Origin of the sequence: Anaerostipes butyraticus, from assembly GCF_016586355.1 — a bacterium.
GTDB classification, from domain to species: Bacteria; Bacillota; Clostridia; order Lachnospirales; family Lachnospiraceae; genus Anaerostipes; species Anaerostipes butyraticus.
On sequence record NZ_BLYI01000047.1, the window covers coordinates 1 to 57,671 of the forward strand.

Genomic DNA, 57,671 nt, shown 5'->3' on the forward strand with positions numbered 1-57,671 from the left:
ATCAGATGGTGGAGGAATTTGCATATGTCACATATAATCATGTGCGCCCACATAGTTTCAATGGGTATCAAACACCATATCAAGCTCGAATTGCATAAATCGATATTTTTTAGCCACAAGTGTTACAAAAACGCTTGACCACAACAAAACAGAAACACCAGATGAATTGTTCGAAATACCGACTTTTGAAACATATACAGATGAAAAATTTAAATATCAAATAGATATTCCGTCTACATTTAAATCTCAGCCAAATACAACAAAAGAAGATAAACAGTATGTTGCATTGGATAAAAGAGCGACTATCAAAATATGTGCTAGATATTTTGATAAGGATATACCGACAGAATTCTCTCTTAAAGAGTATATTAAAATGTATGAGAATGGCACTATTTTTTATAAAGATGATAGAATGGAAAAAGAGCATTGGTATGCAATATCAATGAAGATAGCAAATGTTTATAGATATAAGAAATGTATTATTACATCAGAGAATACCATTGTGTATGTTGAACTGGTTTTTCCAGAAGATCAAGGTGAGATATATAATAATGTGTATGATTATACAACTCATATAGAAAAATCATTTAAAACATATAGAGGGTAGAAGAAATAATAAATTTATTTTAAAAAACGAAAGAATATCATCTCATATTAATGATTTTTTCAATATATAAATATTTGTTAATAACTAATAACAAAATTTTAAATTAAGATACATTTCTACAAGAAAAAGGTGATGAAAATGAGTGCAATGCAGGAAATACAGTATATTTATAAAGATGTATCGGAGTGGTTAAAGTTTGCAGAAGTAAAGCATGCTGGACTATTTGCAGTGTGGACAGCTATTTTAATTTCTCTAGTTTCGGAGAAAGATTGGTTCAATGAACCGCTAGTGGAAAATACCTTTTTATTAATTATAGCTTTTGGGGGCAGCTTGATTAACATTATTTCATTTATTCCATTTTTAAACAGATCTCAGTATATTAAGGAAAAGTGTTACCAAAAGTACTGTAAATATGCAAATAATAGTGTATTTTATCAGTCAGTGTTTGTAGCTACATATAGTAAGATAGGGATACAAGATTCAGTTGAAAAATATATTAGGATGTTAGAGAAAAAAGGAGTACATTTTGAAAATATTCAGCTAGAAGAAGATTATCTGAAACAGATAATCGAAGTATCAACAGTTGCGACAATAAAAATATATTTATTCAATGTTGCTGTCAAATATGTTTTCGGTGCAGCAATACTCTATTTTATTATAGTTACTGCCTTATGAATATTTTAGAGTATTGTTAATGAGGAGATTAGAACTATGAAAAAGGTGAAGAATGGTATCGTACCTTTGCAAGGGGTTGCGGTTTCAATTGATATGTGTAGCTCAACAAAAAAATTTATTGAAATAGAAAAAAATAAGCAAGGAGGAAATCTTTCACGAAACCAAATTGCAACGTTTCAGATTGTTGAAAAAATGTATCAGGCTATAATGTATGCTTTTGAACCTTATAAAAATATGGCTCATATTATTCAATTCACAGGTGATGGTGCTTTGCTCTTTTTCTCAGAGGAGTTAGGACTTTCCACAGCGGAAAGTGCAGTAGAATTTGGTATTAATTTTTTGAATATATGGAAAAAATTTTGCGTTTGGTCGGATGAGTTCAAGCAAATTGTGTTTAGGGTTTGTCTTGAAAAAGGAGAAGTTCAAACAAATCCAATAAGTGGATTATGGAATGGGCTTGTGTTGAATTATGCAAGCAAAATGGAACATAAAAAGAGAACGAAATTAGATACTAATCGAATTACAATTTCAGAAAAAGTAATGGAATCTTTATTAGAAAATCATGTGTATAAATATTTGTTTCTTAAAACAGAAGAATATAAGATTTCATTGGATAAAAAAATAGGTTTATATAATATAGAAGTATTAGATACAATGCAAGTTTCCGCTTTAGTGGAAAGAAATCAAAATAAAGGGAAATATTTAAAAAAAGTGCCAATATGCATGTGTATTGTTGCAACAGAAACGGATTATGAAAGAATAGAGGCGGTGCTATTAGCTATCGAAGTTCAAACTTTTTTACCCAAATATGTTTTAATATATACTTCTGATGCAAATGTAAGAAAGTTGAAGAAAAAATCATTTTCATTTAAATGTAAATTTTTTCTTTCAAAAATTAGCGTAGACAGAGCACATGCTAGAAATATTTTAATGGACTATGTTTTAAAGATGAAAGAAGTAGAAGCAATATGTTTTTGTGATGGAGATACATTAATTGCACCAAAATGTATTCAAATATCATATCAATTATTTCAAGCAAATAAAGATGTTGTTTTTGGGATGCCGCGAATCGATTTAGATAAGGCTTTGTCAAAAAATGAAATTAAGTATATAACAAATATATTTCTTGCAAGAGATAATTATAGTCAGCCGTCACATCTTTTTTATTGGAGTGCAGAACATTCAATGAAAGTTGCAAAGGAAATTACTACTAATTTTTTGTATCTGGGGTCATATTTTCTTTTTGTTCCTATGAATATTTGTAAAGTAGTGGGGAAATGGGATGAGAATTTTTCTGGATGGGGAGAAGAAGATATTGATTTTACATATAGAATTTTTTTACGGGGAAACCGATTGATTGTACCACGAAAAGAAGGTTTTTTGGCATTACATCTTACTCATGAGAGTGGTGAAGATGTAAAAGAAATTGTTGATAATGCAAAATATTTGTTGAGTAAATATCCCGAGATGAAGGAATATCGAAAATTATTTTACCAATTAATAGGATTAGACTAAAAATTTGGAAAGTATAGAATAATAAAAATTAGCATGGATGTCCAGAGTACAAATTATACTTTATGTGTAATGGAATCAGTGATTAATGCAGAAAACCGCACATTTGCGAATATCAAGATAATACCGAATTATAAAAATATCCTGATGTTCATTGAAAAGCTCAAGTCTAAGCTGGAATTTCATGAAAGGTATCTGAAATGAGGTATAACACATAAAACGAAAAAATTGTATCTATTACAGAAAAAACCTTAGTTCTTGGGATTAATGTTGGAAGTGAGACTCACATTATGTAAGAGCAATCGACTGGTGTAATTTATGAGTATTCAAAAATTCTGCTGACAGTAAGCATGGAAGATTCTCTTAACCGTATATCTCTACAGGGATTTATGCATAGATTTGAAACTTGCCAAATCTACAATTCCAGTCTTAAGGAGAGATTACACGTATCCAGAACCGGGTCGTATGGTAGATTAGTATCTACTTTTTTAAAATTAAAGACGTTTATGGTAAATTGAATGCAGTAAACAGGCTGATAGTACTTAAGGAGGCAAAATTTCCATTGGAGATCAGAAGGTTGGGAGTGGAAAGGATTGAAGAAAAGATTAACAAGGGTTCATATGTGGATAAACTTCTAGAAATCAACGAGATTGGATTAAAAACAGTGTGCGGCTTTTTATATATGTTGGAGGGCTAAAATTGTATTATGTAATGTAAGAGTATGATTTATAGAAAATGAAGAAAAATATGAAATTAGTAATTAAGAATGTTTGGGGAGAATATTAAGAAATGAGAGATAAAATAAGTATTGGGAGTATGTTAACTGAAAAAGAAGAAAAGTTAATATTAGAGCAATTGAAATATTTACAGAATGAAATTATTTCAATTCAGCAAGGATTTATTTCTTTTGTGTCAATCCCATTGGGTGTATATGCATTAATTGTATACTATATATTGAATATTGCTGATAATCAAGTAAAAGAAATATTATTTTTATTATTGCCTTTTTTCTTTTGCCTGAGTTTTTACAATATTTTAAAATATACAATTAAAATATTAGGCCTAGAATCGTATCAACGACATTTAGAAAATATGATAAATAGGAATCATGAAAAGCCTTTATTTTTATGGCAAAGTTTTTTTGTATATGCAAATGGTTATTCTTTTATAGGTTCTATTGGACAATTTCCATGTATCTTCGTTATTTTTATCTACTTTACATATAATTTTTTTGAAGTAGCAATAAGTACAGATTCAATTCCAAAAAATATTTTAAATTTTTTAATTATCTTCTATTTATTACAAATAGTTTTTCTGGTTTTGATGTTATTTCATTGTTTAAGACAATATTCTTGGATAGAAAATGATTGTAAAAAATTTTTTAACGAGATTAATAACAAGGAATGGGAAAAAAATTTAGCGGATATAGAAACGATGTATCCTCCATATATTAAAAATATATTGAAGAAAAGTAGAAGAAAATTTAGTGATATTAAAAATGAATAGGAGTATTCAAAACAAGGATGGCAAAGTGAAAGAGGGAAAAATTAATGGCGTTAACGCATGATAGCATGTGGATTGATAAAGGATAAGGGCATATTACGGCGGAAGAACCATCACATATTCATATCTTGGTGAAGATGTTTCTGCAAAAAGTGGATTATTTATATGTGATTCAACCCATTGTGCTAGTTTAATCGTAAGCGCCAAATATTAATGCGGTCAGATACAAAATTACCCCAGCCTTTTGCGAGTTGGAGTAATTCAATATAATTCACATGCGATTTTTGATAGATTGGAGTTTTTTCACTCCAAGGGGTCAATTCTGCTAGTTGTTCATCGATTATATCTTTATTTGGCCGATGCTCCAGCAGAAATTTAAGATTGCCATAAATATTCAGCCCACGTGCTTTTGCCATCCCAACCATTGTGTAGACTACCGCACTGGCATTCGCTCCGTTCATGCAACTGCTGAACAGCCAGTTCTTCCGCCCTACTGCAAATGCCCGGGTTGCATTCTCACTGAGATTATTGGTAAAGCTGCAGCGTCCGTCTTCCAGATAGGTCTCCGCCGTATCACGCCGGTTGAGACATAATCAACTGCTTATCCATCCGGGTATTCCGGACGGGTTTCTGCTGATCGAGCCACGACCAGAAAGTCTCGAGAACGGGTTTTTCCTTTTCGAGACGCAGTTGCTTTCGTTTTTCATAATCACCGGGATACTTTTTGTTAATGGAGTCTTCAATGGCAAACAACCGGTTGCAGTACTTGACTCCCTGCACTGCAGGCTAGATGTAGTCATATTGTTTTCCTTTGGGAACGGCGTCGATAAAGTACCGGCAGATATGCACCCAACAAGAGCAGCGCCGGATCCCAGGCAGATTGTTGTATTCCTGATATCCATCCGTTTCCAGGTATGCGTTGTAGCCTTCCGGGAACTCCCTTATATGGCTGCCGCTCCTGGCTGGAGAACAGCTATACAGGATGAGCGCTGGAAGTCTGTTCTCGCCGCGGAACAGCTACATGAATGATTGGGCATGGACCTGGCGCCCTTCCTTGTTCAATACATGAACCCGGGGTTCATCTGCCATTGCAAAGCTACCTTTAGCAACTCAAGGTGGAAGTAATCATACATTAGCTGGAAATAGTTCTGCGAACAGTAGATGATCCAATTGTCAAGGATGGTCCGGCTGATCTAGGCTCCATACTGTTTCCAGTCCTTCTTCTGCCGGTAAAGAGGAAGTCCATTGGTATACTTCTGATACATGGTCCATGCAGCAGTGGATGCTGAGGGAGGACCTTTTCCAACCAGAGCTGCCGGAACCTGAGATTTTATGATTATAGGCAAAACTTGAGGATCAGGAAATCCGCAAGAATATTTGGCGCTTACTTACAAAAATAGAATTTGAAATAAAAGCATCTGACGGTATAAAAGCAATACAGCTGGAAATAAAAGATAAGAATATAGATAAAATAGTAGATGAATTTGTAAAAACATCTAATAGGTTTGAAAAATATAGTTTCAAAATGCAAAATTATTGTACAGAGAGCGTATGGAAAAATATAAAACAAATATGTTTTACAGTATTTACAGCAGAAGAATACATAACAGAAATAAATGGAACATTTGAAATAAAGAATTTTCAATTAGTAAAAGGATAATTAGACGTATTAACAGAAAGAAAAGAAGATAGACAAAAATAGTTTATCTTCTTTTTTAATATATTAAAAGTAAATAACTGTTTCATGGTATAATAAAAATACATTTGAGCAGATCTAAAATTTGACCGATTTTAAAAATGAAAATCTTGTAGAATAATAATGTGTTGCAGTTAACCATTTGTATGTGATTGATAAGGAGTTTAAAACGGATATGGACTTAATTTATATTTATATTGATAAGTACAGAACTTTTGAAAAGCAGGAGTGTGCCTTTTCAAATAAATTTGAAGTAAGCTATAACGCTGAGACGAAAGATTTAACAATAACAAGAAATAAGGATTATTTTGATATTTACCCAGGGAATATTCTAGGTATAAATGCAGTCCTGGGAAAGAATGCTTCAGGGAAGACTTCCTTTATGTCTTTAATTGGAGAGAGAATAGACGATAGGAAAAATCGTGGTGAAATATATGTCAGACCTGAAAAACCGCATGAACCGTTAGAAATATTATCAAAAGGAGACAAAATGATTAATGCAGAAGAAGGAAAGTTTGTTTCAAAATATTTCCTTGTGTACTATTATGGAAAAGATGATAAAGATGAGGATTTATTCATTTTAGAAACCTGCTGTCCAGAGGAATATACTTCGATTTTTGAAAATAGAGATATTTTGCTCGACAGAGAAGATAAAGAAGTTGGGAGAAGAATAGATTATTATATTGAAAAAGGCTGGATGTCATGTGTATTTAAAATAGATGACAATAAAAATATTTGGTACAATAATACGCAGAATTATAAAATGGATGGGTTCAGTCCGGAAATGGATTCTTCTATTATTTTTTTCAAGAATTCTGTGAAAAAAGATCTGTTTAGATTTAATATTCGAGATGAAGAAGAAAATATTATTTCAGTTAAGCGAATAGAATCAGTGATGGAAGATGTCTCTTTTTTTCAGAAGATTGATTTTTTGATAGAACAAATGAAACGAAGGACAGATACTATTTACAATGATAAAAAATATATTTTGCGACTTAAAATGGCAGAAAGATTTTGGAACGATCATGAGGAACAACTTGGTTTTAATCTCGAAGAAGCAATTCCAGATTACAGATATTATTTAAAAGAAATTTCTGAAGTTTCTGAGGAGCAAAAAATGGTTTTGGCATTTTTGAATAAATATGTTAACTATATTTTAAGTATGGTTGTTAAAGAAGGACTATTAAATAATGAGCAAATAGAATGTATTAATGCAATAGAAAGTGTTGATAAAAATGCAAAAACATACGATGATTTAAAGGAAATATATCACAAGCAGATAGGCTGTATTTATGAATACTATAACCAGAAAGATGTTAATTTGGACAATTTTATGATCGTGGAAAAATCTTTTGAAGATTTCTTAAAGGAAGCTCTTAAGAATAATATAGAATTCGAATATAAAATTCAGGGATTGGAAATAAAATTTCAGAAAGAATCTAATATCAAGACGCCTGAGATAAAAAAATTTTTTGATAATTGTATCGATGAATATTTGAACAAAGCTAAGGAAGATCTACCTTCAATATTAGAAAATTTCTTGACGGTAGATATATTATGGCTGAGTGCTGGAGAAGAAGCAAACTTGGCATTATTTACGGCAATCCATAATCAGATAATGGTGAAAACACCACATAAAAGGAAATACATATTTTTATTTGATGAAATAGAGAGATATATGCATCCGGAAATGTGTCGATGTTTAATTAATGATTTAATAGATTTATTAAATTCATATAATGATAAACAATTTCAGATTTTGATATCCAGTCACTCTCCGTTTATTGCATCAGATATTAAAAACAATAACGTGATTTGTCTTGAACGAAGAGGAACTAAGACGGAAATATTTACAGCTTCCAAAGCTACTTTAGGACAAAATATTCATACAATTTTAAAAGAAAACTTTTTTCTGAGTTCTACATTTGGGAAATATGCTATAAAGATTATGGAATTAGTAGAAAAGTGCTTGAATGTAGATGAATTGAATGAAGCGGCGGAAATAATAAATTCTTTTATAGGAATGACGGACCAGGGTGATAGTAAAAGGACGATAGAGACCAGCGAAGAGGTAATACAATTTTTAGAGACAGTGATTAATTCTATTGGAGAGAAGACTATTCGATATTATTTTAAAAAGAAGTTAAATGAAAAGACTAAAAACTTATCAATCGATGAAAGAATCCAATATTATAAACGAGAAATAGAAAAACTCCATATGGAAGGAGAGAATAATGGTTAAGACATTTTTGCCGGGCGATTTGCCAACAATGAAAGTGATTGACGATATATATTCAAAGCTATCAGAAAATGTTCTGAAAGAAATCCAAGGAGAACAACTGCAATGTAAATATAAGAATGATGCTATTTTTTTGGATACAAAAGAAAAGATAAAAACGTTTTTATTGTCAAAAAATTTCTATGAGTATAAATTCAACGAAGAAGGAAATTTCTATCAGGACCTTATCTATCTGCATGGGAATATAAAAGTTGACAATCTTTTATCAGGAAACACAGATTCAGAGGAGATAAAAGTATTTTTGCGGAAATATCCAAAAGAAGAATATGGAAAGGAGTATGATATTTTAGAAACGGGTTATAAAGGAAAAAAGATTTCAGAAATAAGGCAGCAGGAAAATGATTCTTTTCCAGAAAGTGCAGAGTATCAATTAATAAAAAAAGCTTTTGATTATGGAAAGATTCATGCTGATGATAGAAATAGTATTTTGAATGCAATGGATGTTCCGGTATGTCCGTATTGTAATATGAATTATACGATGAAGTATGGAAAAGAACGGAATGCAGCAGATATTGATCATTTTTATATAAAAAGCAGATATCCACAGTACGCCTTATGCCTTTACAATTTTGTCCCAGCATGTCCGGTTTGTAACAGTAAACTAAAAGGGAAAAAGGATACGACCCGCCAGACACATGTGTTCCCACATGAGGAAAGTTATGGTAAAGAAGCTGAATTTGAAATTTTGAATTTAATTGAATTAAGCTCTGGCAAGAGTGAAAAAGCAGAATTAAAGCTTATAAACCATGGAAATAATCCAAAGATTGATAACTCGGTGGAAACTTTTAAAATTAATGAGTTATATGATTTTCATAGCAGTTACGCGAAAGACTTGTTGGATAAAGTGTGGATTTATAATGATTCTTATATGGAAGAACTTAAAAGGTTTATATCAGAAAAAAGTGAAGACATCAAAGGTATCAAAGATATTAAAGAATTGATCTTTGGCAGAGATGAACCGGAAGAAATATATGCCAGAAAATCCTTAGGGAAATTAAGGATGGATTTGCTAAGGCAGCTTGGTGTATATGAATAAATAATTTACAATTTTTTACACTTATAATAGAAAAGTATTAAATAGTATGTTAATATGAAAACAAATAATACCAAAGCAGTGAGGTGAGATTATGGGAAATAGCAGGAATAATAATTTGAACAAGGTTTTTTCAAGGAATATTTTCCGATGCTGCTTTGAAAAAGGTTTTGATTCTACATATGAAAAGGTGATAAAAGAATATATTACATTTGCAGATAATAAATCGAATTATGATTTGATTTGTGAGATTTATAATATTTTGAAGAAGCAATATAGAAATGAATATTATTATAAAAATACATTATTAAATAAATTATTATTAGGTGTTCATAGTTTGAATACGACCACTGCACTGACAGAATTACCAATTGCAGATTGCAAGGCAGATTTTATCTTAATTAATGGAAAAGCTGTTGTGTATGAAATAAAAACGGAATTAGATAATTTTGACCGGCTGGAGAATCAAATCAATAACTACTATAAAGCCTTTGATCATGTGGCGGTTGTGACATGTAAGGAATCATTGAATGATTTAAAAGAAAAAATAGAATCATTCACAATAAGTCGGTGGGTATTTATGTCCTGCAGAGACGAGGGACAATTACGACGGTGCAAAATCAGAAACATATACGGCAGATTTAAATTCAGAAGTTCTGTTTAGAATCCTGAGAAAGCGCGAATATGAAATGAAGAGAGAGAGGTGACAAAACTTTAATAATACAAAAAATTTACCAGCTGAAAAAATGAAAATCACAGAAAAGGCCTTAAAATACGTGGTTTCTGCCAGAAAGACATTTTTTCATAAATAGCTGGTAAAAATTGCGAAAACAGCGGGAATACACGGAAAAGGAAAGCATCAGAAAGAAAAAAGCGCGATTTTCCGTTGGTTAAACAATAACATGAGATGTTTTTAAATATCAGAGTTGGAAGTGCCTGAATGATTCCGTTCGCTAAGTTAAACAATAACATGAGATGTTTTTAAATCACAGTCCTTTTGTCAGGCCTACGTTCATGCTGGCGTTAAACAATAACATGAGATGTTTTTAAATGAATATTATGCGTAATAAAAAAGCAGGGCTTTTATAGTTAAACAATAACATGAGATGTTTTTAAATCAGTTGTTTATCACTGTTGCGTACCAAACATCCTGTTAAACAATAACATGAGATGTTTTTAAATCACGAAAAGTATACTAAACAGACACAAGCAACTAGTTAAACAATAACATGAGATGTTTTTAAATAGAAAAATTTTAGAATTTAAAAAATACGGTAACCTGGTTAAACAATAACATGAGATGTTTTTAAATACCAGTGATTATCTATAAAGATGTGATGAATCCAAGTTAAACAATAACATGAGATGTTTTTAAATGCTTGCAGGCGCAGGGTGGCGGTAAGATATACACAGGTTAAACAATAACATGAGATGTTTTTAAATTGCAGATGTTTCTTAAGGACTTCTACCGCACTTTCTGTTAAACAATAACATGAGATGTTTTTAAATGACGGCAGCAGAAATCAATCTGCAATATGCGAAAGAGTTAAACAATAACATGAGATGTTTTTAAATAAACTAGTTGCCCATTAGCTGGTTGATACACAGGACGTTAAACAATAACATGAGATGTTTTTAAATATTTATCGTCCACGACCTCTGGGTCATCTGAGTACAAGTTAAACAATAACATGAGATGTTTTTAAATGTTTTTCTGTTGCTTCTTCCAGATCATCCGGTATGTTAAACAATAACATGAGATGTTTTTAAATATTTTATTTGTGATTGAATCAGTCGATGTATCAATCGTTAAACAATAACATGAGATGTTTTTAAATCCCGTCCAGCTACTTCCAGCCTTAATTCCAAAAAGGTGTTAAACAATAACATGAGATGTTTTTAAATGAGTCCGGCGTTGTCTATTATCTTTTTGACAGCGTTAAACAATAACATGAGATGTTTTTAAATCTGGGACGTAAACGGAAAGAGTTGTCCGGCACCATGGTTAAACAATAACATGAGATGTTTTTAAATTGTATTCTCCTGCCTTATACATATCATGCGCGCCTGGTTAAACAATAACATGAGATGTTTTTAAATATTTTGTCGGTATATAATTTTCTGGTATTTCAATCTGGTTAAACAATAACATGAGATGTTTTTAAATTCCCGGACTTGACTCTAAGTAAATTGTTTGACGCAAGTTAAACAATAACATGAGATGTTTTTAAATCGCCTACTATCTTATCTGTATTAGCGTCTATTTTGTGTTAAACAATAACATGAGATGTTTTTAAATTATGGTCTATCTCCAACCCCAGCAGCTCTTTCGGAAGTTAAATAATAACATGAGATGTTTTTAAATCAACACAGACTGCGTTCGGGATGACTTATATGCAGTTAAACAATAACATGAGATGTTTTTAAACAAGTCTTTTTTTGTTGCCACCAGAACGTTGGCATTGGTTAAACAACAACATGCGTTGTCTCTGAAAATTCCTGGAAGTAGTAGAGATACTGTCACAGACGTATTACAAAAGAATAGAAAAGTATCTAAATACATTTATAATAATGTAAGCAGAAGAAAAAATTGCATATGGGGATGAACAGACTATGACTTCAGAAGAGAAAAATCTATACAATAGAAGATATTTACAAATTACCAGAAAGGTCAAAGAGCGGAATTGTTTGATGGCTGGATGTATATGATGGCGTTGCCGGGTAGAAAGTAGCAGCTTGTTTTTGAGTTGAATTATGCAATTAAAGAATATATTGAAACAGTAGAAGAATATACTTTTGAAAATATTGTACTGGCGGAGATTTATGAGAATTTCAGTGTTGATTTTAAAGAAATAGATTTATGAAGGTTCAGAATGGAAGTTTTAGTTGAAACATCTGAAAGAATATTATATATTAAAAAAGAAATAAAGCACAAATAGAACAATAATATAAGATGTTTTTAAATATGATAAGGGATTGAATTTGTGTTTTAGTAAACCGTAACATACGATGTAAGGCACTAAGTAAAGTGCCTTTTTTTGTGCACAATTATAATTCAATCCCTTATCATTGACAATTGATATAGAGAGTGATAAACTATAGGCATAAGGAAACACAAAACTTAAGTCGATGCGGAAAGGAGGAAAATGTGTTTATTTTTGAATGCAGAATCCGGGTGCGGTTAAACTGCGATATTATGTACCCTAAAATTCCGGAAAAGATCACATATTTTATTGATTCTATATTAGCCAAAGACTATCTGGATTATCATGTCAGTAAAGAATATAAAAACTATGTTCATGATATGCTTTGGCCGATTGAGGGAGATGGCGTGTATAAGCAGGGAAAGATATATGCGTTTCGCATCCGGACAATCAGTCAGGAGATGGCAGAATATTTTATGGAGCATCTGTCTTATCAGCAGACAAAAGAATTTACCGGGGTATCCACTGATATCAAGATTTTGCCCAAGAAGCTGTTGGAAAAGATTTATTCCATTACGCCGATTGTAATTAAGAATCCGGAATTTGGATACTGGAGAGGGCATATGACAGTTCCGGAGTTCGAAGAAAGATTAAAAATCAATCTGATAAAGAAGTACCGGTTTTTTACTGGAAATGAACTGGGAGATGATTTTGAATTTTGTAATTTAATGGAGTTTAAGAATAAAAAACCAATCAAACTTCCATATAAAAACATCTGCCTGCTGGGAGATAAGATATGCTTTCATGTGGCGCCGAATCCAAAAGCACAAATGCTGGCACAGCTGGCTTTGGGAGTAGGAATTGGCGAAGGCGGTTCCCGAGGAAACGGCTTCATGAATTATCAGTATATGCAGAGATAAGGGGAGGTGAGAGTTGTGCTGAAAGAAGCTATGGAAGTTTTTGGACGTTCATTGGAGAAAGAGTCGGGAAGACTGGTGCTGGATTCACACATCCCGAAACCCGGGACATATCGTCTCATAGAGATGGATGAGGATGAATGGAAGATCATAAAAACACTGGATCTTTATTTTGACAGGAAGAAACAGGAGATGGTTGGAAAAAATGATGCCTCCTACCTGCTGATTCGTGAATTGGATTACAATAGTAAATTGATTGTCATGAATAAACCAGTCGATCCAAAAAAAGTAATACATTCGAACAATTATCTTTCTCTGGCGGTGAAAAAGAACAGCATTTCAGAAGGGAAATTGACCCGGGAGATTCTGGAGAAATACTATGAAATTCTGGAAAATCCTATTCAGAAATATGAGAAAAAGCGAAAAGCCAGAAGACTGTATGAAGAGGTGGAGCAAAGAATCGGCCAGCCCGATTTGGAAACATTAAATAAGATAAAGCATTATGTTATGACACATGACATCTGGGAAGGAATTGATCTGGATTCAAAAGATTATGTCAAATTATTTTTTATTTTTCCTGATCCAAAGAAAACGAAACAGTATTATGAGACGGAAAATGAACGCTATCTGATTCCCAATATTTACAACAGCAATGATTTTAATGAAGAGGAAGAAGAAGGAATCAAGGGACTTCCTAATAATAATATGGGAATGAACAGCAAAAAGCCTTTTTTGGAAAATAAGACAAGGAAAGTCAAGGTTCCTTATTTATTGAATCAAGAGGATGTCTTGCTGCAGGCGAAATTTTTTGACTATTTGATGGGCCAGGTATCGCAGGGACGGACTAACATATATATCGATACGGATGAGGAAGAACCGGAAATTCGTTCTTATTCAGATACGGAAGAACCGGGAAGCATGCTGGGTGGATATTATCTTAAGTGCAGAAAAGGAAAAAATGAAGCGGAGATTATTTCCGGAGCGGCGCTATGCGATTATAAATCCAAGTTGGATACGATGTTTAAGCTGAAAAATTATATGAGAATTCCAGATGAAATCATCGAAAAATATCCGGTGTCAAAAGTTGAAAAGATAAATATAGGAACATTATGGGAGCTTAAGAGTGTTATAGATGATATTTTCTTTGCAGGGAAACTGAAATATAACTTCTATACAGATGCGAAGGATATGAGTATCAATGAGCCGGTTTTGAAACGATGTATACTGGAAAATAGAGATACATTAGCATTATGGTTCTGGCAGGGAGAAAAAAATCGGATCGAAATGGTGTTTGACAAGTTTTCTTTGGAATTGATCAAAAATTCCATTCGAAGGGAGAGAATGCTGCTGGCAAATCATCAATTCAATTTGCGGTGGTCTCTGCTGGAATATTTAAATCCGGAAAGGAAGATAGGAGAAAGAATGAAAGATTGCAGACAGTTATTAAGGGAACATATTAATTCTGATGTAGATACTGAGTGGGAATTCTCATCGGATGCAGAATATTGTTATGCCATTGGACAGGCAGTCAGTTATATGCTGTCGTTAAGTAAAATGAAAAATAAGACCGATGCGTTTATTAATCCATATTTAAATGCGAAAAGCGCGGATGTGATAAAAATGAGATTAGAGCAGTTATACAAAAAATACAATCATAGTATTACGCATACCAATAATGGGAGAGAGGAACAGCTGCTTTCACACTTAATGGTTTATGAACCAGAACAGATACTGACAGAATATATTATGGCAGGTTTCACGGCGAGATCATTGATTTATGAAAAGAATGAAAAACAGTAATTAGGAGGGATTTGAGATGATGAAAAAACGTGTATATGGAATCTTAGGAATTTCGTCTATTATGGCAAATTGGAATGCAGGTTTTGATGGATATCCAAAAACGACGTCCAGCGGAGAGACATATGGAAGTGATAAAGCCTTGAAATATCCAATGAAAAAAATGTGGGAGGAACAGGGAGAGAAAGTTGTCTATATTAAATCTATGAGACTGGAACAGGGGAAAAAGGGAGAGATTCGGCTGATTCCCCGGAGTTTAAAGGAACGTTATGAATTTTTGTTTCAGGTAGAAGATTTGAAACAATGTAAAGATACGCAGGAAGTACTGAAAAACTTATTTCAGGCTGTGGACGTAAAGAATTTTGGAGCCACATTTGCAGAGTCCGGCAATAATATTTCAATCACAGGAGCGGTACAATTTGGCCAGGGATTCAATCTGTATGATGAAACATTTCCACAGGAACAGTCAATCCTGTCACCGTTTCGTGATGCAACGAAAGCAACGGAAAAAGACGGTGAGGCAAAAAATTCAACATTGGGTACCAAGATTGTAAGTGATGAAGCCCATTATTTTTATCCTTTTGTGATCAATCCTCTGGCATATAAGGAATTTATGGAAATGGGAGTTACGGAGGGATATACGGAAGAAGATTATCTTAAGTTTAAAGAAGCAGCCTGCGTAGCAGCAACGGCATTTGCCACTAATGCAAAAGAGGGTTGTGAAAATGAATTTGCATTATTTATAGAAACGGACCCGAAGTTATATCTTCCGAATTTGACGAGCTATCTTCGGTTTGAACGGCGGGAAGGAAAGAATCTCATTCGTTTAGACTTAAATGATCTGGCAGAAGAATTGGGAGATCGAATTGATTCAATAGAAATTTATTATAACCCTGCAACAACAGAGATGGATCATAACCTGAAAGGAGCGGTATATTACGACATTATCACACGAAAAGAGGTATGAGCATGCGGGTATTAAAGTTTGATTTAAAAGGAAAAACAGCATTTTTTAAATCTCCGGAAGTGAATCTGTGCTATTTTACCTATGGAAATATCCATAAACCAGTGCTGCTTGGAATATTTGGAGCAATTATGGGGTATAAAGGATACAACAACGGATATGATGTGTATCCGGAATATTATGAGCGTCTGCAGCACTTGAAAGTTTCGATAATCCCAGGAGAAGAAAGAGGTGTGTTTGATAAAAAATTTCAAAATTTTAACAATTCAGTTGGATATGCTTCACAGGAGCAGGGAGGGAATCTGATTGTAAGGGAACAGTGGCTGGAGAATCCTAAATGGACTATTTATGTAAGCTTAAATAGTGATGAAAGCCTCAAATTGGCAGATATGATAAAAAACAGGGAATGTGTGTATATGCCGTATTTAGGAAAAAATGATCATCCTGCTGTAATAGAAAACGTGGAGATTCTTTCAATAGAGAAAACGGAAGCAGAAAATCAAAGAATTCATAGTCTGGCGCCGGCTGATGATCTGGAGTTCGACTGGGACGATGCATTATATCGCTATGAGGAGTATCTGCCGTCTGCTCTGACGGAAAGAACCAATCAGTATCAGATGAAAAAGTTTGTGCTTACAGATGCAGAAGTCATTGCTGCGAAGGTTCCGGTTTATCAGGATGGAGGAAAAAATATTGTGTTTTATTGAATTAAAGACAGTTTTGGCAAATGAGTATCCGATATATGCACATAAGAAGGATTCTAAGAAGGAATTATTAGAAGAACATATAGAAAGATGTGAATATTATTTTAGGAAAATATATGATCAGAAAAAACTGGGTGCTGTGGTCCATCGATTCGGCAGGATGCTCAACTTTCATGATAGCGAATTTATTGATACATTCCTGCAGGATTTGCTGTTTCAAATGATTGTGTTTCATGATCTGGGAAAATGCAATCCTTTGTTTCAAAAGCGGAAGATGCAGAATCCGGATATACCGGATGATTGTGAGACAGCCTGCGGGACGGAACATTCGCTGCTTTCATCGATTCTGTATATTGATTATTTCTGGGATAAAATAGAGGAATATTCCCTTGAAAAGAGGGAGAAGAAACAATTAAAGATCCTGGCAGCAGAACATGCTTTTATCATTTCAAGGCATCATGGGAATTTAAATGAATTCGAGACATATATAAAGAAGCTGAAAGGCCTGGAAGCAAAAGAAATTATTTTGGCATTACAACAGAATCGTATTCCGGGATTCAAAGGACTGAGATGTCTGGAAGATCATACGATAGAAAAAGTATTAAATGACAGGATTTATAAAGGAAGAAATAAACTGTCGAGAGAGCAGGAATGCGCAAAATATTTTTATTATCGTATGGTGTATTCTCTGTTAGTCGCATGTGATTACTATGCGACAACAGAGTTTACAAAAGATATGAAACTGCAGGATATAGGAAAGGGGTGTTCGATCGATAAATTTCAATCAGCTTATGAAAAATCTGAAATTTTAAAATCCATTCGAAAATATGAAAGAGAACAATATTCTTCTGCAAAAGACGATAGCTTTCAGATGAAAAAAATGAATGATTTGCGAAGTGAAATATTCCTGGATGTTGAAAATGTTTTAAAAGATCATCAGGATCAGTCGGTTTTCTTCCTGGAGGCACCGACAGGGAGCGGGAAAACCAATATTTCTATTAATGCCAGTTTTCAGCTGATGAAAGGCGAGAATAAATTAATGTATATATATCCGTTTAATACACTGGTGGAGCAGACAAAACAAACTTTGCAAAAGCTTTTCCCGGATAAAGATTTGCAGAAACAGATTGTAGTCGTGAATTCTTTGACTCCGATTGCAGAGGAACAGGAAAATACAGATGACTCTGAAAAATATTATCAAAAATCTTTGCTGGATCGTCAGTTTTTGGATTATCCATTTATTCTGTCGACACACGTCAGTTTTTTTAACTTACTATTCGGCAGCAGGAAAGAAGATATATTTGGATTTTTTCAGCTGTCACAGGCGATTATCGTTTTGGATGAGATTCAAAGTTATAGGAATGAAATATGGACAGAGATTATGATAATGCTGAAAGCCTGCGCTGAATTGATGAATATGAAAATTATCATTATGTCAGCAACGCTGCCGAGATTGGAACAGCTGGGCGGGGATGATACGGGTGTAACGTATCTTTTAAAGGACAGCCGGATTTATTTTCAGCATCCGGTTTTTCAAAAGCGTGTATCTGAAATTTCATTTGAACTATTGAAAGAAAACTTAGCGATGGAGACATTGTTGGAACATGTTATAAAAACAGCAAAAGGGAATCCAAAATCAAAAATTTTGATTGAATTTATCACAAAAAAATCAGCCTATAAATTTTATAATCTTTTGTCTGAGCACAAGGAATTAAAAGTGCCAGTTCAGTGTATTACAGGAGATGATTCTTTGTATGAACGGGAAAAAATATTGAGGCCAATAAAAGAAAAGTCAATACAGGGTATGCTTCTGGTGGCGACTCAGGTGATTGAGGCAGGAGTTGATATTGATATGGATATTGGATACAAAAATATTTCCAAACTTGACAGTGAAGAACAGTTCCTGGGCCGCATTAACAGGTCATACAAGAAAGAAGGGAAAGTATATTTCTTTCATTTGGACGAGGCAAAGAGAATTTATCGAAATGACTGTCGTATGACAGAAGAACTTACTTTGAAGCATTCAGAAATGCAGAAGGTTCTGATGGATAAAAACTTTTCTGAGTATTATGAAAAAGTATTTGAGATTCTTAAATCCAACAGAAACGAGAGCACAGACAGAGAAGGATTGAACTACTTTTTTGATAAGGATGTGCAGCGGTTAAATTATCCGGAAGTCAGCAAACGTATGGCGCTGATCGAAGATGATCAGTGGAGTATGAGTATTGTTGTGTGCAGAAAATTAATGTTTGATGATGGCACATACCTGGATGGAGAAGAAGTATGGGAACGATATAAAAGTTTGCTGATGAATTCTAATATGGCATACGCAGAGAAGCAGGTGAAATTATCAATTGCAAGAAGTCAGTTAAGCTATTTTACATATCAAATAAAACGTAATTATAATCTGGCATGTGATGATAACATCGGAGAGTTGTTTTGTATTAAGGACGGAGAAAGATTTTTTGAAAATGGGAAAATAGATCTTGAAGAATTGGAGAAGCATAATAGTTTGTTTTTATAATAGTAAGAGGACTGGCTGTCATGGGAAGGGAGCGGTATCTGATGGAAATTAATGGTACATTAGTGAACTACTATTTTCATTGTAAAAGACAATGCTATTTACACGGAAATCGGATTAATTTAGAAGATAACAGTGAAATTGTAAAAGTAGGAAAAGCACTGCATGAGAGAAATTTACAAAGAGATAGTGATGAGATAGCGATAGAAAATATAAAGCTGGATAAACTAACAAAAAATTTTTTAGTAGAAATAAAAAAATCGGATGCAGATGCAGAGGCGGCATCATGGCAGCTTTTATATTACTTAAAAATTTTAAAAGAAAAAGGGATTAAAAGAAAAGGGAAATTAGAGTTTATAGAAAAAAATAAGTCGAAGAAAAAAACAATAATTGTAGATTTAACAGCAGACAAGGAAAAGGAGCTGCAGAGATATGTCGAAGAAATAAAAATGTTGCTTGATTCAGAGGAGATACCAGAGCGATTAAATAAAACCAGCTGTCGAAAATGTTCATATTATGAATATTGTTATATTTGATGGAGGCGGTATAAGATGGGAAGTACACGTTACATAACCACAATGGGAGAATTAACCAGAAAAGATAATTCATTATGCTTTCGTAAAAATGGAAGAAATGTTTATATTCCAATTGAGAATACTAAAGAAATATTTTGTCTGAATGAAATTACTATTAATTCTAAACTCTTGGACTTTTTAAGTAAAAATCATGTGGTTGTACACTTTTTTAATTATTATGGAAACTATAGTGGGACTTATTATCCCAGGGATCAATATTTGAGTGGCAGGCTGTTGATAAAACAGGTTGATAAGTTCCAAAATCAAAGATTACCAATTGCAAAAGCTATTGTAAAGGGAATAGGAGAAAATATAAAAGAAGTGTTGTATCATTATTATAAGCATGATAAAAAAGAAGTAAAAATAACAATAGACTGGATTACGAAGGTATTTTATCGGAATGTGGAAAAGGCAGAATCCATTGAAGAACTTATGAGTTATGAAGGCGAGTTGTGGGCAAAGTTTTATGCATCATTTCAATATTTTTTACCGGAAGATTTTATTATGTCCAAAAGAGTAAAAAGACCTCCAGATAATCCGATTAATGCGCTGATTTCATTTGGCAATACCTTGTTATATGCCAAAACTATTTCTGCAATTTATAGAACACATCTGGATCAAAGAATCAGTTATTTGCATCAGCCAGCTGAGAGAAGATTTTCTTTAAGTTTAGATATGAGTGAGGTGTTTAAGCCAGTGATAGTATTTCGAACTATTTTTGAATTAGTGAATAATAGAAAGATAAAAGTTGAAAATCATTTCAATAAGGAATTGAATTATTGTATTTTGAATGATGAAGGCAGAAGGATATTTATAGAAGCTTTTGAGGAGAGAATGGAATCAACGTTTGTTCATCCTAAATTACGCAGGAAGGTATCATACCGGACAGCTATAAAATTAGATTGTTATAAATTAATTAAAAATATTTTGGAGAATAAAGAATTTAAGCCTTTTTCATTAAAGGAGAAAATATAAATGAGAAGACAAAAAAATTATAATTACGCATTCTTATTTTATGATGTTGGAGAAAAGCGTGTGCAGAAAGTGTTTAAAGTATGTAAAAAGTATTTGTCTCATTTTCAATATTCAGTATTTCGAGGAGAATTGACGCCATCTAACTTGATCAAGCTAAAAGAAGAATTAAAAAAAGTCATAGTAGAAGAGGAGGATTTTATATGTATTATTAAATTAGTAAATGACAATGTATTCGGTGAGGAGATATTAGGGAATCCATCAGGTAATACAGGTGAAGACTTAATAATATAAAGAAATTTACCAGCTGAAAAAAGAAAAATCACAGGAAAGGCCTGAAAATACGAGGTTTCTGCCAGAAAGAAGTTTTTTGTGAATAGCTGGTAAAAGTTGCGAAAATAGCGATAATATAAGGAAAAATGAAGCAGCAAAAAGAAAAAAGGACGATTTTCCGTTGGTTGAACAATAACATAAGATGTTTTTAAATGCCATACGCTCACTACATGTTTGAAGGAGAAGTTTAGTTGAACAATAACATAAGATGTTTTTAAATTTCCTTTAGTTGCATTTTTTAGCAATTCTATCTGCGTTGAACAATAACATAAGATGTTTTTAAATTCTTGGCTTGGGGTACAAATGATGATACTGGTGGGGAGTTGAACAATAACATAAGATGTTTTTAAATATGATTGTATATTCCATTTAATACTCCTTTATGCGTTGAACAATAACATAAGATGTTTTTAAATTCCCCAGATTGCCATGGAAAAGAAATGTTATTTGGTTGAACAATAACATAAGATGTTTTTAAATGAAACAAGTAATTATCAGATTGAGATATTACAAAATGTTGAACAATAACATAAGATGTTTTTAAATGAAATGACCTTTTCGTCATTATCTTCGATTATCACGGTTGAACAATAACATAAGATGTTTTTAAATGTGTTCCAAGGTTTTCTACTAATGTGCCTGTTGCAAGTTGAACAATAACATAAGATGTTTTTAAATAACGCCTTTGTGATGGTTGTTATCTGCTCTAAACCGTTGAACAATAACATAAGATGTTTTTAAATTCTACTTTTAAGTAGGATGCTTCCTGATATCTTGGTTGAACAATAACATAAGATGTTTTTAAATGGCTGTGCCGGTTTCAGCTCCCACGACTGGACAAGTTGAACAATAACATAAGATGTTTTTAAATGCTCTGAAAGGAGAAAAAGGTGACAAGGGAGACAAAGTTGAACAATAACATAAGATGTTTTTAAATATCTGTACGGTATGGAGAGGTTTATCCTTATTCTTGTTGAACAATAACATAAGATGTTTTTAAATAATTCAACTTGTGAAATACTTCCTATGTAATACATAGTTGAACAATAACATAAGATGTTTTTAAATTCCTTGTCCGGCTGTGCCAAAAGTCCGGTTTCCGCGTTGAACAATAACATAAGATGTTTTTAAATTCGTAACCCATCCATCTGCATCTATCCCGTGGCTCGGTTGAACAATAACATAAGATGTTTTTAAATAGATATTGAGCGGGAAAACTATGACAGAGAGTATTAGTTGAACAATAACATAAGATGTTTTTAAATAATTTTAATGGCTTGCGACATTGACGGCGAGGACGGTTGAACAATAACATAAGATGTTTTTAAATGTTACATTTCTTCCTGTGCTTGCTGAATAATCTCTGTTGAACAATAACATAAGATGTTTTCATTTAAGTAGCAATACCATAAATTCTGATGAAATTATTAATTATTACGATATTAATCTATTGTTGGTTTTTGTAATCTGAAAAATATTTGCAAAAGAATGCAGATGATATGTTATCATATAGGTGCCATTTTTATTAAGTAGGTATGGCAAGTAATATTCAACATTCCAATTTTATCATAAATTTATGAGGGGTTATTCTATTTTGGGAAAAAACTCATGTTTTATTGGGGTATGGCGTTTTGTATCAATACTTATGATTGATCATAAGAAAGAGGTGTGAGAAAAATTGAAAAATAAAAAATTGCCTGTTGGTATTGAAAATTTTGAGGAATTCCAAAGAGAAAATTTTTATTATGCAGATAAAACACTTTTTATAAAGGAACTGTTAGAAAATTGGGGAAAGGTAAACTTGTTTACACGACCAAGACGTTTTGGAAAGTCACTTAATATGAGTATGATAAAATGCTTTTTTGAAGTTGGCTGTGAGAGAACTTTGTTTAATGGTTTGAAAATTATGCGGGAAAAAGAATTGTGTGAAAAATATATGGGACAATTTCCGGTTATTTTCATTAGTCTCAAAGGCGTGGATGGGTTAAATTATAAAGCAGCAAATGCGGCATTGTGCAATATAATTGGAAGAGAAGCTTTAAGATTTCAGTTCCTTCAGAAAAGCAGCCATCTTTCTGAGGAAGAAAAAGATTCGTATCGTCGTTTGATTAAGATTGGGTCTGATAGTCAGGCATTTTTTGATATGACAGATTCGATATTAACAGATAGTCTGCAAATTCTTACACAGCTTTTGGAAAAACACTACGGTCAAAAAGTAATTTTATTGATTGATGAATATGATGTTCCGTTGGACAAGGCATTTCAGCAAGGATATTATAATGAAATGGTATCATTGCTTCGAAATATGCTGGGGAATGTATTAAAGACGAATGATGCACTTTATTTTGCGGTCCTGACAGGATGTCTTCGTATCTCTAAAGAAAGCATTTTTACGGGACTAAACAATTTGAAAGTACATACAATTTCAGATGTCAGATATGATGAATATTTTGGGTTTACAGATGCAGATGTAGAAAAGATGCTGAAATTTTATGATATGTCGTCTTATATGGATATAATAAAAGAGTGGTATGATGGATATATATTTGGCAATGTAAATGTATATTGCCCATGGGATGTGATTAATTACTGTGATGAACTTTTAGCTAACCCTCAAACACGGCCCAAAAATTATTGGGCAAATACGAGTGGAAATGCTATGGTACGACGTTTTATCGGGAAAGCCGATAAAAACACAAAGAATGAGATTGAAAAACTGTTGGATGGGAGAACCATTTTGAAGGCAGTGAAAGAGGAATTGACATATCCTGAACTTGATGATTCCATTGACAATCTTTGGAGTGTGTTGTATGCGACAGGATATTTGACGAAAAGACATTCTGATCTGGAAGATGAAGAGTTGATGAAATTAGCAATTCCAAACAAGGAAATTCGTAAGTTGTTCACTGATTTGGTCAAAGACTGGTTTCAGGAAACAACGCTTGCGGACACTTCCAGAATCAATCGCTTTTGCAGTGCTTTCTCAAGAGGAGATGCGGCATTGATTCAAGATATGCTGAATGATTATTTGTGGAATTCCATCAGCGTGCGTGATACTGCAGTAAGAAAAAATATGAAGGAAAATTTCTATCATGGAATGCTTTTAGGTATGTTAAATAGTCAGGAAAATTGGATGACGCAGTCCAATGCAGAGATGGGGGAAGGATATAGTGATATTTCTGTTTGTACCCCGGAAAGGACAGGAATCATAATTGAACTTAAATATGCGCATGATGGAAATTTGCAAGCGGCTTGTAAAGCAGCATTAAAACAAATAGAAGAACGGAAATATGATGTTGGTCTGCAGCGGCAGGGAATGAAAAAGATAATGAAATATGGGATTGCATTTTATGAAAAAGAATGTATGGTGGTTATGAGGTGAGTTTAAAATGAAAGGAATAGGAGATACAATAAAATTTACCAGCTGAAAAAGATAAAATCACAGGAAAGACGTGAAAATACGCGGTTTCTGTCAGAAAAATATTTTTTCATGGATAGCTGGTAAAAATTACGAAAACAGCGAGAATACAAGGAAAAATGAAACATCAGAAAGAAAAAAGGATGATTTTCCATTGGTTAAACAATAACATAAGATGTTTTTAAATTTTCCTGTGGATGTTCCAGAAACAACTTGATTAATTGTTAAACAATAACATAAGATGTTTTTAAATTTAATGGGCGTTATGTGACTGTAGCATGTAAATAGTTAAACAATAACATAAGATGTTTTTAAATAAAAGTGACGTTTCGGAGGTTACAATGCTTGCACTCGTTAAACAATAACATAAGATGTTTTTAAATCATCTCCGCCATTCATTAGCGCTTCTTCGATCGGTTAAACAATAACATAAGATGTTTTTAAATTGCTCCATGGCTGTATTTTTTAAGGTTCCGGTCAAAGTTAAACAATAACATAAGATGTTTTTAAATTATATTGGACAATTACACCTTTTACTGCAGAGGTCTGTTAAACAATAACATAAGATGTTTTTAAATAGGATTTTAACACCGCAACAATTTACAGCATATTCTGTTAAACAATAACATAAGATGTTTTTAAATGAAAAAGACAGTACCTTTCCTGTGTACTGCCTTTTGTTAAACAATAACATAAGATGTTTTTAAATAATTCAACTTGTGAAATACTTCCTATGTAATACATGTTAAACAATAACATAAGATGTTTTTAAATCTCTCTGATAATTCTCTAAATATGAAAGACAAAAGTTAAACAATAACATAAGATGTTTTTAAATTAGGAAAGAAGGTGATAGAATGGATTTAGTAAATCGTTAAACAATAACATAAGATGTTTTTAAATTGCTGGATAAGCTGGAACAGGCGCTCGAGTCCTTACAGTTAAACAATAACATAAGATGTTTTTAAATCTTAGAAGATGAAGGATATATCAAACGCCGGAAAAAGTTAAACAATAACATAAGATGTTTTTAAATATTCTTTCATAACTGCGTGCAACTCCCCGGAAACGTTAAACAATAACATAAGATGTTTTTAAATTTCGATGTAGAATCCGATTGAGAATCAAATAGATACAGTTAAACAATAACATAAGATGTTTTTAAATGCTTGATAATGCGCAGGAAAGTCTGAAAGAGTTTGAAGTTAAACAATAACATAAGATGTTTTTAAATTAAACTGTATGTCCTAAACTTTTCAATATCTTAATCGTTAAACAATAACATAAGATGTTTTTAAATCCTTCCTAATGTGGGAAACTTGATGAATTTCCACGTTAAACAATAACATAAGATGTTTTTAAATTAATAACCAATATAAAGTTTTTCCGGGAATTCATAGTTAAACAATAACATAAGATGTTTTTAAATTGCGTACTTTTACAACTCTAATCCACCCATGAGTTGTTAAACAATAACATAAGATGTTTTTAAATTTGGAACATTTGCAGGATAATTTGCCCACTCAATGTTAAACAATAACATAAGATGTTTTTAAATCCCCCTTTTAAGGGTTTCTTTACATTTTATTCTTCGTTAAACAATAACATAAGATGTTTTTAAATGATTGGTGCGACCGTATATATTACGGGTTCGGCAAGTTAAACAATAACATAAGATGTTTTTAAATAATTGAAGGTGTCCACACTGGTGAAAGCGGTGTAAAGTTAAACAATAACATAAGATGTTTTTAAATGCAGTATGAAGATTATATGAATCAGTTTGACGAATGTTAAACAATAACATAAGATGTTTTTAAATAATGTATTGTAATTATCCGGAAAACATTTAAGTGTTAAACAATAACATAAGATGTTTTTAAATTGTACTCAGTTCGGGGATGTATCCTTATACATCTAGTGTTAAACAATAACATAAGATGTTTTTAAATTTTTTATAGTCCGCAATGACAGGGATTGATAATCCTGTTAAACAATAACATAAGATGTTTTTAAATAAGGCTTGTTGTAATGTTTTGTCATCCACTGCCAGATGTTAAACAATAACATAAGATGTATGAATTTATTGAAAAAACTAAATAGAAACTTACATATAAAAATATATTTTATACAGTTTGTGCTATATGAATGTCAATATGTTAAAATTCTTTGTATGTATAATTCAGAGAAGAAATGCAATCATTATGTTAAAATTATCTGATATTGAGCAACGATAAGGGTACATAAGGAAAACAATTAAGGAGGTTTCATATGCCTGGTTTTATTCTTCATTTGACTGCGGGCGTCATAGCGCTTAATACGCTGCAGGATTATAATGTTCATATAGATTCCAAGGAAAGAAATGATTTTCTGATTGGATGTCTGCTTCCGGATGCCACAAAGAACAAAGATGCTTCTCATTTTCGGAATCCTAAATATCATGGAAATATTGTAGAGTATCCGGATCTGGAATTGTTTGATCAGAAATATCACGCATTAAAAAGCGATACCAGCTGTCAGGGATATGAGTTCCATCTCTATATTGACAGAGTATTTTTCAAGGATTATCTGCCGCAGATTGTAGAGTTTCAGGATACAAAGGGGCGGAAAGTGGAGAAGTGGGATGAAGTTACCTGGGCGGTGTTGAAAAAATCGGGAAAAAGGTTATCAGTTAAACAGTTTTTTTCCGGGGAATATTATTATGGTGACTACACAAAGATGAACTGCTATCTAATTGATAAGTACCATATTCCGTTGAACCTAAATACGGAAGTAAGAAATCCGGGAATTGAAGAAGTAGATTACGGAAAATCCAGAGATATTCTGGAGGAGCTGAAGGGATATTTAAATGTTCCGAAAGAGGCAGTTTCAGATTTAAAAGTGTTTGATGTGGAAGAACTGCAGTCTTTTTTGAAAAAGAGAACCCAGGAATGGTGTAAAAGGAAGATGAGAAATTCTATTTGACAGGATGAAAGGTGCTGATATAAAGGATAGTCATAAAGAGAAAGAAATTATCTGAGGAGGTAGTGGAAAATGCGAAAGAAATGGGAACAGCCAGAAATGAGAATTCAAAATTTTGTGCCAGATGAATATGTATCTGCCTGCGAAGTATTTAGAAGATGGGAAAGTTCTTTATGGCGCCAGTATAACGATAGATATGGCTTATGAAAGGATCCCGGCAGGAATTGATAATTACATACAAGATGATATAATCCAAAACCCTCATTTGATTTACATGGGAAGTTTCTATCATGACAAGGCGATGACGCAGCCGGATGCAACGGCAAATGGGCATTTAGAACTGGAAGATTATGGCCCTAAAGAATGCGTAAAGGAGAACGACAAGAGTCCATGGGGATACCATTATCATTTTAAAGAATATACCAATCATTCTTAATAGTACATAGACAGTAAATAATAAATCTAAGCTGATGGAATAGAGATATTCTGTCAGCTTATTTTATTGTAAAGGAGTTTTTTTGATATAATACTTTAAAATTTATGTTATAAAGTAATAAGAATAGATGAGTGATAGAATAGGAAAAATGTCAATTTATGGTCGCATTTGTCAATTTTAGGTGAAAATAAGTATGATATACTTTTTAATATGAAAAGAGTACGGAGGATCATGACTGAAATGTTGGGGGAGTTGCCAGAAGTTTATCAATTTTCTTATAAAGATAAAAAATACATTCCAAAAGTTCCTTCTTTTTTTATTTATAAGGTTATATAAGAAAGGAGGATTGTTTTTATGCTTTATAATGAATTGATTGAGAATATATGCATTCGATATTTTAAGATTTTGAAGACTGAAGCTAAAATTCCGCAGAAAGAAATCGCAAAGTATATTGGAGTATCAGATTGTCTGATCAGTAAGTGGAAAAATAGAAATCGAAGAATCAGTGCAGAGTATTATAAAAATATTCAGAATTTTTTTATTAAGCAGGAGTTCGATCCTTGTTTTGAAAGGCACAGACGCTGGCTGCTGCAGCATTTTGATGATGTTGATGCCGCTATTTCACCGCAGGAATTTTGGGAAAAACTGTTTCAAGGGCAATTAAAAAGTAATATTGTCAGCATGGATACTTTTATAGAAATCCTGCATTTAATCCTGAAAGAGCGTTCGGATCATCGTTACAGCGTAGAAATGATTATGAAGACGAATCAGAATAAATGTGTAGAAGATAAGCGGATCCAGATAACAAATGGGGATAAGTCTCTGGAGGTAGCTTTTAAGGATATGGATACGTTAGCTGTTAAGAGTGAAAGGAAAAAACTTTTGATTGACCGGCAGCAGTTAAAAAGTCTGAATCAGATTCATTCGTTCAGGGTTGTGTGTTCCTATGATATTACAGAAAAGCAGTTGATATTTCTGAATCAGTGTGCGGAAAAGGTGGAAGAATGTCTGAAGGTGTTATGAAAAGTTATGCGAAAGAGTTATATGAAAAGGAAGTAGTGGTGAAAGCTGCATATGCTTTTACAGACCGCGCTTATATTCATCTGGATGTCAGGGGAGAGAATTATCTGGTAAGTCTTGTACCAAAAGGGGAGGAACAGGAAGAACGGCTGTATGCAGAATTTGAAAATGAACTGATCGCACAGGAAACGAGACGGATGGTGTCTGAGCGGACGAAGCATATCCGTGAGATGATTGTGGCGAGGGCTTTATCTTCTACGATGATTGATTTAAAGAATGAGGGAGCAGATGAGGAAGAGAATCTGTTTGATGCGGATGCCATTTTGACAGATTGGTATGAAGAGTATGAAAAATAAATTATATCTGAATAAAAATTTATATGGAAAGAAGTCCATACAAGAAGCAAGAAAAGCCTATGAAAAATTGGCAGATATTCAATTGGACAGCAGAAATGAATACTGGGTTTGTTCTTTTTTTCAGTGTGTCTATGGTGAAGAGAGGACAATGCAGGAATTTGAGAATTATCTGATTGGTCTTACGAATCAGGAAAGGGAACAAAATGATGATGATATGTGAGATTTGTCTGCTGATGATTATAGGAGTATTGGGAATCTATGCGGCAGTGACGGATATCAGGCGGGGAGTTATACAAAATAAGTGTTTGCTGTGGGCGGTTATTTTGGGAGTCGGAGTCAATATAGTGTACTATACCAGGTTTGCCGCAGGATTTTTACCAGTATACGGGCGTAATCTGCTGATAATTTCTATTTTGTCTGTTTCATTGTATGGACTTCATTTTTGGGCTGCCGGAGACAGTAAACTGCTGATTGTTATTACATTTTTGTTTCCGGCAAGATTTTATGATACGGGATATCAGATGGCTGTGCCGGGGATTTATAATGTGGTGCTGATTTTTCTTCTGGCATATTTTTATGTGCTGGCAGATTCTGTCGTTCAATATATAAGGGGAAGAGAATTTCATCACAGTGTGAGGCTGAATGGGACATATGTGAAAATGTTTTTAAAGCAGTATTTGATTAGTTTTTTGTATCTTCATGGCTTAAGTCTGCTGCTTCAGAGAGGTCTGGGAGAGATTTATAATAGAAATCAGGTGCTTTTTACTTTTTTGAATCTTTTTGCGGCTGTTTTGATCCAGAGCAAAGAAGTGTTCAAAAAAAGAATGGTTTTGCTGGCAGTGATTTGTATTAATATTATGCTGTTTATTACATCGGAAAAGACAGGTTTTCAGCCTTGGATGCTGAGAAGCTATGGCATTTTGTTTCTGGTGCTGCTGCTCCGGTATTTTGTCAGCGGCTATAATTATCGGGAAATTCCGACAAGAGAAGCTGCCAGAGGAATGGTGCTGTCCTATGGTACTGTGGCGAAATTTATGCCCTCCAGGGTCAAAGGGCTGCCGCGTCAGACCAGTGAAGATATGAGATACAGGATTACCGAGGAAGAGACACAGGCAATTAAACGCTGGGAATCCAGTAAATATGGAGAAGAGACGATTGTGATTGTCAGGAAAATCCCATTTGCTGTTTTTATTATTTGTGGAACGTTTGTATTTTTAGGAATAAGGGTTTTGGTAGCATGGTAGGACGAATCGTAGATTGGAATTTTGGAGAACGTCTGCTGCGTGTTGTATGCGGACTGCCGGAGAAGGATTTGGAAACAGGAATTCCGATATTTTGGATAACAGAAGAAGAGACTGTATTTCGGGATGTGGATGGATCCTGGTATCCTTTGAAATGGAAGTATGGCGATGAGGAACTGCAGACAGGGGATGTCCTTACGATTGGACAGGATGGGAAAATAAGTCGAAATTATTCGGCGGACAGTGGTGAAGTCGATATTTTTGTAACGAATCATTGTAATTCCAACTGTGTAATGTGCCCGCTGTCAGAGACTGTGCGCCGTCAGGAACAGAAATATTATCTGAGATGGCTCTGGGATTTTATCTGTATTCTGCCGGATGATGTGGAGTATATCAATATTACGGGCGGGGAGCCGACATTGAGGAAGAAAGATTTCTTAGAAATTTTGGAATATTTAAAGGGAAAATTTCGGTATTCCGGATTTCAGCTGCTGACCAATGGACGTTCTCTGGCGGATGAAATGTTTTTAGAGCAGGTGCTGGAGCAAACGCCGAGAGGTATGCGGTTTGCCATTCCGCTCCATGCGTCCAGAGTAATGGTGCATGATGGAATTACCCAGGCAAAAGGAAGTTTCCGACAGACGGACCGGGGAATTCGAAATCTTTTAAAACAGGGACAAAAAGTAGAAATACGTGTGGTGATATCGAGAAAAAATATAGCGTATTTAACAGAAACGGCGGCTCATATTGTGTCGAATTATCCCAGAGTGTTTTGTGTGAATTTGATTGGAATGGAAATGATGGGAAGCGCAGCCGTCCGCCGGGAGGAGCTGTGGGTGGATTATCCGGAAGTGTTTAAAAGAGCTGAGGCAGCTGTTAAGATTTTGATTGCCCATGGAATTGATGTACAGCTGTACAATTTTCCGTTATGTGCAGTGAAGAAGGGATACTGGCCGCTGGCAGTGAAGAGTATTACTGATTATAAAGTCCGGTATATGCCGGCGTGTGATGACTGCAGAGTAAAAGAAATATGCGGAGGATTTTTCGCATCTACGAAACATCTGATGAAGCCGGAAGTGAAACCGGTGAGGTAGGGAATATGAAGAGCAATTATTTTAACTTTAAGAAGTTTCAGGACAGATATCTGATTTCAAACGAGCAGGGAAGATATTATTTTCTGCGGCCTAAAGATTTTGAGGCGTTTGTAAAAGAAGACTATGCGGCAATGGATCCGAAGGTTGTTGAGGATCTGAAAGACAGGTTCTTTCTGTATAACTCAGAAGAATCCGTTTTTGTGGAAAAGGCAATGGAGGCTTACAGAGGAAATAAGCAGTACATTTTTGACGGAACATGTCTGCATATTTTCGTTCTGACCAATGCCTGCAATATGTGCTGTGTTTATTGTCAGGCACAGGATTCTTCCCAGGAACTGAAGGGTACTATGGATGAGGACACGGCAAGGAAAGCGGTGGAAATTGCGCTTCAGTCGCCGGAACACTATCTTACTTTTGAGTTTCAGGGTGGAGAGCCGCTGATTCATTTTGAAATGCTTCGCTTTATTGTGGAATACAGCGAAGCCAGGAAGAACGATAAAGAGATTCAGTATTCTCTGGTGACAAATACCCTGCTTTTGACAGATGAGATGATCCGGTTTTTCAAACAGTATGATATATCAGTGTCAACTTCGCTGGATGGACATCAGACGCTGCATGACCATAACCGGCCGATGAGGAACGGCGGAGGGACTTTTGAGATTGTGCGTAAAAATGTGAAAAGGCTGCAGGATGCAGGAGTGCATGCCGGTGCGATTCAGACGACAACGAAACAGAGCCTTGAGGATCCGGGGAAGATTATACAGGCATATCTGGAGATGGGGTTTGATCATTTGTTTATCCGGCCTCTGACGCCGCTTGGTTATGCAAAGGAACACTGGGATGAGATTGGATACGAACCGGAGGAATTCGTTGGGTTTTACCGGAAAATCCTCAGGATGATTTTGGAGTGCAATAAGAAAGGGCTCAAAGCTGCAGAGGGTCATGCAAGGATTTTTCTTCGCAAGATCATAGCAGGATATTCGGATAATTATATGGAACTCCGGTCTCCCTGCGGGGCTGCAGTCGGGCAGATGGCATATTATTATGATGGAAATATTTATACCTGTGACGAAGGAAGGATGGTTGCAGAAATGGGAGATTCCATGTTCTGTCTTGGAAATGTGAGGGAATCTTCTTATGATGAATTAATGGATCACCGTATCTGCAAAGTTACATGCCAGGCTTCGGTGCTGGAAGCGCTGCCGGGCTGCTGTGACTGTGTATACCATCCGTACTGCGGAGTGTGTCCGGTGATCAACTATGCATCCAATCAGAATATTTATGAGAGACAGGCAAATTCCTATCGCTGCAGCATTTATAAAGGAATGCTGGATACGATTTTTGAAATATTGTTCACGGATTCTGAGGCTTTTCAGATTTTTGAAAGCTGGATTTGAGAGGAGGCAGGAAGATTATGAAAACATTGGGGAAAAGGCTGACGATTGTCGGGGTGAGCCTTTCGGTTCTGTTTATTGCATTTGTTGCTCTGCTTGTCTGCTTTGGAAATGAGGGAAGCGAAGATGCCATAAAGCAGGGAAAAGAGCAGTATAAGGAACTGGAAAACGGAATATATATCGGGGAAATGCTCAACGGCAAATTAGAAGGAAAAGGAAATCTGCAGTACTATGTCGGAGATGTGTATTCCGGTGAATTTGCGGATAACCAGAAGAATGGAGAGGGTGAGTATACCTATGCAGACGGTTCGGTCTATACGGGCGGATATAAAGATGGAAAGCGCGAAGGCGATGGAACGTTTCAGTTTGCGGATGGAAGCGTATATAAGGGCCAATGGCAGAATGATTATATTCAGGGAGAAGGAGAATATAAGAAAAATAATGGGGATGTTCTGAAAGGAGTATTTAAAGAAAATGCTCTGGCAGATGGAACATACAAGTATGCGGATAATGAGGGGACGTATACGCTTCAACTGAAAAATGGCAGACTGACAGGAGAAGCCAAAGCGGTCTTGTCAAATGGAGATACCTATGACGGAAAAGTGGAAAATGGCAAATTCAGCGGAACCTGCAGTATTACTTACGATGATGGAGATACTTACAGCGGCGGAGTGGCCCAGGGGTTAAAAAGCGGAACCGGCACGTATCACTGGAAAGGAGACGGAGATTATTACAGCGGAAAATGGAATAAGGATAAGATGAGCGGAAGCGGCGAATATCATTATACCAAAGAAACATTTCCATATATTAAAGGAAATTTCCAAAGCAATAAACCCAATGGAACATGTACTTACTATAAATCGAAGTCTGTAAAATATACCACTTACTGGAAAAAGGGTTCCTGTACAAAAGTTTCAAAGTAAGGAGAAAGAGGATGGATGATAATTTATTTCCAAAGATAAAAAAGTCAATCGAAGATTTCATTTATGAAGAGGAAGGAAACATTACGAGAAATAAAGTGATTACGATCGGTACTATGATGCTGATTCTGAGTCTGCTGATGTATGATGAAGTATTTGCGGCCCATAGATCTCACAGCTCTCACAGATCGCATAGTTCCCACCGATCCCATAGTTCCGGATCGGGAGGGCACAGCAGCCATGAGAGTCATGTGTCACATTCCAGTCATGTTTCGTCTACGGAACACAGCAGCCACGGTTCTCACAGTAATCATGGCTCCCACAGCAACCATTCCAACCACTCATCTCATGCAAATACGAGCCATTACAGCGCAGATGACAGTGCAGGAATCCATTCAAATTCAACGGTTTCTACAACGATTGAAGATTTTGATCTGGAGGCGGTGTCCGGAATCCTGGCGCCAAATAACAATACAGTTGTGGATGTGAGCAATGCGGCAGATGCGGCAATCAGCGTTCCGCCGGAGATACAGGAGTAGCGTATGAAATTAAAGAAACGAGAGAAAAAAGAGAAGAAACTAAACAAAGCATGGATTTTTATTAAAAAAGGCATTGCAATCTTCATCAGCGGAATTATAGTATTTTCATTCTTTATTATGGAACCAGGGCTGATACCGTATGCACCGATACTGCTGATTCTGTATTTGATTTTGGCGGTCTGGTTCTGGATAAAGATGGAGGTAAAACCGGTGCGGAAGTTTCTGGTTCTTTTGCTGCTGCTGTATGGAATGCCGACTGCTTCTATAGAAATGAAGGCTGACCGGTTTACGAAATATACAAAAGAAGATCACAAAGATGAGTTAAACGAATTCCTGTCTGATGCAGTGTATGGTAATCGTGAGGAATGTTTTGAACATTACGAGACAGAAATGCTGGGGATACGCAACAATATGGCTTTGTCTGGAGCGGCGGTCAGTAAGAACTATCTGAATAAAATGGGAGACAGGAAAATTTATCGTACAGAAAAAGATCAGACACTGGTTATTGAGAAAAATGGGAAGAACGAATATACATCAAAGAATAAGACCGGAGAAATCATAGCTGACAGTGAGCAGGTCTTTTACATTAATCGTGATGAGAACCAGCGCCTGGAACGGCTGGATTTGAAAACAAAGCAGTCTTCTGTAGTAATGAAAGACGGCGTAGAAAAATTTGCGGTACTGGGAGATGATATCATTGCGCTGAATCTGAAAGGGGAGCTGTATCGTCTTCGCTGGAAAGATAAAGAGCAGGAAAAACTGGCAGATTATATACAGGGTTTTTATGTAGGGAAGAAACTTTTTGTGCAGAACAGTACGCAGATTGTATCAATGTCTTATGAAGGGAAAAATCAGGAACTGCTGGAGAAGAATGCGGCACTGAAAGGGTACGAGGACGGAAAAGTATATTATATTTATCTGGATACAAAGAAAAATAAATCCGGGGAAGAGTATGTTCTTTATGAAAAAGATATCGACCTCGATGAAAACAGAGTGGTAAAGAGAAGCAAAATGCCGATACAGAATATATATTAATAAATTTAAAATGGTAATTGACTTTATAAGGATACCACTTTATAATAGATTATACAAAATTCGACATTTTAGTCTGTTATAATAAGTGTCGTTATGGAAGAGAGAAACAGAAAAGAGATTGATACGTGTATACGATACAAAAGAAGCGGTGATATTATGACAATAGGTACGATGGAAAAGATTTACAGGAAACAGGCAAAAGGAATGAAGGAATATATAGACCAGTTACGTTCAATGCCTGTTGAGCAGGCAAAGGAAATTTCAAAGTCCAATTTAATGAAGGCGGGAATTATTAAAGAAGACGGGACATTAACCGATCGTTATCCTTATAGCAGGAAAAGGAGAAAGAAATAGATGTATCATCATTCTCCCAATTTAGTTTTGGGTTTTCATGGCTGTACAAAGAAAGTTTTTAAAAAGATTTTATTTCATCATGAAGAATTAGAATTTAGTAATAATTCTTATGATTGGCTGGGAAATGGTATATATTTCTGGGAGAACAGCTATGATCGTGCTATGGATTGGGCAAAGGGACATTGCAAAGATGAGGAACCTGCTGTAATAGGGACTGTTCTGGATTTAGGATTTTGTTTGGATTTAATGGATTATGCTTCTATGCAAGTGTTAAAAAATGGCTATGATCTATTAAAAGAGGAATCAAGAATTTTCAATACGGAACTTCCAGTCAATCGAAATATTGGGAAAAACACAGATTTGCTTATAAGAGAATTGGATTGTGCCGTCATAGAGAGAATTCATTTGTATAATCATATGGTAGATGGAAATGATGAATATGACAGTGTAAGGGGAGCTTTTATTGAAGGGAAACCTGTATATCCGGGATCTGGATTCCGAGACAGAACGCATATACAGATTTGTGTAAGAAATCCAAATTGTATAAAGGGGTATTTTGCTCCCAAGATTGAAAATGAGAATTATTCGTCAGTTTAGTTTTGAAAATACTGGAAATGAAGAAAAAGCGGCTGCTGATACGATGTATCGCTGGCCGTTTTTCGTTATAATAACAACGAGGTGACAGTAATGATATTACGAAGAAAACTCTTTATCATTTTTACGTTGATCTGGATGGCTTTCATTTTCTCTTTTTCCTCAAGATCCGGCGATGTGTCTTCTCAGGACAGTAACCACGTGGGGATGATCATAGGGGAGGTTTTCATTCCGGGGTTTGAGCAATGGAACGATACAAAACAGGATGATTTTGCGGATGCAATCGATCATCCAATCCGAAAAACTGCCCATGCCATGGAATATGCGGTTCTTGGATTTTTGACAGCTGGGATTTTCGCAGACGGAAGGAAATCCTGGAAATGGAGAATGGTTCTTCCGTGGCTGATCGCTGCCGGATACGCGGCGACAGATGAATTCCATCAGCTGTTTGTTCCGGGAAGGAGCGGTCAGATATCCGATGTGCTGCTTGACAGTGCCGGGGCATTGTCAGGTGTATGGATTATGACTGGACTGGAAAAAATAAGAAAGAAAAGATGATTTCTGGACATCGTAAGACTATTTTTTCAGAATGAAACGTATTATAATGGAGTAAGGAAAATATACAGCACGCACAGAAGGACGTGAAAAATGGGACATCTTTTAAAAAGAAGAAAAAGGATTTTTATGGCAGCAGGAATTGTGCTTGCGGCAGTCATAGCGATTGCTGTGTTTATAAAAGTTGAAATTTATATTTCATATAACAGTCTTGAAGCAGAGGAGTATACAATATCATCAGATCGTATCAATTCTGAAGTGAAGCTTGCTTTGATCTCGGATCTGCATGATCATACCTTTGGTGAAAAGAATGAGGAACTGGTGCAGATGCTGAAAGGGCAGGGGCCCGATTTGATTTTGATGGCTGGGGATATGATTAACGATATCAGCAAAGACAGTCATGTGGCGGTGGAATTAATTGAGCAGGTGAAGGATATTGCACCAGTATATTATTCTCTTGGAAATCAGGAGGAAGATTATATCGGACGGGGAACGTCAGATCTCCTGAATGAATTAAAGGAAGCCGGCGCTATTGTACTGGACGAATCATATCAGGATATCCAGGTAAATGGAAATGCGATACGTCTTGGCGGTATGTATGATTATGCGTTTGCGCTGGATGGGAATAATACAACAACGAAAGAAAGTATGAGACCATCGCTATATCAGTTCCTGACAGATTTTCAGGATACGGATTCCTATCGGCTGATGATGGCGCACCGGCCGGACAGTTTCATTTTTGGTGACGCAGCCAAAACATGGGATATTGATCTGGTGGTGAGCGGGCACAACCACGGCGGTCAGGTGATTCTGCCGGTGCTGGGAGGAATCTATGGAGGAGATCAGGGCTGGTTTCCGAAGTATGTTGATGGAATCCATCATTTTAAGACGTTGAAAAATATGATCATTACCAGAGGACTGGGCAGCGGAAAAGAAAAACTGCCGCGATTTAATAACAAACCGGAAGTAGTCATTATACATTTAGAGAAGGAATAGAAAGATGAAATACAGGATTGGAGATTTTACGTTTGAAATATGCGCGAAAGAAGGGCTGGAATTTCCCGAACATTTTCAGCTGTTTCAGACAGATGCAGGTGCAGAGACAGATGTGGTATATCGACTGGAAATTGTAGATCAGCTGCCGGAAATAGAGGGAGAGTGCATCTCTCAGAGACCGGATATCCAGATTTTTGAAAAGGATGGACTGGAATCCAGAAGGCTCAGCATTGTGGGAATGCCGGTGGTATATGGCGTGTATCAGGAAATCAGCGGGGAAGAGATTCACTGTTTCCTGCACAAAGACTTCCTGCATATGCTGTCAGCAGATACGATCTTTGTATCTTTGTTTGCATTGGAAAAGCAGATGATTGCCAGACAGTCTGTAATTCTGCATTGCTCTGTGGTAAAAACAGGAGATCAGGTGATGCTGCTCAGCGGTCCCAGTGGGATTGGAAAATCGACCCATGCGGATCTCTGGGTAAAATATAAGAACGCCGAGGTAATCAACGGAGACCGGACGCTGATTTGTAAAAAAGGAGATCAGTGGATGTCGCTGGGATGGCCGATCTGCGGGTCTTCAGAAATCTGTCACAATGAATATTATCCAATCAGCAGAGTAGTTTTCCTGGGACAGGCAAAGGAAAATCAGGGCCGGAGACTGTCCTATGTGGAAGGAATCAAACATCTGATCAGCCAGACGACGGCTAACAACTGGAATGCGGATTTTGTGCAGAAAGTGTGGCAGATCATAGAAGAAATGGCAGCAGATGTGCCGGTGTATGAATATGCATGTAATATGGAAGAGGCAGCAGTAGAAGAGTTGGGGAAATTAGTCGAAGCATAGATTTCAGAAAAAAAGCGGGGAATGAAGGGAAAACCTTCAAGTCCTCGCTTTTTAAAGTGGGTGACTGGAGTAATCAAAAATCAATCATACCAATTTTTTTTAGAGATGTCAGGAATTCGGTGACATCTTTTTTTGCGGTTTCCTGGTCAACTTCAAATTCTGATGTGACTAAATCAATCATTTCATCGGGTCCGGAGCATTCCGCCATATGCTCCCACATAAATCCGGCAACAGAATTAACAGTAATCATACCGTTAAAATGCTGGGCAGCTGTTCCTGTTGGAACAATAACTAATTCGCCGGCAATATCTCTGATGATGAAATTAGGGTTAATTTTCATTCGATAGGTTCTCCTTTTTTGATTTTATATAAGTATTGCAGATAAGCATCGGTTAATTGGCAGTAATAATCAGGCACACCGCTCACATTTCCAGTTTCGCTTTCCGCAGCTGCGGCACATCTGCCGCATAAAATACGTTTTTTGCATTCGTGACATTTTTTGGACAAATATGTATGAGATATTGTGTCCACTAATTGTGTCCAAGCAGTTGAAAAATCATTTTCAAAGACAGAGATCAAAGGATTTTGCGTGAAACTGCAGGCACTCATGGTTCCATCATAATTAATCCAGAAAACACTGTTGCCGGAACGGCATGTAAATCCTGGAACATAAACATCCTTTTGTTCATAAGCATGATATTGAGCTAATGAATAGTCAGCATAATCTGTAAATTCATCTTTCATCTGATATTTTTGGATTTTAACTCGCATTAAGGCCGCTTCCTGAGGAGTGAGACGATATTTTTCATTTCCTATGTTGTTTTCTCGTACAGGAGGGAACATATAATATCCAAATTCAATTGGAATATCCAGTTTTTCAGAAACATTACAGATTGCATTAAAATCATGTTTATTATACGGCGTCAGACTGCAGTTGAATTTTACATCAATATGATATTTTTTCAGGAGTTCTACGCCGCGCATGACTTGTGTAAAACCATGAGGATTCCCGCAGAGCTTTTGATAGGTCGCATCCGAAGCGCCATATAATGTAATGTTGATTCTGCGGGGAGGATTTTCGGATAAATATTTTGCGATTTCTTCTGTGATCAAAGTTCCGTTGGAGTTAATGGAAACAAAAATTCCCATATCCTTTAAAGACAGATATAATTTCTTGAAATCAGGATAGAGAAAAGGTTCTCCACCAGTCAGAAGGAGAAACAGCATTCCCATATCTTTTGCCTGTTCAGCTACGCTGAGCCATTCTTTCCATGAATGCATTGGCGCATGACGTTCCATTTCATCTCGTGTCATCTTTGCGAAACACATTTTGCAGTCCATATTGCAAAGTGGCAGCAGTTCAATATTTCCGGCAATCGGTATTTGCTTCAGATCCGCACGGTTACATAACTGCTGTTCCATTGGATTCAAATAATTTAATGGATTCATAGTTCGCTCCTTAGTACATTAGAAAGAGTCGTCACAGCATCGGGCTCTTTGGTGCATGAGTAATGATATACAGGAATTTGAGATACAAAATTGCTCCAGAGCTGGATCACCTGATCTACAAAATGCTGGTTCCAAAAGTTAATAGTTGTTTCACTCATAAGCAGTCTGACTGCCTGGGCAGGAAGAATTGGGGTCAGCAGATTATCTTTCCCCTGTTCCAAATATATAATGCTGCTGATCGGTGCTTCTTTATTCAGACAAATTTTAGAAGAACCGCAGATTGGCATGCCGCAGGCAAGCCATTGGCCGTTTCGATATTGAATCAGAGAGCGGTCTCCGTTGATAATTTCAGCATCAGCATATTTTTTCCACAATTCTGCCTGCGTAGATTTACCGGTACCTGAAGGTGCCGTAAAAAGAATGGCTTTTCCATCTTTTATAATGAAAGAGGAATGGAGAATCATAGCATTCTTTTTTAAAAATAATTTTTCGGCAGCGAGAGCGTTAAAAATCATATACTGGTTTGTCAGAGTATGTTCATATTTTTTATAATAAAAAATTTCTTTGAGTTTTGAAGTTTCTCTGTATAACATATGAGGCTCATCGTGCATCCAGAAAAAATGCTGACGGTCTTCTCCGGATTCGTGCCGGTAAATGATCTGATCCTGCCCGTGATAAATAATATCGCCGGTAGGTTTTGGTAATTCCGGTACTAAGTAAAAATCGTAGCAGGCATCAAAAGTATCAGGTTTATCAGACATAAAAAACTGGGAAATATATTCATTCCATATCAGATCAATATCCGAACGAATCTGAAATGTAATGTCAGCTACTTTTATGTTTTTTATCATAGTTATTTTCCTCTATAGAAAAACAAGAAGAAGTTGCCTTCTTCCTGTTTCATGATTCATATTTTATTGTTATTCGTATCCTATGATAACTGGTATTTCTCTGCCATACTCAAATCAATAGTAGTATCATGCATAATGAAAGCACCATTATTTGCATACCAAGGAGAATCATGTTGCTGTTTGTGCAACCTAAAATTTTTATCATCCGGATGAGCAGCGAGCCAGTTTTGGCGATTACATCCGTCTTTATATGCACAGGCCTCAAACTGTGTATGGAATACATCTCCTTCTGCAGTACCAACACCCGGATTAAATTTTACGATACATGCTGCTTGAGAATCCAAGAACATGGTATTATACTGTGTATTTTGATGCCCAGGAGTTTTACAGCGAACCTGTGTCGGCGCTACGTTGTAGATTGGTTCCTGGCATGCGGCTACATACTGATTTGGCGCAAAAAATTCTGCATACATCTCTGGGTACTCGTAGGTTCTTTTCATAATTTTCATATCCCCCTTCTAAAGTATTAATTTATCTATTTTATTTTTGCTTCAGATAAATCATCATTTTTCTAACATCTTCACATGATGTTATCTTACTCCAAAGTAGAGAAAACATCAAGGTTTATGCGCAAAAGGACAAAATAAGGCGCGTGCGGACGAGTTTACTGCTATAGAACAAATAATGATTTATTACAGTTTCCTGTCTAATTTACCATTAAAAGTATTCCCTGAAATTAAAAATCTATAAATCAAACTGCCTTCATGAGGGAGAATCAGCAAAACAGTTCACAAAAAATTCACATTTTTAAGCGAAAACAGACATATTTTCCTGAAAAAATGAAAAGTGGGGTCAGATAAATCATTATTTAACTTAGGGAGGCAGATATGAAAAACCAATTAATTCAGCTTATCTTGGATGACATGAATTCTACACTCAATCACACACAATTAAGAAAACTTCGAAAAGTTCTCAGCATTCATTTAACAGCGTTTTCCAGATTAGAACCAGTGGATTCAAATGACAAGATTTATCAGCTGGAAAACAATGAAATCCTTCAGCGTTTTGTTGCATCTAAGAAACTGGAAGGATGTTCCGCAAAAACCCTTCGATATTATTCTACTACAATACAGAAGATGCTGACAGAATTAAATCAGCCCGTCTGTGACATCCAGACCGATGATCTCAGGAACTATCTGTCGGATTATCAGGCGGTTCATAAAAACAGCCGGGTGACCATAGATAATATCCGCCGTATTTTTTCCAGCTTTTTTGCCTGGCTGGAAGATGAGGAGTATATCCTGAAAAGTCCGGTCCGCAGAATCCACAGGATCAAAACATCAAGAGTTGTCAAAGATGTTTTCAGTGATGAAGACATCGAACTGCTTCGTGAAAACTGCGAACATCCGCGGGATTTGGCTATGTTGGATCTTCTGCTCTCGACAGGCATCCGTGTCGGGGAATTAGTCAATCTGGATATTTCAGATGTGAATTTCATAGAACGTCAGTGTGTTGTGCTCGGAAAAGGGAATCATGAGCGCCTTGTATACTTTGATGCAAAAACCAAACTGCATCTGCAGGAGTATCTGGAAAGCAGGGATTGCAGTTCCACTGCTTTATTCACAACCTTCTACAAGCCATACCGCCGGTTAACCATTGCCGCCGTTGAACTGCGGTTGAAGCAGATTGGAGAGAAAGCCCATGTGGAAAATGTTCATCCCCACAAATTCAGGCGGACGCTGGCAACTATGGCAATCGATAAAGGTATGCCGGTCGAACAGGTGCAGAGACTCCTTGGACATGTGCGCATTGATACAACCATGCATTATGCCATGGTAAATGAAGCAAATGTTAAAAATTCACACCGAAAATATATCGGATAGCACAGAAGCATGGAAGTGATACAAAGAAATCACATCCATGCTTCCTGTTATTTATCCAATATTTTATACTTTTCCAGTAATCTTACACGTTCCATTCCAATCTGCGTACTGCTCTTCCCGCTACGGTTTTTCGGTGCAGATTTTCGTTTCAACAAATAGGCACCGATCCTGTGAACGTATCCAACCGGCAGCAAAATCTTCCATTTCTTTGTATATGGATAATGGGTCTGAATATAATCTTTATCTGGAAACAGCGATGCCAGAATACCCGAAGCCGCACTTGCCTTTTCATTTTCCGCGGCATTTAATGTAATATTGGCACTGTGCACACGATCAGCATCACTCTTGCCATAAATACCTCCATCCAGCATATCATTCAGCAGCGGCAGGCTGTCAAATTCCACATCATCAGGCTTAGGAACAGCGATATCATCCCAGGTAAATCCGAAATACTCCACTCCAATGTTCATCAGATTCATGGAAAAATCGTACATTTGATTCTCACGCAGCAGATGGATCAGCGTTGTCCAGTGAATGTCAGAAGCATAATGCTGCGCAAACAAAAGCATGTCACAAACCTGGCGTACGCCAAAGCCGGAATGTAGAAAATGTTTCAGGCTGTGGCAAAGCAGATATAAAAAATGCAGCTGAGGATGCAGAGTATGAACATCGGATCCCTGGATATTTACAATCACCGAAGTATCAAAGGCTTCTGTAAAAAGATCATTGAGATGACCATATGCGCCAGATTCCTTTGCAAACAGATCCATATGCATTTCCAGATAAAGCCCGTTGCCCAGGTGATGGTATCCTACTTCCTGATACTCTTTCCCCTCATCCAGATTTTCCCGGACAAAGCCTTCCTTTAATAAAAATTCATCCATGCGGGCAAATTGTTCCCGTGGAATTAAAAGATCCTCATCTCCTGAAATCCGCAGATCCGGATTCGGATAGAGGCTGCGGCATACAATTCCTTTTACCACAAGAGGAGTAAAACCATTCTGCCGCATTTTATCATAAAGCATCAGAAACAGAGCACTGCACCGCGCCTGATTTCCGGCTTCTTTTAAGGTATGCATCTTCCAGAAATTCTGAAATCCAGGATCTGCCTGTGTAAAAGACGGAAGATGAAAAATCTGCTGATAGATTATCGGAGCAACTGACTGTTTCTGAGCAGTCTGAAATAATTTCTCCCATTCTTCCATGGAAAGCTCCTGAAAATCGTTTGTTTCATTTCCATGCAACGCATCTTTTAAAATAGATAAAAATAATGTTTCGATTTTCATAACCACTTATCATCCTTTATTTTTGGTCTTTCTGTCGAGATTATTATAAGGGATAAGACATAAAATCACAACCAGAGAATCCCGCCTTCCAGAAATATACATCTTCATATTCTTTACAACGGCAGACAATTGTGATACAATTTATAATATAATAAATATATGGAAAGAAAAGGAAATTATTCTTGCTTTCTGTTAAACTCTGTGATAAACTGTATCTATCATATGAAAGTTCTTATACGCATATCTATATGCCGTTAAATGGCAGTTCTGCCGCTATTTCAAACAGTAAGGAAAAGATAGATACAGGATCAGCGGATATTCTCTGTGATTTTGTATCAGAATCACAGAGGAGGTGTTCTATATGGGACAGAAAGACCTGGCACAGAAACTACTGGAAGATCATGCAGATGTATTTGCTGATATCTTCAACGTACTGCTCTTTCAGGGAAAGCAGATTATATGTGCTGACGAATTAGAGAAAACAGCAAATGAATCCCAATATAAAGCAGATACGAATAATCTTCACGAAGAAAGAAGGGATCTTCTAAAGCTTTGGATCAAAGGGAATAATAAAGCACTGCTGGGGATCGAAAACCAGATGGACGCGGATGACCATATGCCCATAAGGATCATCGGGTATGATGGTGTATCCTACCGCAGTCAGCTGTTAAAAGAATGGAAAGGCAGTTATTGTCCTGTCATAACGCTGGTATTGTATTACGGGGATAAATCCTGGAATCAGCCTTCTGCCCTGGCAGAAGAATTGCCAGAAATCGAGAAACTCCATGGCAGTGACTATCAGTTCCATGTATTTCATATCCCGAATCTGACAGATGAGCAGATTCAAATGTTCCAGAGTGATTTTCGGATTGTTGCAGATTTTTTTGCCGCTCAAAAAAGAGGACAGAAATATCGCGGCAGCAGGAAAAAGATTCGGCATGTGGATGAAATATTAAAATTCATGAAAGTGTTTACAGATGACGATCGTTTTTTGAAAGTAACACTTGATGATAAACAGAAGGAGGATGTCAATATGTGCATGATATTGGATCAGATTGAAGAGGAAGGACGGCAAAAGGGAATAGCGGAGGGAAGAAAAACCGGAAGAGAAGAAGGAAAAAAAGAAGGAATTCTGTTATTATCAGATTTAATAACAATCTTAATGAAACAAGGGAAAATGGAAGAATTACAACGTGCTGCTCAGGACCAGGCATACTGTGAGCAGTTATTAAAAGAATATCAATTATTGTAAAATTGTTATCACTCTTACTTTAAACAGCAGGGAATCTCGAAGGTTAAAATTCAGAGGGATTCCCTGTTTTTTGGTCTGGAAATTTACTTTTCTTCTGTATAGATTACGGAAGAAATTCCTCAGATAAATGATGATTTGATTATCTATTCAGTACATAGATAAATTAATAGCAGAAGGGGGATACGAAGAAGAATGAAAAAAACGTATGAAACACCGGTGGCATATGCGGAAGAATTTATGCCGAATGAATATGTAGCAGTTTGCTGGGGCGTGGCTTGTTCTACAAACAAAGCAAATAGGTACGAGGCAAGTATTCATAATTCAGCTCAGGATCATCGAGGTGAATATTGTGGAACAACAGGACATCAGTGGTTAACAGACGTCGACAATGATGGTACGCCTGAACGCATGTCAGAAATCGGTACTGATGGTCTTGGAACATTGGCATGTACGATTTATACAGACGGTACCTATGGACAGAAAGGTAATATCAGCGAAGTAGAGGTTGGTGATTATATCTACTGGACAACCAGTGCTGGCTCTGGCCGTGATAGACGTACATGGCATCATCAGGGATGGGTAACAGAAACTACTCCAGGTCATCCAAACCGTTCTTAATTTTAATATAATCAAACATAGTGATCAAAAGATGGAGGTGTCTCCATCTTTTTTTGACCATTGAAAACGATAAATCGATCTATCCATGTGATTTGTGTCAGGAGTCATTTGTTTGAAATGACTCCCGAATTATTATCTTTATTCTGAAAGAATTACCATACAGCTTTTTTTACAAAAACAGATTCCGTATTTCAGAATATTGGTATAGCCTTCTTTTTCCAAATCTTTTGCATAATGCTTTTCTTCTATTTGTTTCAGGGCATCTGTGCAGGCAGATTTCATATCCTTAAAAAACTGTACACGTTTTAATTCTATAATGACAGCAGGTTTTTCTGGATGGTTTGGCTTTAAAATAAGATCTGGGCGTCTGTTTCCATGTTCTTTATTCGAATCAATCTCATAAGCAGGAATGCCGCCAAGAACACCAAGAAGATATCCGTGATAGAAATTTTCAGCGTTATCATAATAGCTGATACTGTCGGATAATTGGTCATTAATAAAGTTTTCGATCCCTGTACAATTTCCGGTTAAAATATCCTGATAGAGTATATGATAATCAGATGCTTTTATCTTTTCCTGGAACCATTCACGGATAGTGGTACGATAAATATAACGGATTTCCTTGTTTGGAATTTTCATTGTAACATAAATTGTATCGATTTTAAATCGTTGCCCTGTGGATTTCAGGTATCCGGTAAAAAACAGAAAATTCCAAAGATTGTCCTGAGATTTGTGGACATCTTCATAAGTAATATCTTCATACACTGGTTTTTCAATCGTATGCCCCGCAATCAATCCTTCAATTTCCTGTTTCACGCTGGAATCAGAAACTTCAATTAGTGTCCGAACAATATTATTAGAAGATGTGTTGGACCAGTATGGTTTAGGAAAGAGGGAATCACCTTTTATCATATCTGAAATATAATTGATGACACTCCACGGATTATAGACTTCTGTTTCTCCAAACAAATATCCATCATACCAGCGGCCGATTTCTTCCCGCTTCTCAGACAGATGATAGAAGGCAAGCATTTCCTGCACCTCATTTGGCGTAAATCCAAAATATTCTGCATAACTTTGGCTCAGAACAGATATAATTTTCAGGTTATTTAGTTCTGTAAAGATACTCTCTTTGCTAATGCGGAGACACCCGGTGATGACGGCGAATTCCAGGGAATCATTGCTTTTCAGCACAGACTCAAACAGAGAACGGATAAAATCTGTCATTTGGTCATAGAATCCTCTGAAATAGGCATTTTCCAGCGGAACATCGTATTCATCTAAGAGAACAATTACATTTTCCTTGTGATATGCTTTCAGACAATCGGATAAAAACTTTAATGCTGTCACATAGGAAGCCTCATCAGCAGTTCCGGACATTAAATTTTCGTATTTGTTTTTTTCATGTTCAAGAAGCTGGCTGCTTTGGAGAACATAACGGTGTCTGGAAAATTCATTGGAAATCTGTTCACATAATTGCGCATGGGCAAGTTGAAATGTTGGCTGTTTGGCGGCTTTTAGGGATAGAGATATAACAGGATATTTCCCCATATGATGCAAGTACTCTTCTCCGGTACTGATAATTTTCATATTGTTAAAATAATACGCGTTTTCAATCTGTTTTCCATTCCAATCCATTTCGTTCTCAAAAAAGGTTTTCAGCATACTGAGAGTTAAAGTTTTCCCAAAACGTCTCGGACGGGTAAACAATGTAACTTTGTTCCCGTCATCCAGTAATGACTGAATCAGAAGTGTTTTATCCACATAATAATATGATTTGTCAATTAATTCTTTATAATTTTCTATTCCGATGGCAAGCTTCTTTTTCATCTTCATTTTGCATACCTCCGTTATATTCTTTTCTCCTTATTAGGTGATGGAGAAATTATTTAAGACATTTGTTATAATGTAATCGTGTCATTATAGCAAAGAGGATACGATTACTTTATAATCATAACATATATATTGCGAATATGGTGTCTTTGTTTTATAGGAAGGAAAGATCTTATTTTGTGGAATTCTGGTCATATTTCTACTAAAAATGAGGAAATAATCCACAATATTTTCAGATGGACGCTTGCTATTTTCACTTTATCAGAGTAAAATAACACTATGGGAAAGAGTGAGAAAAAGTTAAATATAAAGTTGCGGTAATATAAAAGAGAAGATTTAGAAGAAAGGGGAGCAAGAATGAAAAAAGCATATAAAACACCAACGGCATGTGCAGAAGAATTTATGCCAAATGAGTATGTGGCGGTGTGCTGGAGCGTAGGTTGTAAAAATAATACAACATATCATAATCATAATTCGAACGCTCCATACGGTAATCGGTGGACTGTCGAAGAAGGTCCTTATGATAGACCGTTTAGTCATGATGGTGACTGTCGTAATGCCAGCAATAATTATTTCCGTGGTAACGCTGATGGATCAAATCTTTCGTTTGTTTATGAAGACAGTCATGATCAGGGAAATCTTAGCGGCGGACTTGATCGATGGGTTGATAATGGTGACGGAGTAGTAGGTTCTGGTGATGTTATATATTGGCATACCAGTAATGGCTCCAGGACATGGAATCACTGGGGTTATGTACAGACAGCGGATTCTGCGCATCCAAACCGTTCTTAATGCTACAACGAAACAAAAAATTTGAAAAGATGGAGGTTTCTCCATCTTTTTTTGCCTGTAGAAAGTGAGGGGAGATATGGAGCATAACAATGATATGACAATGGAAAAGATGATGATGACCCGGGCTGCCAGGAATCAGTATCCGATCAATGGGAGTCTGGAACTTTTACCTCTGTGCAACATGAATTGTGATATGTGCTATGTTCGTCTGGATCATAAAGAAGTGGAAAAAAGAGGAGGACTCCACTCTGTAGAAGAGTGGATAGATCTTGCCAGGCAGATGGCTGATGCGGGGGTTTTGTTCCTTTTGCTGACAGGCGGGGAGCCGCTTCTTTTTCCGGGATTTAAGAAGCTGTATCTGGAACTGAAAAAGCTGGGAATGATTCTGACAATTAACACCAATGGTACGCTGATTGATGAAGAATGGGCGGATTTTTTTGCGGAGAATCTGCCGAGAAGGATCAATATCACTCTTTATGGTTCTGATGATACTGCTTATGAGACATTGTGTCATTATCCGGGGGGATTTGAAAAAACCCGGAAGGCAATCAGGCTTTTAAGGGATCGGGAAATCGAAGTAAAGATTAACGGAAGTGTGACCAAAGAAAACTGGAAAGATGTAGATTTTATTTATAAAATAGGAAAAGAACTGGATGCGCCGGTTCATATGGATACTTATATGCTTCCTGGCATTAAAGAGCGGAATCTGCCGTTTGAACAGCAGTCCCGTCTGAATCCGGAAGATGCTGCCCTGGCAGAGATCCAGACAAGGAAAGCGGAAATAGTTCCGGAGATTTTTCGACAATATGCAAAACAGATGACAGAGATTCTGAAAAATCAGGATATGGTGTATTCAGATCAGATTTCCTGCCTGGCAGGGAATTGTTCATTTACTGTGAACTGGCAGGGAGAAATGCGCCCTTGCGTGACATTGGAAGAGCCGTCGGTTCCGGTTTTTGAGACGGGCTTTTTACCGGCATGGGAGAAAATATCGAAAGATTCTAAAGTTTTTCGATATCATAAGAAATGTACCACCTGCCCGTATCGGCCGGTGTGTAAAATCTGTGTGGCCAGTGCATATCTGGAAACAGGAAGTTATGATGGAATTCCGGAATATCTTTGTCGGTATGCGGAAGAATATGCCAGACTTCTGCAGAAAGAATTGGAATAACTTTAAATGAATGCGGCAAAAAATTGAAATGAAGTCTGGAAACAGCAAAAAAACAGGCAAAGAATACGCGATTGGCGACGTCATTTGTCTTTTGGTGTCATTTGGATATCAATGACAGGAAGAAATATGGTATACTATAAAAGTTCTGTATAACAGAAAGTTTCATAGAAAGAGGTAGAGTATGGAGATCAATCAAAATGACGGGCAAAATCAGGGGAATCATAAAGTGTCCTTTGAATCTCTGGACGTTCTGATCGGAAGATGGAGGGATGGAACATTTACCGAAATCCTGGATGACTGGAAGTGGATTTTTTCCTACAGCAAACGGTATAAAGGCGCTATTCTATTTTATACGATTCTCGGAATCTTCAGTACTTCCATGGGACTGGTCAGCAGTGTGGCCAGCAAGTATATGATCGATATTATCACAGGATATCAGACCAGCCGGCTGGGAACGATGATTGCGATTACCCTTGGAAGTGCCATATTCAGTCTGGTATTTTCCAATGTGATCAACCGTGTGACCACAAAACTGAGTATCTACATTAATAATGATATCCAGGCAGATATTTTCGATAAAATCATCGATGCGGACTGGATGAAGATCAATCAGTACAGCAATGGTGACGTACTGAACCGTTTTAACGGAGATGTAACAACGGTCAGCAGCAACGCCATCAGCTGGCTTCCAACGATCATCATAGCAATTTATAATTTCATCGCAACCTTTGTGGTGATCTGGCATTATGACAAGATTATGTCTCTGCTGGCATTTGCCAGTGCGCCGGTCATGCTGCTGATGTCCAAGTTCCTGATTTCCAAGCAGAGGGAGTATGGACAGAAAGTAAGGGAAATGAGCAGTGATATGATGACCTTTGAGGTAGAGACGTTTTATAACTTTGATACCATCAAATCGTTTGGAATTTCCGGACTGTACAGCCAGAAAATGAGGGAATGGCAGGCGAAATTCAAGGATATCAGTCTGGTGTACAATATGTTTTCCATCAAAACAGGAATTTTTATGTCCATTATGGGAATGATCGTTCAGTATGCGGCATTTGGATACTGTCTGTTCCGTTTGTGGACAGGGGATATTTCTTACGGAACCATGACTTTGTTCCTGCAGCAGAGGAGTAACCTGAATTCTGCATTTAATAATGTGGTTTCTATTATTCCGAACTTCCTGAACAGTTCTATTTCTGCCCATCGAATCCGGGAACTGGTGCAGCTGCCGAAGGAAGTACATATTCCGGACAGTTCAGAGCTGGATGCTTATGCAGAGGATGGATTTGAGGTCAGAATGAAGGATGTAAACTTTTCCTATGTGAAAGGGAACCGGGTAATTACAGATTCTGCGTTCAAAGCTATGCCGGGTGAGATCGTTGCTCTGGTAGGCCCTTCCGGAGAAGGAAAGACCACGATGATCCGGCTGATTCTTGGACTGATCCGGCCAGAATCCGGAAAAGCATTTTTAGAGGCTTCCAATGGAAAGGTCGTGGAGATGAATGCGGATACCAGACATCTGTTTGCCTATGTGCCGCAGGGGAATACGATCTTGTCTGGAACCATAGCGGAAAATATGCGTATGGTGAAGGAAGATGCTACGGATGAAGAGATTATAGAGGCTTTGAAGATCGGATGTGCATGGGATTTCGTAAAAGATATGCCGGATACGATCAATTCCAATATCGGAGAGCGGGGACGCGGATTTTCAGAGGGACAGGCTCAGAGAATTGCCATTTCCAGGGCGGTGTTAAGAGATTCGCCGGTTCTGCTTCTGGATGAGGCAACATCGGCTCTGGATGTTACGACAGAAAGAAAAGTTCTGAAAAACATTATAAAACAGAGGCCGAATAAGACCTGTATCGTGACCACGCATCGGCCGAGTGTTTTAAATATGTGCCAGCGGGTATACAGGGTAATGGAAACGAAGGTGACAGAGCTTTCCGAGGAAGAATCCAGCAGGATGGCCATGGACTTCTGATTGATTGACCGTTTGTCGGAAAAGGTCTATAATAACAAAGAATACTGCAGGCAGATTTTACGGAGGAGTATTTATGAACAGGAAAAAATGGAAGATTGTCCTCTGTCTGGGAATTGTAATCTGCATTGGATGCCTGGGAGTGTTCGGGTGGATCACTTACAGAAACTACAGGACCCAGAAAGAGCTGGAGGCAATCAGCAGCAGTGATTTTACACAGAGAGATGGGGAAGAGCCGGACCTGCCGGAGGGAATACGGCATGGAGATGACATAGATTTCAATGAGCTTCAGAAGATCAATGATGAGATCTATGCATGGATTTACATCCCGGATACCAAAATTGATTATCCGGTGGCTCAGAATGCGGAAGACGATGCTCATTATCTGAACTATAACTATAAGAATGAGCCGGAATTCGCAGGATGCATTTATACGGAAAAGTATAACAAGAAAGACTTTACAGACCCTAATACGGTTATGTATGGTCATAATATGAGGAACGGATCCATGTTCCAGAATCTTCATAAGTTTGAGGATGGAGATTTCTTTGACAAACATAAAAATGTCTATGTTTATACTCCGGATAAGATATATACATATACAATTTTCGCAGCGTACAAATATGACAACCGGCATCTGCTGAAATCATTTAATTTTAAGGATAAGGAAGTTTTCGAAAACTACCTTAAAAATGTGCTTTCAACCCGGCAGATGATCAGTCATATCCGGAAGGATCAGAAGGTGACGGCGGATGACCGGATCCTGACATTAAGTACCTGTGTTGGAGGGGAACCAGATAATCGATATTTAGTACAGGCGGTGTTAACAGATGAAAGAGACGCAAAATAATCAGAATAACAGGGAAGCAGATCAGCTGAACCTGGAGCTGGAAAAAGAGATTGAAAACCTGGACCGGCAGTCGGGAGAAGAGTTCCAGGGATATGAACCGAAGGAAGAGAAGCCGAAAAAAAAGGAAAAGAAGAAAAAAGAAAAGAAGAAAAAGACGCCAAAGCAGATCGTAAAGAGGATTCTGATCGTTCTTGCAGTGATCATTATCGTGCCGGTGGCAGCGTTTGTCGCTTTGAGAGTTCTTGGAAAAAGTTTCCTTTTTTCAGGGAATGTGAACATGAAAAACGCGGTTGATGGCGCGGAAGTCCAAAATAACGGGGATTTGGTTATTTACAAAGGACACAAATATCGGTATAATGAGAACATAACGAGTGTTCTGTTTATGGGAGTTGACCGTGAGAAGGTGAACAGCGATGAAAAATATCTGAAGGAGCATGGAGCTGGACAGGCTGATACAATGTTTGTCGCAGCGCTGGATACTTCTTCCAACAAGATGTCGCTGATCAGCATTCCGCGTGATACGATGGCAGATATTAAGACATATAATGAAAAAGGAAAATATACAGGAACGAAGAAGACTCAGCTGTGTCTGGCGTATGCATATGGAGACGGTGAGAAGTTAAGCTGTACCAATACGGTGGACGCTGTATCAAAAGTTCTGTATGGAATTCCGATTGATTCTTATGTTTCTATCAATCTGTCAGCGATCAGTGTCCTGAATGACGCGGTAGGCGGTGTGAATGTCCAGGTGATTGGAGACTTGACAAGTGTGGATCCGGATTTGAAAGAAGGAGCCAACGTCACATTGCTCGGCGATCAGGCAGAGACTTATGTCCGTACCAGAGAACACGAGCCTTTGGATGCGAACTTAGAGCGTATGAGGAGACAGCAGCAGTATATCACAGCATTTATTCAGAAAGGACTGCATGAGATCCGCAGTGATATTATGCTTCCGGTTGATTTGCTGAATCTGATTTCCGATAACGCTGTAACGAATGTCTCAGTACCTAAGCTTACATATTTGGCGACAGAAGCCTTAGGAGTCAGCTTTTCTTCTGATGACATCCACAGTTTTGACTGTGACATCAAGGAAGGCGACAGCGGATATGCAGAGTATTATCCGGATGAAACAAAGTTGTTTGAGTTAGTTTTGGACGTGTTCTATACACGTGTTGATTAAGAGACCAAGTAAGGGGGAATTTATATGAAAAAGGTATTAGTATTGTTCGCGACAATGGTTATGAGCTTTGCGCTTGCTGTAACAGTAATGGCAAACGACAGCCCTTCCAAAGAAACAGATTCTACAGGAACGGACTATACAGAACAGCCTTCTGGTACTACAACATCACCAAAGACAAGTGATGAAGGAGCACCTGCAGCTCTTGTATATGGAGCATTAGCCGCAGCAGCTATGTCTGTATACGCAGCAAGACGTTTAAAAGAACAGTATTAATCCAAAGACAAATTTCCTCCAGTCGGCAGGCTGGAGGTTTTTTGCTTTACAGGGATGTTCTGATGTTTTTGCTGATATAGGATTTTCTTTGAAAATGGATACGATTGTTTGTATGATAGGTATAGATGTAAGAGAGTATTTGTTATATAATAAGAACGTTGAAATTTTCAATAAACAAGGGGTATTTGTAAGATGATAGACATACATACGCATATTTTGCCCGGACTGGATGATGGGGCGAGGGATATGGATGATTCTCTTGCAATGGCAGAGGTCGCGCTGAAAAGCGGCGTCCATACGGTTGTGGCCACATCACATGCCAATACGGGCGGTTATTTCAGGGAGTATGGTCCGGAGGTTTATGAAGAGCGTCTTCAGGCTTTTCGAAGAGCCCTGGAGCAGGAAGGCATGCCGCTGACGGTTTTGTCCGGCATGGAGATTTTTACTACGGAAGATGTTCCGGAGCTGATTGAGGACGGGAGGCTGATTCCGATCAATCACACATCTTTTTTTCTGATGGAATTCGCATTTGGTATTGAAGCCTTTGAGATGGATCAGATGCTGGGAAATGTGCTTGCCATGGGGCTGACGCCGGTGATCGCTCATCCGGAGCGTTATGCCTGTGTTCAGGAAAGTCCCGAAAGGGTGAATGGATGGATGAAGAAAGGATGTCTTGCTCAGATCAACCGGGGGAGTGTCTTTGGAAGATTTGGCGGGCGTGCAAAGGAGTGCGCGGATGCTTTGCTGGAACAACGATGGGTAACGTGCATTGCCAGTGATGCTCATAAACCATATGAGCGGACGCCGTATATGGCAGATATCAAGGAATATATGGAAGAGCGGTTTTCCTACCGGTATTCCAGGGAACTGCTGTATGAAAATCCCCGGAAGATTTTGATGGGATCGGCATCGGCAGAAAACAACAGATCAGAAATTGTTAGTTAGGAGTATGAAGGCATGAATGTAAATATAGATATGAAGAAATTGCGGATCATTTGTTTGATCATATTTGGTGTTGCGCTGGCAGCAAGTCTTATTTTCTGGTTTACGCAGATCAGAAAGGGAGACCGGGTCGGGCCTGTGATCACAATGGATAAGGATGAGCTGAATGTAGATCTGGACGCCACAGATGAAGATTTTCTGAAAGGTGTGAAAGCAGTGGATGACAAGGACGGAGATGTTACTTCTTCCCTGGTGGTGGAAAGTGTTTCCAGCTTTCTGGGCGGCGGACGCCGTCTGGTGGTATATGCGGCAGTGGATTCCCACAATAATGTCAGCCGTGCAAACCGGATCGTAAAATACAAAGGATATTCTTCTCCTAAATTTACTCTGGAAAAACCTCTGTGTTTTGAGTCAACGGGTTCTACTGAGGATATGAATCTTCTGGAAAATCTGAAAGTTAAGGATAAGATTGACGGAGATCTTTCCAATCAGGTAAAGGTTCTGGCGAATTCTACGGTTGATCTGTATACGCCGGGCAACTATCCGATCCGGCTTCAGGTATCTAACAGTGCCGGAGATACGGTGTCTTTCCAGGCTACAGTTCAGGTGTATGACCGGGAAAATGTATCTGAAATTCCATTTATTCATTTGACGGATTATCTGGTGTATACCAAGGTTGGAAAAGAACTGAACGCAAGGGATTACATTTCCAAGGTGTGTCTTGGCGGAGATTATGATTCTGATGTGCCGGGTGATATTGATACAAGCCGGGTAAAAGTCGATGACTCCGAAGTAGATTATGATAAGGCCGGATCTTATGAAATCACTTACTCTGTAAAACAGGGCAAAAGCCGGACAGGCACAGTAAAATTGATCGTAATCGTGACAGAATAGGGGGAGTTGTGCAATGAGCGATAATAAGAATATATCAGTGAATGATTATGAAATAAATATTGACTTGTACAGCATATTAAAAGATATATGGAAATATGCGGTGGTAATTCTGCTGCTGTCCGCGTCTATGAGCCTTTTTGCTTATGTTTACGTTGGACGTAGTTATCATAAGCAGTATGAGGCTTCCAGTACATTTATTGTCAGTGGAAAAGGCAGCAATAATAATGTTTACAGCAACTTAAGTACGACCACAGAGATGGCGTCAAGATTTTCTGAGATCTTAAACAGCAGCATTCTTCAGAAAAAAGTTGCCAACGAGCTGAATATGGATTCCTTTCCGGGTACCGCAACGGCTGAGGTTGTCAAAGAGACCAACCTGCTGGTACTGAGTGTGCAGGCTGATTCTCCGGAAATGGCATTCCGTCTGAATAAGGCAATCATGAACAATTATTCTGTGGTAACGGATCAGCTGATGGGAAATATCGTGCTGGATGTTCTGCAGAATCCAACGATACCAAGTGAGCCGGTCAATGAGTTCAAGCCGGCGTCTCTGATGAAAAAGACGTTTCTGGTGACAGCCGCCGGATTGTGCGCGCTGATCGCTGTGATTTCCTTTATGAAGGATACGGTGCGCAAGCCGAAGGAAGTAGCGAAAAAGCTGGATGCAAAGCTTCTGGAAACAATTTATCATGAAAAAAGGTATAAAACATGGAAAGCGAGGCTTCATCGTAAAAAATCTGAGGTTCTGTTAACAAATCCGGGAACCAGTTTCCGATATGTGGAGGATATGAAAAAGCTGGCGAGAAAGGTCAGCAGCCAGATGAAAGAACATCATGCCAAGACGCTGATGGTCACCAGTGTGACAGAAGAAGAAGGAAAATCTACAATCGCAGCGAACCTTGCTCTGGCACTGGCAGAGGAATCTGCAAAAGTGCTTTTGATTGATGCGGATCTTAGAAATCCGTCTCAGTATAAAATTTTCGGAATTGACAAAGAGCAGATCAAACAGTTTGGCGAGGTTCTGAATGGAAATGAGAATGTGGAAAATCTTGTAATGAATGTGAAAAATTCAGAGCTTCTGCTGATTGCGGATACGATGGTATATCCAAGTTCTACTGAGATGATCGCTTCTCCGATCTTCCGAAAAGTGATTGAATTTTTCCGGGATAATCTGGATTATGTTATCATCGATACACCTCCGATGAACCAGGCGGCAGATGCGGAAGAACTGGTAGATATCGTAGATGCATCCTTATTAGTTGTAAAACAGCATAAGGCTCTGGTAAAAGATATCAATGAAGCCATTGATGTACTCCGGTCTGGTGAAGGAACAATGCTTGGGTGTGTTTATAATGACGCATTCCAGGGATTTGCAGAGACTGCCAAGACATATGGTTATAAATACGGTTATGGTTATGGCTACGGTTACGGCTATGGTTATGGAAGTTATGGCTACGGCTATGGCGGGAAATACGGTTATGGCTATGGTTACGGCAAACGCAGCAGCAGAAAGAAATCCAGATCAGAGAAGAAGCTGTCAGACCAGCAGGAGGATAAGAAATGAGTGAGAGATATAATGAGAAGAAAGAGGGGCTGATCGATATCACCGGTTTGATCGATGATTTGA

General features: G+C 37.0%; 52 protein-coding genes, 2 pseudogenes and 3 CRISPR repeat arrays (1 of these 57 running past the window's edge). Of the genes and pseudogenes, 45 read left to right on the top strand and 9 right to left on the bottom strand.

Annotated elements, in window-relative coordinates; all coding sequences use genetic code 11:
- Window positions 1-166: 166 nt before the first annotated feature.
- The 4 genes from JMF81_RS11170 (at window position 167) to JMF81_RS11185 (ending at window position 4,300) form a co-directional block, all read left to right on the top strand.
- Complete coding sequence (locus JMF81_RS11170; protein WP_201311533.1) at window positions 167-607, top strand: hypothetical protein; 441 nt, start codon at window positions 167-169, stop codon at window positions 605-607.
- 138 nt (window positions 608-745) lie between these two features.
- The gene (locus tag JMF81_RS11175) at window positions 746-1,282 is read left to right on the top strand and encodes a hypothetical protein (protein WP_201311534.1); all 537 of its coding nucleotides are present in this window, start codon (window positions 746-748) and stop codon (window positions 1,280-1,282) included.
- 36 nt (window positions 1,283-1,318) lie between these two features.
- Complete coding sequence (locus tag JMF81_RS11180) at window positions 1,319-2,797, top strand: glycosyltransferase family 2 protein (RefSeq protein WP_201311535.1); 1,479 nt, start codon at window positions 1,319-1,321, stop codon at window positions 2,795-2,797.
- Between the two features lie 786 nt (window positions 2,798-3,583).
- Window positions 3,584-4,300: a hypothetical protein gene (locus JMF81_RS11185; RefSeq protein WP_201311536.1), complete on the top strand. Its 717-nt coding sequence runs from the start codon at window positions 3,584-3,586 to the stop codon at window positions 4,298-4,300.
- 182 nt (window positions 4,301-4,482) lie between these two features.
- On the opposite strand, the pseudogene JMF81_RS11190 reads toward JMF81_RS11185, so the two are convergent.
- The 3 genes and pseudogenes from JMF81_RS11190 to JMF81_RS16930 all read right to left on the bottom strand — a co-directional run.
- Window positions 4,483-4,872 (bottom strand): annotated as a pseudogene (locus tag JMF81_RS11190) (IS66 family transposase); the annotation flags it as partial.
- A pseudogene (locus tag JMF81_RS16925) lies at window positions 4,871-5,314 on the bottom strand (IS66 family transposase). The pseudogenes JMF81_RS16925 and JMF81_RS11190, both read right to left, overlap by 2 nt.
- A 176-nt stretch (window positions 5,315-5,490) precedes the next feature.
- Window positions 5,491-5,643 (bottom strand): IS66 family transposase, encoded by a 153-nt coding sequence (locus JMF81_RS16930; protein WP_378171631.1) that lies wholly within the window; start codon window positions 5,641-5,643, stop codon window positions 5,491-5,493.
- A 525-nt stretch (window positions 5,644-6,168) separates the two neighbouring features.
- Here JMF81_RS16930 and JMF81_RS11200 point away from each other — a divergent pair.
- The 28 genes from JMF81_RS11200 (at window position 6,169) to JMF81_RS11335 (ending at window position 38,789) form a co-directional block, all read left to right on the top strand.
- Window positions 6,169-8,235: an AAA family ATPase gene (locus tag JMF81_RS11200; protein WP_201311537.1), complete on the top strand. Its 2,067-nt coding sequence runs from the start codon at window positions 6,169-6,171 to the stop codon at window positions 8,233-8,235.
- Entirely contained in the window at window positions 8,228-9,328 is a 1,101-nt protein-coding gene (locus JMF81_RS11205; protein ID WP_201311538.1) for a hypothetical protein, read from the top strand. The genes JMF81_RS11200 and JMF81_RS11205 overlap by 8 nt, the downstream gene beginning before the upstream one ends.
- Before the next feature lie 91 nt (window positions 9,329-9,419).
- Complete coding sequence (locus JMF81_RS11210; RefSeq protein WP_201311539.1) at window positions 9,420-9,989, top strand: sce7726 family protein; 570 nt, start codon at window positions 9,420-9,422, stop codon at window positions 9,987-9,989.
- Between the two features lie 225 nt (window positions 9,990-10,214).
- A CRISPR array of direct repeats spans window positions 10,215-11,754; the repeat unit is 30 nt; unit sequence GTTAAACAATAACATGAGATGTTTTTAAAT.
- Between the two features lie 719 nt (window positions 11,755-12,473).
- Window positions 12,474-13,169: a CRISPR-associated endoribonuclease Cas6 gene (gene cas6 / locus JMF81_RS11215; protein ID WP_201311540.1), complete on the top strand. Its 696-nt coding sequence runs from the start codon at window positions 12,474-12,476 to the stop codon at window positions 13,167-13,169.
- Window positions 13,170-13,184: 15 nt separating this feature from the next.
- Window positions 13,185-14,966, top strand: a complete 1,782-nt coding sequence (locus tag JMF81_RS11220) for a type I-B CRISPR-associated protein Cas8b/Csh1 (protein WP_201311541.1) — start codon at window positions 13,185-13,187, stop codon at window positions 14,964-14,966.
- 16 nt (window positions 14,967-14,982) lie between these two features.
- A complete protein-coding gene (locus tag JMF81_RS11225; protein ID WP_330611515.1) occupies window positions 14,983-15,930 on the top strand; it encodes a type I CRISPR-associated protein Cas7 in 948 nt (315 codons plus the stop codon).
- A 2-nt stretch (window positions 15,931-15,932) separates the two neighbouring features.
- A complete protein-coding gene (gene cas5b, locus JMF81_RS11230; RefSeq protein ID WP_201311542.1) occupies window positions 15,933-16,634 on the top strand; it encodes a type I-B CRISPR-associated protein Cas5b in 702 nt (233 codons plus the stop codon).
- Window positions 16,621-19,155, top strand: coding sequence for a CRISPR-associated helicase Cas3' (cas3, locus tag JMF81_RS11235; protein ID WP_201311543.1), 2,535 nt, complete (start codon window positions 16,621-16,623; stop codon window positions 19,153-19,155). Before cas5b ends, cas3 begins: the two co-directional genes overlap by 14 nt.
- 41 nt (window positions 19,156-19,196) lie before the next feature.
- The gene (locus tag JMF81_RS11240) at window positions 19,197-19,688 is read left to right on the top strand and encodes a CRISPR-associated protein Cas4 (protein WP_201311544.1); all 492 of its coding nucleotides are present in this window, start codon (window positions 19,197-19,199) and stop codon (window positions 19,686-19,688) included.
- 15 nt (window positions 19,689-19,703) lie between these two features.
- Window positions 19,704-20,702, top strand: coding sequence for a type I-B CRISPR-associated endonuclease Cas1b (gene cas1b / locus JMF81_RS11245; protein WP_201311545.1), 999 nt, complete (start codon window positions 19,704-19,706; stop codon window positions 20,700-20,702).
- The gene (gene cas2 / locus JMF81_RS11250; RefSeq protein ID WP_201311546.1) at window positions 20,703-20,993 is read left to right on the top strand and encodes a CRISPR-associated endonuclease Cas2; all 291 of its coding nucleotides are present in this window, start codon (window positions 20,703-20,705) and stop codon (window positions 20,991-20,993) included.
- A gap of 163 nt (window positions 20,994-21,156) precedes the next feature.
- A CRISPR array of direct repeats spans window positions 21,157-22,427; the repeat unit is 30 nt; unit sequence GTTGAACAATAACATAAGATGTTTTTAAAT.
- Window positions 22,428-22,710: 283 nt separating this feature from the next.
- Window positions 22,711-24,414, top strand: coding sequence for an AAA family ATPase (locus tag JMF81_RS11255; RefSeq protein WP_201311547.1), 1,704 nt, complete (start codon window positions 22,711-22,713; stop codon window positions 24,412-24,414).
- 193 nt (window positions 24,415-24,607) lie between these two features.
- A CRISPR array of direct repeats spans window positions 24,608-26,532; the repeat unit is 30 nt; unit sequence GTTAAACAATAACATAAGATGTTTTTAAAT.
- A gap of 186 nt (window positions 26,533-26,718) precedes the next feature.
- Window positions 26,719-27,411 carry a hypothetical protein gene (locus JMF81_RS11260; RefSeq protein WP_201311548.1) on the top strand — a complete coding sequence of 231 codons (693 nt, stop codon included), beginning with the start codon at window positions 26,719-26,721 and terminating at the stop codon, window positions 27,409-27,411.
- Between the two features lie 112 nt (window positions 27,412-27,523).
- Window positions 27,524-27,844, top strand: a complete 321-nt coding sequence (locus JMF81_RS11265) for a hypothetical protein (protein ID WP_201311549.1) — start codon at window positions 27,524-27,526, stop codon at window positions 27,842-27,844.
- A gap of 354 nt (window positions 27,845-28,198) precedes the next feature.
- The gene (locus JMF81_RS11270; RefSeq protein WP_201311550.1) at window positions 28,199-28,867 is read left to right on the top strand and encodes a helix-turn-helix domain-containing protein; all 669 of its coding nucleotides are present in this window, start codon (window positions 28,199-28,201) and stop codon (window positions 28,865-28,867) included.
- Window positions 28,849-29,220: a His-Xaa-Ser system protein HxsD gene (gene hxsD, locus JMF81_RS11275; protein ID WP_201311551.1), complete on the top strand. Its 372-nt coding sequence runs from the start codon at window positions 28,849-28,851 to the stop codon at window positions 29,218-29,220. The genes JMF81_RS11270 and hxsD overlap by 19 nt, the downstream gene beginning before the upstream one ends.
- Window positions 29,210-29,440: an HxsD-like protein gene (locus JMF81_RS11280; RefSeq protein ID WP_201311552.1), complete on the top strand. Its 231-nt coding sequence runs from the start codon at window positions 29,210-29,212 to the stop codon at window positions 29,438-29,440. Before hxsD ends, JMF81_RS11280 begins: the two co-directional genes overlap by 11 nt.
- Window positions 29,424-30,464, top strand: a complete 1,041-nt coding sequence (locus tag JMF81_RS11285; RefSeq protein WP_201311553.1) for a prepilin peptidase — start codon at window positions 29,424-29,426, stop codon at window positions 30,462-30,464. The genes JMF81_RS11280 and JMF81_RS11285 overlap by 17 nt, the downstream gene beginning before the upstream one ends.
- Window positions 30,458-31,555, top strand: coding sequence for a His-Xaa-Ser system radical SAM maturase HxsC (gene hxsC, locus JMF81_RS11290; protein WP_201311554.1), 1,098 nt, complete (start codon window positions 30,458-30,460; stop codon window positions 31,553-31,555). The genes JMF81_RS11285 and hxsC overlap by 7 nt, the downstream gene beginning before the upstream one ends.
- A 5-nt stretch (window positions 31,556-31,560) precedes the next feature.
- Complete coding sequence (hxsB, locus tag JMF81_RS11295) at window positions 31,561-32,952, top strand: His-Xaa-Ser system radical SAM maturase HxsB (RefSeq protein ID WP_201311555.1); 1,392 nt, start codon at window positions 31,561-31,563, stop codon at window positions 32,950-32,952.
- A 17-nt stretch (window positions 32,953-32,969) separates the two neighbouring features.
- Window positions 32,970-33,872 (top strand): MORN repeat-containing protein, encoded by a 903-nt coding sequence (locus tag JMF81_RS11300; RefSeq protein ID WP_201311556.1) that lies wholly within the window; start codon window positions 32,970-32,972, stop codon window positions 33,870-33,872.
- An 11-nt stretch (window positions 33,873-33,883) separates the two neighbouring features.
- Window positions 33,884-34,408 (top strand): His-Xaa-Ser repeat protein HxsA3, encoded by a 525-nt coding sequence (gene hxsA3, locus JMF81_RS11305; protein ID WP_201311557.1) that lies wholly within the window; start codon window positions 33,884-33,886, stop codon window positions 34,406-34,408.
- A gap of 3 nt (window positions 34,409-34,411) precedes the next feature.
- A complete protein-coding gene (locus JMF81_RS11310; protein WP_201311558.1) occupies window positions 34,412-35,443 on the top strand; it encodes a hypothetical protein in 1,032 nt (343 codons plus the stop codon).
- Between the two features lie 93 nt (window positions 35,444-35,536).
- Window positions 35,537-35,797 carry a hypothetical protein gene (locus JMF81_RS11315; RefSeq protein ID WP_201311559.1) on the top strand — a complete coding sequence of 87 codons (261 nt, stop codon included), beginning with the start codon at window positions 35,537-35,539 and terminating at the stop codon, window positions 35,795-35,797.
- Entirely contained in the window at window positions 35,798-36,394 is a 597-nt protein-coding gene (locus JMF81_RS11320; protein ID WP_201311560.1) for a hypothetical protein, read from the top strand.
- A 90-nt stretch (window positions 36,395-36,484) separates the two neighbouring features.
- Window positions 36,485-36,949 carry a VanZ family protein gene (locus JMF81_RS11325; protein WP_201311561.1) on the top strand — a complete coding sequence of 155 codons (465 nt, stop codon included), beginning with the start codon at window positions 36,485-36,487 and terminating at the stop codon, window positions 36,947-36,949.
- A 90-nt stretch (window positions 36,950-37,039) separates the two neighbouring features.
- The gene (locus tag JMF81_RS11330; protein WP_243282616.1) at window positions 37,040-37,942 is read left to right on the top strand and encodes a metallophosphoesterase; all 903 of its coding nucleotides are present in this window, start codon (window positions 37,040-37,042) and stop codon (window positions 37,940-37,942) included.
- A 4-nt stretch (window positions 37,943-37,946) separates the two neighbouring features.
- A complete protein-coding gene (locus JMF81_RS11335; RefSeq protein WP_201311562.1) occupies window positions 37,947-38,789 on the top strand; it encodes a hypothetical protein in 843 nt (280 codons plus the stop codon).
- Between the two features lie 73 nt (window positions 38,790-38,862).
- On the opposite strand, the gene JMF81_RS11340 is transcribed toward JMF81_RS11335, so the two are convergent.
- The 4 genes from JMF81_RS11340 to JMF81_RS11355 form a co-directional block, all read right to left on the bottom strand.
- Window positions 38,863-39,129, bottom strand: a complete 267-nt coding sequence (locus JMF81_RS11340; protein ID WP_201311563.1) for a PqqD family protein — start codon at window positions 39,127-39,129, stop codon at window positions 38,863-38,865.
- Window positions 39,126-40,238 (bottom strand): radical SAM/SPASM domain-containing protein, encoded by a 1,113-nt coding sequence (locus JMF81_RS11345; protein WP_201311564.1) that lies wholly within the window; start codon window positions 40,236-40,238, stop codon window positions 39,126-39,128. Before JMF81_RS11345 ends, JMF81_RS11340 begins: the two co-directional genes overlap by 4 nt.
- Complete coding sequence (locus JMF81_RS11350) at window positions 40,235-41,089, bottom strand: hypothetical protein (protein WP_201311565.1); 855 nt, start codon at window positions 41,087-41,089, stop codon at window positions 40,235-40,237. The genes JMF81_RS11345 and JMF81_RS11350 overlap by 4 nt, the downstream gene beginning before the upstream one ends.
- An 80-nt stretch (window positions 41,090-41,169) precedes the next feature.
- The gene (locus JMF81_RS11355; RefSeq protein WP_201311566.1) at window positions 41,170-41,598 is read right to left on the bottom strand and encodes a hypothetical protein; all 429 of its coding nucleotides are present in this window, start codon (window positions 41,596-41,598) and stop codon (window positions 41,170-41,172) included.
- A gap of 378 nt (window positions 41,599-41,976) precedes the next feature.
- Between JMF81_RS11355 and xerA the strand changes: the two genes are divergently transcribed.
- Complete coding sequence (gene xerA / locus JMF81_RS11360; RefSeq protein WP_201311567.1) at window positions 41,977-42,972, top strand: site-specific tyrosine recombinase/integron integrase; 996 nt, start codon at window positions 41,977-41,979, stop codon at window positions 42,970-42,972.
- A 47-nt stretch (window positions 42,973-43,019) separates the two neighbouring features.
- On the opposite strand, the gene JMF81_RS11365 is transcribed toward xerA, so the two are convergent.
- Window positions 43,020-44,258 carry a nucleotidyltransferase domain-containing protein gene (locus tag JMF81_RS11365; RefSeq protein ID WP_201311568.1) on the bottom strand — a complete coding sequence of 413 codons (1,239 nt, stop codon included), beginning with the start codon at window positions 44,256-44,258 and terminating at the stop codon, window positions 43,020-43,022.
- Between the two features lie 361 nt (window positions 44,259-44,619).
- On the opposite strand from JMF81_RS11365, the gene JMF81_RS11370 reads away from it, so the two are divergent.
- Together JMF81_RS11370 and JMF81_RS11375 are read left to right on the top strand one after the other, a co-directional pair.
- The gene (locus tag JMF81_RS11370; RefSeq protein WP_201311569.1) at window positions 44,620-45,510 is read left to right on the top strand and encodes an Rpn family recombination-promoting nuclease/putative transposase; all 891 of its coding nucleotides are present in this window, start codon (window positions 44,620-44,622) and stop codon (window positions 45,508-45,510) included.
- Window positions 45,511-45,702: 192 nt separating this feature from the next.
- Complete coding sequence (locus JMF81_RS11375) at window positions 45,703-46,128, top strand: hypothetical protein (RefSeq protein WP_201311570.1); 426 nt, start codon at window positions 45,703-45,705, stop codon at window positions 46,126-46,128.
- 138 nt (window positions 46,129-46,266) lie between these two features.
- Here JMF81_RS11375 and JMF81_RS11380 read toward each other — a convergent pair whose 3' ends face one another.
- The gene (locus tag JMF81_RS11380; protein ID WP_243282618.1) at window positions 46,267-47,964 is read right to left on the bottom strand and encodes an AAA family ATPase; all 1,698 of its coding nucleotides are present in this window, start codon (window positions 47,962-47,964) and stop codon (window positions 46,267-46,269) included.
- Between the two features lie 354 nt (window positions 47,965-48,318).
- On the opposite strand from JMF81_RS11380, the gene JMF81_RS11385 reads away from it, so the two are divergent.
- The 10 genes from JMF81_RS11385 to JMF81_RS11430 form a co-directional block, all read left to right on the top strand.
- A complete protein-coding gene (locus tag JMF81_RS11385; RefSeq protein WP_201311571.1) occupies window positions 48,319-48,753 on the top strand; it encodes a hypothetical protein in 435 nt (144 codons plus the stop codon).
- A gap of 76 nt (window positions 48,754-48,829) precedes the next feature.
- Entirely contained in the window at window positions 48,830-49,924 is a 1,095-nt protein-coding gene (locus JMF81_RS11390) for a radical SAM protein (RefSeq protein ID WP_201311572.1), read from the top strand.
- Window positions 49,925-50,105: 181 nt separating this feature from the next.
- Window positions 50,106-51,908 carry an ABC transporter ATP-binding protein gene (locus tag JMF81_RS11395; protein WP_243282619.1) on the top strand — a complete coding sequence of 601 codons (1,803 nt, stop codon included), beginning with the start codon at window positions 50,106-50,108 and terminating at the stop codon, window positions 51,906-51,908.
- Between the two features lie 73 nt (window positions 51,909-51,981).
- Window positions 51,982-52,755 carry a class B sortase gene (srtB, locus tag JMF81_RS11400; RefSeq protein WP_201311573.1) on the top strand — a complete coding sequence of 258 codons (774 nt, stop codon included), beginning with the start codon at window positions 51,982-51,984 and terminating at the stop codon, window positions 52,753-52,755.
- Entirely contained in the window at window positions 52,736-53,935 is a 1,200-nt protein-coding gene (locus JMF81_RS11405) for an LCP family protein (protein WP_201311574.1), read from the top strand. Before srtB ends, JMF81_RS11405 begins: the two co-directional genes overlap by 20 nt.
- A gap of 24 nt (window positions 53,936-53,959) precedes the next feature.
- A complete protein-coding gene (locus tag JMF81_RS11410) occupies window positions 53,960-54,208 on the top strand; it encodes a hypothetical protein (protein ID WP_201311575.1) in 249 nt (82 codons plus the stop codon).
- Between the two features lie 192 nt (window positions 54,209-54,400).
- Window positions 54,401-55,153 (top strand): tyrosine-protein phosphatase, encoded by a 753-nt coding sequence (locus JMF81_RS11415; protein WP_201311576.1) that lies wholly within the window; start codon window positions 54,401-54,403, stop codon window positions 55,151-55,153.
- 12 nt (window positions 55,154-55,165) lie between these two features.
- Window positions 55,166-56,044 carry a DUF5011 domain-containing protein gene (locus tag JMF81_RS11420; protein WP_243282620.1) on the top strand — a complete coding sequence of 293 codons (879 nt, stop codon included), beginning with the start codon at window positions 55,166-55,168 and terminating at the stop codon, window positions 56,042-56,044.
- Between the two features lie 13 nt (window positions 56,045-56,057).
- Window positions 56,058-57,608, top strand: coding sequence for a polysaccharide biosynthesis tyrosine autokinase (locus JMF81_RS11425; protein WP_201311577.1), 1,551 nt, complete (start codon window positions 56,058-56,060; stop codon window positions 57,606-57,608).
- On the top strand, window positions 57,605-57,671 hold the 5' end (the start) of the coding sequence (locus JMF81_RS11430; RefSeq protein ID WP_201311578.1) for a polysaccharide biosynthesis tyrosine autokinase. It continues 1,340 nt past the right edge of the window; 67 of the gene's 1,407 nt are visible here — the first part of the coding sequence; it begins with the start codon at window positions 57,605-57,607; the stop codon falls past the right edge of the window. Before JMF81_RS11425 ends, JMF81_RS11430 begins: the two co-directional genes overlap by 4 nt.

Bases quoted from the DNA above. Each gene is read 5' to 3' on its own strand.
- JMF81_RS11175 (WP_201311534.1), top strand. From the start codon at position 746: ATGAGTGCAATGCAGGAAATACAGTATATTTATAAAGATGTATCGGAG.
- JMF81_RS11180 (WP_201311535.1), top strand. From the start codon at position 1,319: ATGAAAAAGGTGAAGAATGGTATCGTACCTTTGCAAGGGGTTGCGGTT.
- JMF81_RS11185 (WP_201311536.1), top strand. From the start codon at position 3,584: ATGAGAGATAAAATAAGTATTGGGAGTATGTTAACTGAAAAAGAAGAA.
- JMF81_RS11200 (WP_201311537.1), top strand. From the start codon at position 6,169: ATGGACTTAATTTATATTTATATTGATAAGTACAGAACTTTTGAAAAG.
- JMF81_RS11205 (WP_201311538.1), top strand. From the start codon at position 8,228: ATGGTTAAGACATTTTTGCCGGGCGATTTGCCAACAATGAAAGTGATT.
- JMF81_RS11210 (WP_201311539.1), top strand. From the start codon at position 9,420: ATGGGAAATAGCAGGAATAATAATTTGAACAAGGTTTTTTCAAGGAAT.
- JMF81_RS11225 (WP_330611515.1), top strand. From the start codon at position 14,983: ATGATGAAAAAACGTGTATATGGAATCTTAGGAATTTCGTCTATTATG.
- cas5b (WP_201311542.1), top strand. From the start codon at position 15,933: ATGCGGGTATTAAAGTTTGATTTAAAAGGAAAAACAGCATTTTTTAAA.
- JMF81_RS11240 (WP_201311544.1), top strand. From the start codon at position 19,197: ATGGAAATTAATGGTACATTAGTGAACTACTATTTTCATTGTAAAAGA.
- cas1b (WP_201311545.1), top strand. From the start codon at position 19,704: ATGGGAAGTACACGTTACATAACCACAATGGGAGAATTAACCAGAAAA.
- cas2 (WP_201311546.1), top strand. From the start codon at position 20,703: ATGAGAAGACAAAAAAATTATAATTACGCATTCTTATTTTATGATGTT.
- JMF81_RS11260 (WP_201311548.1), top strand. From the start codon at position 26,719: ATGCCTGGTTTTATTCTTCATTTGACTGCGGGCGTCATAGCGCTTAAT.
- JMF81_RS11270 (WP_201311550.1), top strand. From the start codon at position 28,199: ATGCTTTATAATGAATTGATTGAGAATATATGCATTCGATATTTTAAG.
- hxsD (WP_201311551.1), top strand. From the start codon at position 28,849: ATGTCTGAAGGTGTTATGAAAAGTTATGCGAAAGAGTTATATGAAAAG.
- JMF81_RS11280 (WP_201311552.1), top strand. From the start codon at position 29,210: ATGAAAAATAAATTATATCTGAATAAAAATTTATATGGAAAGAAGTCC.
- JMF81_RS11285 (WP_201311553.1), top strand. From the start codon at position 29,424: ATGATGATGATATGTGAGATTTGTCTGCTGATGATTATAGGAGTATTG.
- hxsC (WP_201311554.1), top strand. From the start codon at position 30,458: ATGGTAGGACGAATCGTAGATTGGAATTTTGGAGAACGTCTGCTGCGT.
- hxsB (WP_201311555.1), top strand. From the start codon at position 31,561: ATGAAGAGCAATTATTTTAACTTTAAGAAGTTTCAGGACAGATATCTG.
- JMF81_RS11300 (WP_201311556.1), top strand. From the start codon at position 32,970: ATGAAAACATTGGGGAAAAGGCTGACGATTGTCGGGGTGAGCCTTTCG.
- hxsA3 (WP_201311557.1), top strand. From the start codon at position 33,884: ATGGATGATAATTTATTTCCAAAGATAAAAAAGTCAATCGAAGATTTC.
- JMF81_RS11310 (WP_201311558.1), top strand. From the start codon at position 34,412: ATGAAATTAAAGAAACGAGAGAAAAAAGAGAAGAAACTAAACAAAGCA.
- JMF81_RS11315 (WP_201311559.1), top strand. From the start codon at position 35,537: ATGGAAGAGAGAAACAGAAAAGAGATTGATACGTGTATACGATACAAA.
- JMF81_RS11320 (WP_201311560.1), top strand. From the start codon at position 35,798: ATGTATCATCATTCTCCCAATTTAGTTTTGGGTTTTCATGGCTGTACA.
- JMF81_RS11325 (WP_201311561.1), top strand. From the start codon at position 36,485: ATGATATTACGAAGAAAACTCTTTATCATTTTTACGTTGATCTGGATG.
- JMF81_RS11330 (WP_243282616.1), top strand. From the start codon at position 37,040: ATGGGACATCTTTTAAAAAGAAGAAAAAGGATTTTTATGGCAGCAGGA.
- JMF81_RS11335 (WP_201311562.1), top strand. From the start codon at position 37,947: ATGAAATACAGGATTGGAGATTTTACGTTTGAAATATGCGCGAAAGAA.
- JMF81_RS11340 (WP_201311563.1), bottom strand. From the start codon at position 39,129: ATGAAAATTAACCCTAATTTCATCATCAGAGATATTGCCGGCGAATTA.
- JMF81_RS11345 (WP_201311564.1), bottom strand. From the start codon at position 40,238: ATGAATCCATTAAATTATTTGAATCCAATGGAACAGCAGTTATGTAAC.
- JMF81_RS11350 (WP_201311565.1), bottom strand. From the start codon at position 41,089: ATGATAAAAAACATAAAAGTAGCTGACATTACATTTCAGATTCGTTCG.
- JMF81_RS11355 (WP_201311566.1), bottom strand. From the start codon at position 41,598: ATGAAAATTATGAAAAGAACCTACGAGTACCCAGAGATGTATGCAGAA.
- xerA (WP_201311567.1), top strand. From the start codon at position 41,977: ATGAAAAACCAATTAATTCAGCTTATCTTGGATGACATGAATTCTACA.
- JMF81_RS11365 (WP_201311568.1), bottom strand. From the start codon at position 44,258: ATGAAAATCGAAACATTATTTTTATCTATTTTAAAAGATGCGTTGCAT.
- JMF81_RS11370 (WP_201311569.1), top strand. From the start codon at position 44,620: ATGGGACAGAAAGACCTGGCACAGAAACTACTGGAAGATCATGCAGAT.
- JMF81_RS11375 (WP_201311570.1), top strand. From the start codon at position 45,703: ATGAAAAAAACGTATGAAACACCGGTGGCATATGCGGAAGAATTTATG.
- JMF81_RS11380 (WP_243282618.1), bottom strand. From the start codon at position 47,964: ATGAAGATGAAAAAGAAGCTTGCCATCGGAATAGAAAATTATAAAGAA.
- JMF81_RS11385 (WP_201311571.1), top strand. From the start codon at position 48,319: ATGAAAAAAGCATATAAAACACCAACGGCATGTGCAGAAGAATTTATG.
- JMF81_RS11390 (WP_201311572.1), top strand. From the start codon at position 48,830: ATGGAGCATAACAATGATATGACAATGGAAAAGATGATGATGACCCGG.
- JMF81_RS11395 (WP_243282619.1), top strand. From the start codon at position 50,106: ATGGAGATCAATCAAAATGACGGGCAAAATCAGGGGAATCATAAAGTG.
- srtB (WP_201311573.1), top strand. From the start codon at position 51,982: ATGAACAGGAAAAAATGGAAGATTGTCCTCTGTCTGGGAATTGTAATC.
- JMF81_RS11405 (WP_201311574.1), top strand. From the start codon at position 52,736: ATGAAAGAGACGCAAAATAATCAGAATAACAGGGAAGCAGATCAGCTG.
- JMF81_RS11410 (WP_201311575.1), top strand. From the start codon at position 53,960: ATGAAAAAGGTATTAGTATTGTTCGCGACAATGGTTATGAGCTTTGCG.
- JMF81_RS11415 (WP_201311576.1), top strand. From the start codon at position 54,401: ATGATAGACATACATACGCATATTTTGCCCGGACTGGATGATGGGGCG.
- JMF81_RS11420 (WP_243282620.1), top strand. From the start codon at position 55,166: ATGAATGTAAATATAGATATGAAGAAATTGCGGATCATTTGTTTGATC.
- JMF81_RS11425 (WP_201311577.1), top strand. From the start codon at position 56,058: ATGAGCGATAATAAGAATATATCAGTGAATGATTATGAAATAAATATT.